The sequence below is a fragment of the Microbispora bryophytorum genome (assembly GCF_006874465.1).
GTDB classification, from domain to species: domain Bacteria; phylum Actinomycetota; class Actinomycetes; order Streptosporangiales; family Streptosporangiaceae; genus Microbispora; species Microbispora bryophytorum.
In genome coordinates this window covers 55,699-113,369 of sequence record NZ_VIRL01000019.1, presented here as the reverse complement: position 1 = coordinate 113,369, position 57,671 = coordinate 55,699, and the positions used below count along the sequence as shown (strand labels likewise).

General features: G+C 72.8%; 44 protein-coding genes, 1 tRNA gene and 2 pseudogenes (2 of these 47 only partly in view). 21 read left to right on the top strand and 26 right to left on the bottom strand.

The genetic code is table 11. The annotated features are described in order from the left end of the window. The 5 genes in view from FLX07_RS28390 to FLX07_RS28370 are tightly spaced (at most 39 nt apart) and all read right to left on the bottom strand, a layout consistent with a single transcriptional unit that may run on beyond the window. On the bottom strand, positions 1 to 180 hold the 5' portion of the coding sequence (locus FLX07_RS28390; RefSeq protein ID WP_308424433.1) for a CDGSH iron-sulfur domain-containing protein. The gene continues 102 nt to the left of window position 1, outside the view; the window shows 180 of its 282 coding nt (coding positions 1-180); the start codon lies at positions 178 to 180; its stop codon lies beyond the left edge, outside the window. Between the two features lie 10 nt (positions 181 to 190). Further along, positions 191 to 2,476 (bottom strand): hypothetical protein, encoded by a 2,286-nt coding sequence (locus FLX07_RS28385; RefSeq protein WP_142574740.1) that lies wholly within the window; start codon positions 2,474 to 2,476, stop codon positions 191 to 193. A 16-nt stretch (positions 2,477 to 2,492) separates the two neighbouring features. Then, the gene (locus FLX07_RS28380; protein ID WP_142574739.1) at positions 2,493 to 3,245 is read right to left on the bottom strand and encodes a hypothetical protein; all 753 of its coding nucleotides are present in this window, start codon (positions 3,243 to 3,245) and stop codon (positions 2,493 to 2,495) included. Then, positions 3,245 to 4,225, bottom strand: a complete 981-nt coding sequence (locus FLX07_RS28375) for a MinD/ParA family ATP-binding protein (RefSeq protein ID WP_142574738.1) — start codon at positions 4,223 to 4,225, stop codon at positions 3,245 to 3,247. Before FLX07_RS28375 ends, FLX07_RS28380 begins: the two co-directional genes overlap by 1 nt. Positions 4,226 to 4,264: 39 nt before the next feature. Beyond that, positions 4,265 to 6,775: a hypothetical protein gene (locus FLX07_RS28370; protein ID WP_142574737.1), complete on the bottom strand. Its 2,511-nt coding sequence runs from the start codon at positions 6,773 to 6,775 to the stop codon at positions 4,265 to 4,267. A 548-nt stretch (positions 6,776 to 7,323) separates the two neighbouring features. Here FLX07_RS28370 and FLX07_RS28365 point away from each other — a divergent pair. Further along, complete coding sequence (locus FLX07_RS28365) at positions 7,324 to 8,637, top strand: cryptochrome/photolyase family protein (protein WP_229689921.1); 1,314 nt, start codon at positions 7,324 to 7,326, stop codon at positions 8,635 to 8,637. 82 nt (positions 8,638 to 8,719) lie between these two features. On the opposite strand, the gene selB is transcribed toward FLX07_RS28365, so the two are convergent. Then, positions 8,720 to 10,546 carry a selenocysteine-specific translation elongation factor gene (gene selB / locus FLX07_RS28360; protein WP_223854183.1) on the bottom strand — a complete coding sequence of 609 codons (1,827 nt, stop codon included), beginning with the start codon at positions 10,544 to 10,546 and terminating at the stop codon, positions 8,720 to 8,722. Next, the gene (gene selA, locus FLX07_RS28355) at positions 10,546 to 11,835 is read right to left on the bottom strand and encodes an L-seryl-tRNA(Sec) selenium transferase (protein WP_142574736.1); all 1,290 of its coding nucleotides are present in this window, start codon (positions 11,833 to 11,835) and stop codon (positions 10,546 to 10,548) included. Before selA ends, selB begins: the two co-directional genes overlap by 1 nt. Before the next feature lie 145 nt (positions 11,836 to 11,980). Here selA and FLX07_RS28350 point away from each other — a divergent pair. Further along, positions 11,981 to 13,276 (top strand): annotated as a pseudogene (locus FLX07_RS28350) (ATP-binding protein); the annotation flags it as partial. Between the two features lie 206 nt (positions 13,277 to 13,482). On the opposite strand, the gene FLX07_RS28345 reads toward FLX07_RS28350, so the two are convergent. Then, positions 13,483 to 13,576, bottom strand: a tRNA-Sec gene (locus tag FLX07_RS28345). Between the two features lie 88 nt (positions 13,577 to 13,664). Between FLX07_RS28345 and selD the strand changes: the two genes are divergently transcribed. Continuing rightward, the gene (gene selD, locus FLX07_RS28340; RefSeq protein WP_142574735.1) at positions 13,665 to 14,678 is read left to right on the top strand and encodes a selenide, water dikinase SelD; all 1,014 of its coding nucleotides are present in this window, start codon (positions 13,665 to 13,667) and stop codon (positions 14,676 to 14,678) included. Between the two features lie 80 nt (positions 14,679 to 14,758). Then, the gene (locus FLX07_RS28335; RefSeq protein WP_142574734.1) at positions 14,759 to 15,298 is read left to right on the top strand and encodes a DUF6886 family protein; all 540 of its coding nucleotides are present in this window, start codon (positions 14,759 to 14,761) and stop codon (positions 15,296 to 15,298) included. Positions 15,299 to 15,307: 9 nt separating this feature from the next. Here FLX07_RS28335 and FLX07_RS28330 read toward each other — a convergent pair whose 3' ends face one another. Together FLX07_RS28330 and FLX07_RS28325 are read right to left on the bottom strand one after the other, a co-directional pair. Beyond that, positions 15,308 to 15,955, bottom strand: coding sequence for a response regulator transcription factor (locus tag FLX07_RS28330; protein ID WP_142574733.1), 648 nt, complete (start codon positions 15,953 to 15,955; stop codon positions 15,308 to 15,310). Next, positions 15,940 to 17,211 (bottom strand): sensor histidine kinase, encoded by a 1,272-nt coding sequence (locus FLX07_RS28325; RefSeq protein ID WP_142574732.1) that lies wholly within the window; start codon positions 17,209 to 17,211, stop codon positions 15,940 to 15,942. Before FLX07_RS28325 ends, FLX07_RS28330 begins: the two co-directional genes overlap by 16 nt. A gap of 221 nt (positions 17,212 to 17,432) precedes the next feature. Between FLX07_RS28325 and FLX07_RS28320 the strand changes: the two genes are divergently transcribed. Then, a complete protein-coding gene (locus FLX07_RS28320) occupies positions 17,433 to 17,864 on the top strand; it encodes a hypothetical protein (protein WP_189105066.1) in 432 nt (143 codons plus the stop codon). A 53-nt stretch (positions 17,865 to 17,917) separates the two neighbouring features. Here the strand turns inward: FLX07_RS28320 and FLX07_RS28315 are convergent, their stop codons facing one another. The 5 genes from FLX07_RS28315 to FLX07_RS28290 all read right to left on the bottom strand — a co-directional run bounded on the left by FLX07_RS28315 (position 17,918) and on the right by FLX07_RS28290 (position 26,702). After that, positions 17,918 to 18,682, bottom strand: coding sequence for an alpha/beta hydrolase family protein (locus FLX07_RS28315; RefSeq protein WP_142574731.1), 765 nt, complete (start codon positions 18,680 to 18,682; stop codon positions 17,918 to 17,920). 183 nt (positions 18,683 to 18,865) lie between these two features. Next, positions 18,866 to 19,801, bottom strand: coding sequence for an NrfD/PsrC family molybdoenzyme membrane anchor subunit (nrfD, locus tag FLX07_RS28310; protein ID WP_223854182.1), 936 nt, complete (start codon positions 19,799 to 19,801; stop codon positions 18,866 to 18,868). Between the two features lie 22 nt (positions 19,802 to 19,823). Further along, a complete protein-coding gene (locus tag FLX07_RS28305) occupies positions 19,824 to 20,576 on the bottom strand; it encodes a 4Fe-4S dicluster domain-containing protein (protein WP_142574730.1) in 753 nt (250 codons plus the stop codon). Continuing rightward, on the bottom strand, positions 20,569 to 23,736 hold the full coding sequence (gene fdh, locus FLX07_RS28300) for a formate dehydrogenase (protein WP_189105068.1): 3,168 nt from the start codon (positions 23,734 to 23,736) through the stop codon (positions 20,569 to 20,571). The genes FLX07_RS28305 and fdh overlap by 8 nt, the downstream gene beginning before the upstream one ends. A gap of 29 nt (positions 23,737 to 23,765) precedes the next feature. Beyond that, positions 23,766 to 26,702: an AfsR/SARP family transcriptional regulator gene (locus FLX07_RS28290; protein WP_142574727.1), complete on the bottom strand. Its 2,937-nt coding sequence runs from the start codon at positions 26,700 to 26,702 to the stop codon at positions 23,766 to 23,768. Between the two features lie 101 nt (positions 26,703 to 26,803). Between FLX07_RS28290 and FLX07_RS28285 the strand changes: the two genes are divergently transcribed. The 8 genes from FLX07_RS28285 (at position 26,804) to FLX07_RS28250 (ending at position 34,929) form a co-directional block, all read left to right on the top strand. Continuing rightward, the gene (locus FLX07_RS28285) at positions 26,804 to 27,703 is read left to right on the top strand and encodes a M23 family metallopeptidase (protein ID WP_142574726.1); all 900 of its coding nucleotides are present in this window, start codon (positions 26,804 to 26,806) and stop codon (positions 27,701 to 27,703) included. 19 nt (positions 27,704 to 27,722) lie between these two features. After that, positions 27,723 to 29,201, top strand: coding sequence for an N-acetylmuramoyl-L-alanine amidase (locus tag FLX07_RS28280; protein ID WP_142574725.1), 1,479 nt, complete (start codon positions 27,723 to 27,725; stop codon positions 29,199 to 29,201). Between the two features lie 302 nt (positions 29,202 to 29,503). Then, positions 29,504 to 29,794, top strand: a complete 291-nt coding sequence (locus FLX07_RS28275; protein ID WP_142574724.1) for a hypothetical protein — start codon at positions 29,504 to 29,506, stop codon at positions 29,792 to 29,794. 269 nt (positions 29,795 to 30,063) lie between these two features. After that, positions 30,064 to 30,702, top strand: a complete 639-nt coding sequence (locus FLX07_RS28270) for a DedA family protein (RefSeq protein ID WP_142574723.1) — start codon at positions 30,064 to 30,066, stop codon at positions 30,700 to 30,702. Positions 30,703 to 30,766: 64 nt separating this feature from the next. Further along, positions 30,767 to 31,909, top strand: a complete 1,143-nt coding sequence (locus tag FLX07_RS28265; RefSeq protein WP_142574722.1) for a sensor histidine kinase — start codon at positions 30,767 to 30,769, stop codon at positions 31,907 to 31,909. Between the two features lie 336 nt (positions 31,910 to 32,245). Next, entirely contained in the window at positions 32,246 to 32,860 is a 615-nt protein-coding gene (locus FLX07_RS28260; RefSeq protein ID WP_142574721.1) for a hypothetical protein, read from the top strand. Between the two features lie 51 nt (positions 32,861 to 32,911). Next, on the top strand, positions 32,912 to 33,583 hold the full coding sequence (locus tag FLX07_RS28255) for a response regulator transcription factor (protein ID WP_076442951.1): 672 nt from the start codon (positions 32,912 to 32,914) through the stop codon (positions 33,581 to 33,583). Next, positions 33,580 to 34,929, top strand: a complete 1,350-nt coding sequence (locus FLX07_RS28250; protein WP_142574720.1) for a sensor histidine kinase — start codon at positions 33,580 to 33,582, stop codon at positions 34,927 to 34,929. Before FLX07_RS28255 ends, FLX07_RS28250 begins: the two co-directional genes overlap by 4 nt. A gap of 74 nt (positions 34,930 to 35,003) precedes the next feature. On the opposite strand, the gene FLX07_RS28245 is transcribed toward FLX07_RS28250, so the two are convergent. Then, positions 35,004 to 35,735, bottom strand: coding sequence for a dienelactone hydrolase family protein (locus FLX07_RS28245; protein WP_142574719.1), 732 nt, complete (start codon positions 35,733 to 35,735; stop codon positions 35,004 to 35,006). A 247-nt stretch (positions 35,736 to 35,982) separates the two neighbouring features. Then, positions 35,983 to 36,759 carry a DUF998 domain-containing protein gene (locus FLX07_RS28240; RefSeq protein WP_142574718.1) on the bottom strand — a complete coding sequence of 259 codons (777 nt, stop codon included), beginning with the start codon at positions 36,757 to 36,759 and terminating at the stop codon, positions 35,983 to 35,985. Positions 36,760 to 37,283: 524 nt separating this feature from the next. On the opposite strand from FLX07_RS28240, the gene FLX07_RS28235 reads away from it, so the two are divergent. The 5 genes and pseudogenes from FLX07_RS28235 to FLX07_RS28215 all read left to right on the top strand — a co-directional run bounded on the left by FLX07_RS28235 (position 37,284) and on the right by FLX07_RS28215 (position 42,570). Then, positions 37,284 to 37,634 (top strand): YciI family protein, encoded by a 351-nt coding sequence (locus FLX07_RS28235; RefSeq protein ID WP_142574717.1) that lies wholly within the window; start codon positions 37,284 to 37,286, stop codon positions 37,632 to 37,634. Positions 37,635 to 37,747: 113 nt separating this feature from the next. Continuing rightward, positions 37,748 to 39,016: pseudogene (locus FLX07_RS38915) on the top strand (RNA polymerase sigma factor); the annotation flags it as partial. Next, a complete protein-coding gene (locus FLX07_RS38910; RefSeq protein WP_396802849.1) occupies positions 38,990 to 40,051 on the top strand; it encodes a tyrosine-type recombinase/integrase in 1,062 nt (353 codons plus the stop codon). The pseudogene FLX07_RS38915 and the gene FLX07_RS38910, both read left to right, overlap by 27 nt. Further along, positions 40,052 to 41,866: a sensor histidine kinase gene (locus tag FLX07_RS28220; RefSeq protein WP_142574716.1), complete on the top strand. Its 1,815-nt coding sequence runs from the start codon at positions 40,052 to 40,054 to the stop codon at positions 41,864 to 41,866. Positions 41,867 to 41,907: 41 nt separating this feature from the next. Then, a complete protein-coding gene (locus FLX07_RS28215; RefSeq protein ID WP_142574715.1) occupies positions 41,908 to 42,570 on the top strand; it encodes a response regulator in 663 nt (220 codons plus the stop codon). Here the strand turns inward: FLX07_RS28215 and FLX07_RS28210 are convergent. The 4 genes from FLX07_RS28210 to leuA form a co-directional block, all read right to left on the bottom strand. Further along, positions 42,533 to 43,174 (bottom strand): phosphatase PAP2 family protein, encoded by a 642-nt coding sequence (locus FLX07_RS28210; protein WP_142574714.1) that lies wholly within the window; start codon positions 43,172 to 43,174, stop codon positions 42,533 to 42,535. The two genes, FLX07_RS28215 and FLX07_RS28210, sit on opposite strands and share 38 nt — an antisense overlap. Before the next feature lie 133 nt (positions 43,175 to 43,307). Continuing rightward, positions 43,308 to 44,639 carry an APC family permease gene (locus FLX07_RS28205; protein WP_142574713.1) on the bottom strand — a complete coding sequence of 444 codons (1,332 nt, stop codon included), beginning with the start codon at positions 44,637 to 44,639 and terminating at the stop codon, positions 43,308 to 43,310. 71 nt (positions 44,640 to 44,710) lie between these two features. Further along, a complete protein-coding gene (locus FLX07_RS28200) occupies positions 44,711 to 47,506 on the bottom strand; it encodes a helix-turn-helix transcriptional regulator (RefSeq protein ID WP_142574712.1) in 2,796 nt (931 codons plus the stop codon). A 93-nt stretch (positions 47,507 to 47,599) separates the two neighbouring features. Next, positions 47,600 to 49,333: a 2-isopropylmalate synthase gene (gene leuA, locus FLX07_RS28195; RefSeq protein ID WP_223854181.1), complete on the bottom strand. Its 1,734-nt coding sequence runs from the start codon at positions 49,331 to 49,333 to the stop codon at positions 47,600 to 47,602. A gap of 364 nt (positions 49,334 to 49,697) precedes the next feature. Between leuA and FLX07_RS28190 the strand changes: the two genes are divergently transcribed. The 3 genes from FLX07_RS28190 (at position 49,698) to FLX07_RS28180 (ending at position 52,491) form a co-directional block, all read left to right on the top strand. Then, complete coding sequence (locus tag FLX07_RS28190; protein ID WP_167748422.1) at positions 49,698 to 50,579, top strand: UbiA family prenyltransferase; 882 nt, start codon at positions 49,698 to 49,700, stop codon at positions 50,577 to 50,579. Positions 50,580 to 50,621: 42 nt separating this feature from the next. Beyond that, on the top strand, positions 50,622 to 51,710 hold the full coding sequence (locus FLX07_RS28185) for a sensor histidine kinase (protein WP_167748421.1): 1,089 nt from the start codon (positions 50,622 to 50,624) through the stop codon (positions 51,708 to 51,710). An 85-nt stretch (positions 51,711 to 51,795) separates the two neighbouring features. Then, complete coding sequence (locus FLX07_RS28180) at positions 51,796 to 52,491, top strand: response regulator transcription factor (RefSeq protein WP_223854179.1); 696 nt, start codon at positions 51,796 to 51,798, stop codon at positions 52,489 to 52,491. 28 nt (positions 52,492 to 52,519) lie between these two features. Here FLX07_RS28180 and FLX07_RS28175 read toward each other — a convergent pair whose 3' ends face one another. The 5 genes from FLX07_RS28175 to FLX07_RS28155 form a co-directional block, all read right to left on the bottom strand. Further along, positions 52,520 to 53,446, bottom strand: coding sequence for an aldo/keto reductase (locus FLX07_RS28175; protein WP_167748420.1), 927 nt, complete (start codon positions 53,444 to 53,446; stop codon positions 52,520 to 52,522). A gap of 183 nt (positions 53,447 to 53,629) precedes the next feature. Then, positions 53,630 to 54,427 carry a cupin domain-containing protein gene (locus tag FLX07_RS37195; protein ID WP_208762425.1) on the bottom strand — a complete coding sequence of 266 codons (798 nt, stop codon included), beginning with the start codon at positions 54,425 to 54,427 and terminating at the stop codon, positions 53,630 to 53,632. 14 nt (positions 54,428 to 54,441) lie between these two features. Then, a complete protein-coding gene (locus FLX07_RS28165; RefSeq protein WP_142574706.1) occupies positions 54,442 to 55,725 on the bottom strand; it encodes an MFS transporter in 1,284 nt (427 codons plus the stop codon). Further along, the gene (locus FLX07_RS28160) at positions 55,722 to 56,948 is read right to left on the bottom strand and encodes an ATP-grasp domain-containing protein (protein WP_142574705.1); all 1,227 of its coding nucleotides are present in this window, start codon (positions 56,946 to 56,948) and stop codon (positions 55,722 to 55,724) included. Before FLX07_RS28160 ends, FLX07_RS28165 begins: the two co-directional genes overlap by 4 nt. 362 nt (positions 56,949 to 57,310) lie before the next feature. Further along, positions 57,311 to 57,671: the 3' portion of an MFS transporter gene (locus FLX07_RS28155; RefSeq protein WP_142574704.1), read on the bottom strand. Its footprint extends 1,133 nt past the window's final position; only the last 361 of its 1,494 coding nucleotides appear in the window; the start codon falls outside the window, past its right edge; it ends in the stop codon at positions 57,311 to 57,313.

Genomic DNA, 57,671 nt, shown 5'->3' with positions numbered 1-57,671 from the left:
CACCGTGGCCCGGCCGGGATCGATGCGCCGGCCGTCCTGCGTCATGAGCGTGAACGGCCCGCGCACCAGCAGCGGGCCGTCCTCGCAGGGCGTCACCGTGACCGCCGTGGCCGGGTCCTCCGCCATGTGCTCCATGTGGTGCAGCCTGCCCGGGACGACGACGGCATAACACGTGGTCAACGGCGCACGGTCATTCCCATCTCGCGCAGTGGGCGGAGGGGCTGAAGGCCCAGCATCCGGCCCTGCCCGCGCCGGGTTCCTCCGCCGCGAGTGCGAACCCGGCGAACGGCGCGCTGAACGCGCCGGGCACGCCCGACGGGCTGGGCACACCCGACTTCGCGCTCGGCGGGGCGAAGGCCCACCGTGGCGTCGCCGTGTCGCTCGTCTGCCCGCCGCCGAACTCGTGGGAGTGCCCGGACGTACGGCTCCGCCAGGGCGCCAGGCTCCAGCAGCCGGCCGTGCCGTCGTCCCCACATCGGTCGTGCGCCTCGGCGACCAGCGGCGGCAGCGGCAGATACCCCGGGATCACGATCGGCGCGGTAGGCGGCTGCCCGCCCGCGGAAAGCGGCGCCGTCCCGGACGGGCCGGTGAGCGACGGCGCGGGAATCCCCCACACCGGGCTGCCCGAGGACGTCGGCTCGGACGCGGCACCGGTGGGAGCCGTGGGAACCGTCGGAGACGTGGGCGTCACGGGCGGAGGGTCCGTCCGTGTCGGCGGCGTACCGCCCGCCTGCGGGACGGCGGGCGGATCGGCGGCGGGAAGCGCGGTCGAGGTGACGGTCGCGCTGGGCTTGGGCTCCGGAGGCTGCTGCGTCGGCTTGTCGCTCGGCGTCGGCTTGTCCGTGGGCTGCGGCTTCGAGGTCGGCTTGTCCGTCGGCTTGTCCGTCGGTTTGTTGGTCGGCTTGTCTGTGGGCTTGTCCGTCGGCTTATCGGTCGGCTTGTCTGTGGCTGTGGAGCTTGGCTGCGTGCTCGCCGTGGATCCCGGGGTGGGCGAGACACCCACCGAGACGGTCACCTGGGGGCTGGCCTGCGGTATCGGGCTCGCGCTGGCCGCCTTGGGCGCGCTCGCGCCGCTCGCGGTGGGTGCGGGAGTCGCAGGAGCGGCGTCCCGCGCCGCCGCCTTCTGCGTCGCCGTCGCGGTGGGCGCGCTGCTCGCGGTCGGCGCCGACGCTCCCTGGCCGGCCTGTCCTGCCTGACCGACCTGTCCGGCCTGACCGGCCTGGTTGCTCTGGCCGGCCTGGCCGGCCTGGCTGGTCTGGCTGCTCTGGCCGGTCGGGCCGGGAGTCGCGGTGGCACCGCCCGCCGTCGGCGTCGGAGCCGCCGCCGCGCTCGGCCCGCCGTTCGGCTCCGGCCTGCTCAGCGCCCCCGGTGCGGACATGGCCCTCATCATGGGACCACTGCTCGCGGTGGGGACGGGCCCCTGGGGAGCCGGCGGCGAGGACACCGGCGGCGTCGCCGTACCACCGGGAGTGGCCGGAGGCGGAGTGGCCGGACGCGGCGGGGCGGAGCTCTCGGCGCGGCTGTTGCCGGTGTGCCGTGAGGTGCCGGCCGGCCGGTCGGCACTGGTCCGCCCTGACCGGTGGCCCTGTTCACGGGTCTCACGAGTCACCCGGCCGCCCGTAGCGGAGCTTCGGCCCTGGCGGTCCTGATCACGCGACGCGTGGGCCGTCCTGTCGCGGGTGGAGGTGCCGCCCGAACCGGTGCCCGGGGTGCGGCGGGACGAGCCGGAGGAGGATCCGGCGGACTCGTGCGACCTCTCCGACGAGCCGTCAGAGCTACGGGAGGAGTCACGGGCCGCATCGGACGAGCCGCCGGAGGCACCCGCGTGGGCCTTTACCGTCGTCCGTCTGTCAGGGGCGGCGTCATCCGCCGCGCCCCCGGCGCCGCGCGATGCGTTCCTGGCACCGTCGGGCTCGTTGGCGGCACGGCGCGGCGCGATCGTGGTGTCGTCGGATCTGTCCCCGGTGTGCTCGGAGGAGTTGTCGTGCGCCGCGCCGGACGAATCGCCCGGACCGTTGGACGAGCTCCGCTCCGCATCCGACGTTCCATCGGAACCACGCGAGGAGCGGTGCGGGGCGTCGGAGGAGTCGTGGGCCACGTCGGACGAGCCGCCGGAGGAACCCGAGCCGGCCTCGACCGAGGTCTGTCTGTCAGGGGCGGCGTCGTCCGAGGCCATCGCGGCGTCGGCGCGCGCGCCGTCACTCACGTCGTCGCGCGCGCGGTCACGCACGCCGCCGGAGCCGCCCGACGAGGAAGCCGGCGCCGAATCAGACGAGGACGACGAGAGGTGGCCGGGCTCGTCGGAGGTGGGCGCGGCCAGGGGGGCGGCGCCGTCTATCGGTGGGGGGGCGTCCCGGCCGGGCTCGGCCACGGCGGCCCAGGGCTGTGCGACGACGGCACCACCGGTCGCGGATACCGCGGCCAGGAGCAGGCCGGAGACCAGGGTGGCGCGCCGGGAGGACATTCGGGGGGTCATGAGGCTCTTCCTCGATCTAGGGAGTGGGCCGGGGACCGATGAGGGACTTCCAGCCCGCCGCGGCGAACTCGGGCGTCCCTGGGAGAGCGGCTGCGGGCACGGACGGGGGCGTCGGGTCGGGGATGTTCACCCAGTCGCCCTTGTCCGCACCGCGCATATCGGGCTTCCACGCCATCAGCAGGCTCATGGCATAGGGGCTGGAGTAGACGGGGCCGGTGGCACCGGCGCCCGTGGTCGCCGTCACCTGCACCAGGACGGCGACCTGCACCTGGTTCTCGGAGCGGACCTTCCACTGGACGCCGATCGTCTGCGTCCGCAGGGCCGCCCCGGCGGGAAGCCGGCCTTCGGGGGGAAGGCCGAGGGTCTCCCGCCAGCCGCGTACGGCGTCGCGAGCACCCTCGCGTGCCGCCTCACGCTGGTCCGGCGGGGCGTACAGCGCGGCCGCCTGTTCCGCCTGGCCGACGTCGAGTGTCCAGGCGGCCTCCAGGGCGGCGGCCGCGGCGGACGCCGCCCCGATCTCGGTCTGGGGGAAGCCGACCGGATAGCCTCCGTCGCCCTCGTGACCGGTCGGCGCCGCCAGCGCGACAGACGGCGCGACGACGCGCGCCGGCATGGACGGCGCCTCCGCGTGCCGGGTCTGCAGCACGATCACCGCGACGGCGATGACGGTGACGACTCCCGCGACGGCGACGACCAGGTGCCGGGGATCCCACCGTCGGGGCGGTCCCAGGTCCCAGTCGAGCGCCGGATCGGGGATGACCGGTCCCACTACTTGCTCCGGTCCGTCCGCTGCGTGAACGCCTGCCCGGCAGCCGCGGCGAGGCGCAGGTACGCGCCGCGGGTGGTGGGCCGCAGCCGGGCCAGGTCGACCTCCGCGCCTTCCTTGAGATGCGGGTCGAACGGCACCCTCACCACCATGCGGCAGCGTCCGGCGAAGTGGCGTTCGAGCAGGTCGACGTCCACGTGCGACTTCGGCTCGACCGCGTTCAGCACGACGATGGCGTTCTTGACGAGGTGGCCGTGGCCGTGGGCGGTGAGCCAGTCGAGGGTAGCGGCGGCCGAGCTCGCGCCGTCCACGGCGACCATGGTGACCAGCACGATCTGGTCGGCGAGCTCCAGCGTGGCGCCCATGGCGCCATGCAGGAGCCCGGTGCCGCAGTCGGTGATGCAGATCGAGTAGTAACGCTCGATCAGATTGGCGACCGTACGGTAGTCCTCGGCGTCGAAGGCCTCGCTGACGGCCGGGTCGGTGTCGGACGCGAGCACCTCCAGCCGAGCGGACGACTGCGAGGTGAACGCGCGGGCGTCGGCGTACCGGACGATGTGCGGCGCCTCGGCCAGCAGAGTCCGGATCGTCGCCGCGGTCTCCGACTTGACCTTGATGCCGAGCGTTCCCCTGTCGGGGTTGGCGTCGATGGCGATCACCCGGTCACCGCGCAGCGAGGCCAGGGTGTTGCCCAGCGCCGCCGTCGTCGTGGTCTTCCCCACCCCGCCTTTCAGGCTCATGACGGCGATCCTGTGGTGACCGCTGGCGACGGGCGTCTGGGCCTGGGCGATCAGCGTGCGCCGTTCCAGCTCCGCCGCCGACTCCGAGGGGATGATCCGGCCGCCGGAGAGCTGGTAGACGAGCCGCCGCCATCCGCCGGTGGGCTCTATGCGGCGGTTCGTCAACAGATGTTCTGCCGTGAGAGGCACGCTCTCCGGGAACTGCTCGGCGGGAGTCGGCACCGAAGTGTGAATCTCGGTCATGGGGGTCCTTTCACCGAGGACGGGAGGAAACGGAGGCGGTCAGCAGGTGCTCCATCGCACGGTGGCGGTGCCTTTGCCCTTCGGGGCGTGCAGTTCGAGCGACGCCGTTACGGGCGAGGGGACCCCGCACCAGTAGCGGACGCGCAACGCGCGCACGGTGAGCACGTCGGTGTGCCCGGGCTTGAGCGTTCCACTGGACGGCTCGACCATCAGGCCGGGAGCCGATATCCGCCATTTCACGGGTTTTCCGGAGGTCGTCGAGAGAGTGAGGGTCCCCCTCCCGAACGCGTCGAGTGTGACGACGGACGGCGCCTGCACACCCCAGGCCCCCATCAGGAAGGCGCCGGGAGATGTGGGGGTGTCCGGAGCGGCGCCCTGCCCGCCAGGCTTCGCGGCGCCCCCGGCCGCAGTGCCCCCGTCCGCCGTGTCGCCAGCCGCAGTGCCCCCGTCCGCGGTGCCCTGTTGCCCGCCGGACTGCGCGGTGTCCTGTCCGCCAGGCTGCGCTGCGCCCCCGGCGGTGGCGGCCCCTGCGGCGGTCGCGGTCACCGTGGCCTGCGGCGCGCCCGAGGCCGTGCTCGTGGTGCCCTCGCCCGCCGCAGCGCCGTCCGTCTGGCCGGCCGCCGAGGAGTTCGCGCCCGTCCCCGTTCCCGCCGGATCGGCGGAGGCCTGGGCGACGCTCGCCTCCAGCGACCCCTTGTGGGACTGGGGGGCAGGAGCGAGAAGGTTGATTCCCGTCACGGTCCCCGCCGCCCCCGCGATGACGACGATGACGATCCGGAGGGCGGTCGCCCGCAGCAGCGAGCCGACCCGGGCCAGGACCTCGACGATCCTGATCTGCGCACCGGCGGGCGGCCTGTGGGTGAGGTCCATCTCCCCCGCCGTGTCGGCGACAGCGTCGGCATCGGCGACGTAAGCGAGTGCGGGGGCGGGGACCGCTTCGGCGGCGTGCGCCAGGGCCTCCCTGGCCCTGATCTGCGAGAGCAGCGCGTTGTAGAGAGGCGTGTCCTGCCCCGGCGGCAGCGCGGCGCCCTCTCCGGCAGCCGGGTGCGCCCCTCGCTCCGCCCCTGCCGCTCCCGAGTAGCGGGCCGAGCCGCCCGGACCGCCTGGACCGCCTGGACCAGTCGAGTCCGCACCCCGCGACCCCGGTGACGCGGTCGCGCCCCGCGACCCCGGTGAGCCCGTCGTGCCCGACGCCCTGGGGAACGGATTGGGCCGTTGCGCGCCGCGTGACTTCAACGCCCCCGGCGTCCACGGCAGGCTCGGCTGGGTGTCCTCCTGGGAGATGGCCCGCACCGGGCGCTCCGGCAGTTCGGGCCCGGCACCCGCCACAGCACCGGCCTGAGCGGCCGCTTGAGCACCGGCCGCAGCACCCGCAATGGTGCCGGCCGCAGTGTCGGCCGCAGTACCCGCCACCGTGCCCGCCACAGTGCCCGCCGAAGCACCCGCAACGGTGCCCGCCGCAGTGTCCGCCGCAGTGTCCGCCTTACCCGCCGCAGCACCGGCCGCAGTGCCTCCCACGGTGCCGGCCATAGTGCCCCCCACAGTGCCGGCGGGACGCGGCGCCTCCGGCTGCGCGGGCGGGACCAGGTGGCCGGGTCTCGTGTCCTGCCTGTCCTTCCCGTCCTCCCGGAACGGCGGGCGGGACTCCTCATGGGACACGGCCGGTGATCGGCCGGGCGGCACCGGCGGCGGGGCGGCCGGAGACGGGGGGAACGCCGGCGCGGGGACAGCAGGAGCGGGCGCCACGTCCACGGGAGGAGCCGTGTCCACGGGAGCGGACAGCGGCATGCCGAACGACAGGGGAGGCCGGTGCCCCGCCCGCTCCGCCGGGGCGGACCGTTCCCTGCTCAGGGCGTCCAGGAGTCGCTGCCTGGTCTCGGCCGTGAGGTCGGCGACCGGAGGTCGGGAAAGGATCTGCGGAACGGTGTATCGGATGTTGATGGGCCGCTTGCACACCACGCAGGTCACGATGTGCCGCAGCAGCGCCGTACGGGCGGCGCCGAAGTCGGCCGCCTCGCCGCGCTCGTCCGGGAAGACGGCGGCGGCCAGCGGGCCGATCTCCGGGCAGATCGGCCGGCCCCGGGCGAGACCGTCCAGCCCGCTCACAAGGATCTCCACCACATCCTGGGTACGCGCGATGAGCCGGCCGGCCTCCTTCAACGGCAGGGCGAGCACGTACACGAGATCCCGGAGTGGGAGTTCGTGGCGGTAGAGCAGGAGCAGCGTCTCCGCGCCCAAGGGGTCCGCCAGGCGCCACGCGCGCCGCACCGCGAGGTGGTCGGGCCCGCCGGTACCGGGTCCGGGCAGGAACCCCCGCCCCGGGCCGGTGGCGACCTCACGGCGCAGCGCGGACAGCAGCCAGGCCCGGTCTGAAACGTTCCCGGGCCGTTCGCGGGCGGCACACGACTCCAGCGCGGCGATCACCGCCGCGAGCATGGGGCCGGAGTCGAGGTGACCGGAGGCGTAGTCGACGAGGTGGGCGCCGTGCTCGTCCACCCATGCCATCCCCCGGCCGGGGTCGAGCGTCACATCCCCGATGGGCGGGTTCATGCGCACCGGATCGGAGTGGGGATGACGACGGCGTCATGTTCGGCCAGAGCATCCCTGCGACTTAGGCAGTGCACTTGCCTAACAGGAAATCTTGATGCATACCGATACATAGAACGAGATCTTAGACTGACTGCGATGTGTTGGGAAGGAAAAGAACCAGAGAAATCATGAGTTGAGGATAAGCCGCAAATAACACCGATATGGTCATCCGAAAGGGGCCCAGTCGCAGCACCGTTACCGTCTCCGGACTTGTCTGGAGAACTTGCGGATCATGCTCGATCTAACCGCCCCACAGGCCGGATGACCTGGCATTTCATTCTCTTTTCACGCACCGGACACAACCGGCGACGGGCGCGCTTCCCTGCCCGCCTTTCGCCCGCCATCCGTTCGCCACATCCGATGCGAATAGCCTTCATATTTCCGGGGAATAATCAGCGTTTCATGCCTTTTCGGCATTACAGCATGCGCACGACCCGTCTCGGCGTGAAGCAGCCTCCGCCGTATGACGAGACGATCTCCTGATTTACTCGGGAGCCGCAACCACCGGCGTGATCGACGGCGAAGAGGTACGCGTGGAGACCGTCGTCGTGCTGTTCAACCGGGACCTGCGAATTCGTGATCACCCAGCGCTGTCCGAGGCGTGCGCCGTGGCCCGGCACGTCGTTCCGCTGTTCGTGTTCGACCCCGCGATCGGGGCCAGGCACCGCCGTGACTTCCTCCGCGCGTCCCTTCACGACCTGCGGTCGTCCCTGCGCGCACTCGGCGGGGACCTCGTCGTACGGCACGGCGACCCGGTGGCCCATGCCGTACGGGTCGCCGCGGAGGCGGGCGCGTCGGCGATCTGGGCAAGTGAGGACGTCAGCCCGCTGGCGCGGCGGCGGGAGCGGCGCCTGGCGGCGGAGTGCCGGGCCCACCGGCTGGAGTTCCGCCTCTTCCCCGGCGTGACCGTGGTGCCCCCCGGCGCGCTGCGGCCCGGCGGCGGGAGCCACTATCGGGTCTTCTCGCCCTACTGGCGGGCCTGGTCGGCCACCGCGAGACGGCCGGTCCTCGGCGCGCCCCGCCGCCTGTGCCTGCCGCCCGGCATCGATCCGGGCGTCCTGCCCGAGGCGTCCCCCGAGCCGTACGGGATCGTGCGGGGCGGGGAGAGCGAGGCGCGGCGGCGGCTGGAGCGGTGGGTGGGCGACGGCCTGGCCTCCTACGCCGAGACCCGCGACCGGATGGCGGGGCGCACCTCGATGCTCAGCGCCTACCTCCACTTCGGCTGCCTGTCGCCCCTGGAGGTGGTGCAGCGCGCCTGCGAACGGCCGGGCGGCGAGGAGTACGTCAGGCAGCTGTGCTGGCGCGACTTCCACTACCAGGTCGTGAACGCCTTCCCCGAGATGGGCCGGCGCGACTACCGGCCCAGAAACGTGGAGTGGCGGCGCGACGAGGAGGCCGAGGCCGCCTGGCGGGAGGGCCTCACCGGGGTTCCCGTCGTGGACGCGGGCATGCGCCAGCTTCTCGCCGAGGGCTGGATGCACAACCGGTTGCGCCTGGTCACCGGCTCCTATCTGACCAAGCGGCTCGGGATCGACTGGCGGGCCGGACTGGAGCACTTCGCCGAGTGGCTGCTCGACGGCGACATGCCGAACAACTGCGGCAACTGGCAGTGGGTCGCCGGGACGGGTAACGACACCCGGCCCTACCGCATGCTCAACCCCCTGAGGCAGGCCAAGAAGTTCGACCCCGAGGGCGAGTACGTGCGGCGTTACGTCCCCGAGCTCGCGTCGCTGCCCGGCGGCCTCGTCCACGAGCCGTGGAAGGTCCCCGGCGGGGTCCCCGGCTACCCCTCCTCTCCCCTCGGGGGTGAGCTGCGGGCGTGACGGCCGCCGCGTGCGCCCGCAGCGGATCATCAGCTTCGGCGTCGGCCCCGGCAACCCCGCCGCCGGAAAGCGCGACATCGCCTCACAGTGACCGGCGGTGGACCTCGTCCACCCGCTCGGTGAGGCCCTTGCGGTCGAGGTGCTCCAGCAGCGGCACCGCGACCCGGCGGCTCGTGCCGAGCGCGCTCCTCGCCTGGCTGACCGTGAACGGCTGCGGCAGCCGGGCCAGCAGCGCCGCCGCCCGCGCGTCGGCGCCCGGCGCGAGGACCACACCCTCGGTCACGCGCAGCAGCGCCCCGGCGCGTACGGCGGCGGCGAGCTCGCGCGGCCCGAGCCCCAGCGCGGCCAGCCGCCCGGCCTCCGGCGCCTGGAACGGGGCCTCGGCGAGATCGTCCACCAGGGCCCGCACCGCCCCGGCGACCGAAGCGGGCAGCCCCGCGGTCCCGGCCGGGGCGCGGCCCATCGTGGTGATCCGCCCGTCGGCCACCGTCAGCGGCGGCCGTACGAGCGCCGCCACGAGCCTGCGGTCGGGCAGGCCCAGCTCGTGGCGGACGGCCTCCACCGGCATGCCGGGCTCCAGGGGGTGATCGGCCGCGTACCGCCGTACGACCTCGGGGAGCCGGGCGGACAGCGCCGACCAGTGATCGGGATCGGCGTGCCAGTCTCCGGCCACCGGCCGTCCCCCGGGCGGGCAGCCCATCGCGGCCAGGTCGGCCTCGCGCAGCAGCAGGTGCGTGCGCAGGAGGGAGGCCGCGTCCGTGGACGCCTCCGCCAGCGCCTTCGCCCGCTCCCTGGCCGCCCCCCGGCGGCGCAGCTCGGGAGGCCGCACGTCGAGCACAGTCGCCCGCGCGAGCACCCGCGGCTCGCCCCGGCCCCGGCCGGGGTCTCGGCCGGGGTCTCGGCCGGGGTCTCGGCCGGGGTCTCGGCCGGGGTCCAGCAGCAGCAGCGCGTCTCCCAGGTGCAGGGGAAGCGGCCGGGCCAGGCGCAGCCGGGCCGCGTCCGGGCCGAGCGGGCGCACCTCGCACAGCACCGACGCCGACCCGATGTGCGCGGTGAGCCGCGCGGGCAGCGGCCCGCGGGCGCCCACCGCCATCGTCACGCGCACGTCGGCCAGGCTCGTCGCCGTCCAGGCGCCGGGCGTGACGAGGGCGTGCCCGCGGCGCGGCACGATCCGCCCGCGCAGGTTGAGCGCCACCCGCGCGACCCCGGTGACCGACTCGACGTGCTCCTTGAGCGACTCCAGGGCGCGCACCCGCACCGGCTCGCCGTCCAGCTCCAGCTCGTCTCCCACCTCGACGCGACCGGCGGGCAGAGTGCCGGTTACGACGGTGCCGCTGCCGCGCACGCTGAACGCCCGGTCGATCCACAGCCGCACCGGTGCCCGCGGATCGGGCGCGGGCAGCGCCGCCACCAGCCGGTCGAGCGCGGCGCGCAGCCCGTCGAGGCCCTCACCGGTGCGCCCGCTCACCGCCAGGGCCTCCACGTCGCCCAGCCCGGCCTCCGCCAGCCGGTCGCGCGCGTCCTCCAGGGCAGGGGCGGGGTCGGCGAGGTCCGCGCGGGTGACGGCGAGCAGGCCGTGCCGTACGCCGAGGGTGCGCAGCGCGACCAGATGCTCCTCCGACTGGGGCATCCACCCCTCGTCGGCGGCGACGACGAACATCACGGCGGGCACCGGGCCGACCCCGGCGAGCATCGTGCCGAGGAACCGCTCGTGCCCGGGCACGTCGACGAACGCCACCCGCTCCCCGGAGGGCAGCGTCGTCCAGGCGTAGCCCAGCTCGATCGTGAGGCCGCGCCGCCGCTCCTCCTCCAGCCGGTCGGGCTCCATCCCGGTCAGCGCCCGCACCAGGGTCGACTTGCCGTGGTCGACGTGTCCGGCCGTGGCCACGACGTACATGCGCGGGGCCATCAGGAGGTCGCCGTCAGGACGGCCGCGAGGACCTCACCGTCCCGGTCCTGCGGCACGGCGCGCAGGTCCAGCAGCAGGCGGCCCCCCTCGACCCGGCCGACGACCGGCGGCTCACCCCGCCGCAGCGGTGCGGCCAGCCGTTCCGGCAGGCTCACGGCCACGCTCGGCAGGCGCACTCCGGGAGCTCCGCCCCCGCCGACGGTCGCCTCCGTGGACACGGCCGCCGCGTCCACGCCCGCCTGGCACAGCGCCTTGGCCAGCGCCTCGGCCCGCTCACCGAGAAGGATCGGATCGGCGTGGAGAGCCTGCCGTACGGGGGGCTCCGGGCCGCGCAGCGTCGCCTCGATCGCGGCGAGCGTCAGCTTGTCCACGCGCAGCGCCCGCGCGAGCGGGTGCCGCCTGAGCCGTTCGACCAGGTCGCGGCGGCCGAGCAGCAGGCCCGCCTGCGGGCCGCCGAGCAGCTTGTCGCCGCTCGCGGTGACCAGATCGGCGCCGGCCCGCAGCACGCTCCCGGCGTCGGGCTCCTGGGGCAGGAGGGGATCGCGGTCGAGCAGCCCCGAGCCGATGTCGACGACCACGGGCACGCCCAGCCCGGTCAGCTCGGCCACCTCGACGGAGCCGGTGAAGCCCTCGACCCGGAAGTTCGACGGGTGGACCTTGAGCACGAACCCCGTCTGCGGCCCGATCACGTCGCGGTAGTCGGCCAGGGCGGTGCGGTTGGTCGTGCCCACCTCGCGCAGGCGCGCGCCGGTGGACACGAGCAGGTCGGGGATGCGGAATCCGTCGCCGATCTCGACCAGCTCACCCCTGCTGATCACGATCTCCCGCCCGGCGGCGAGCGCGGTGGCGGCCAGCACGAGAGCGGCGGCGTTGTTGTTGACCAGGTGGACGCCCTCGGCGTCGGGCACGGCCAGGGCCAGCGCCTCGACCGCACCGTGTCCCCGGCGCGCCCGCGCCCCCGTGGCCAGGTCGAACTCCACATCGGTCGCCCCCGCCGCCACCGTCACCGCCTCGACGGCGGCCGGAGACAGCGGCGCGCGGCCCAGGTTCGTATGGAGCAGCACGCCGGTCATGTTGATCACCGGACGGAGGCTCGTGGCGTGGCGCGGCAACGCCGCCAGCGCGGCGTCCGCGACGTCCTCCGGCTCGATCTCGCCCTGCCGCACCCGCTGCTGCGCCCGCGCGACCGCGTCCTTGACCGCCGGACGGCCGAGCCGCTCGGCGGCGGCGACCAGCCGCGGATCGGCCAGCACGGCGTCGGTGCGCGGCACCCGCCTCCGTGGATCCACACTTCAAATTACAGCGGCGGCGCCCCGCCCACCCCGGCCTGCTCCCCCCGCCGCTCCGGCGGGTGACACCCCTCTCCTGAATTCGGCGGTAACGGCGGAGTCCTCGTCCGCGAGTCCCCGGTGACCGCCTCGGGAGGAGAGCCCCATGGAGGCGCAGGACCACGCCGCCGCCGGTCCTCGCCGGGAACCGGCGGTCCGGGCCGGGACAGCGAACGGACGCTCGGCAGATCCACCGCGCATCTTCCGGCAGATCCACCACAAACCCCTCGGCAGATCTACCACAACTACTGCGGCAGATCTACCACCGAGGTACCGGCAGATCTACCACCGATCTAGCCACTCAGCCTATTCTGAGCTGGTGGACGTCGATGAGCTCACGCTCTATCCCAGGCGTGTGGAAGTCATGGCACTAGAGGCACTGACGGACACCCGCGTAGTCGTGATCAACGGTGCCCGCCAGGTCGGCAAGAGCACTCTGGCGAAAGCGATCGTGCGACGCTCGCCCAGGGCTCGCGAGATCTATCTCGACGAAGCCGCCGTACGTTCGGCCGCGCGGAACGATCCGGACGGCGTCGTGCGCCACGACGGGCTTCTGCTCATCGACGAGATCCAACGCGTTCCCGAACTGCTTCTGTCGATCAAACGCGTGGTCGACGCGGATCCGCGGCCTGGACGCTTCCTACTAACGGGATCCGCCCGGCTTCTGGGCCTGCGAGACCTTCCGGACGCACTACCCGGCCGGTCGGAGACGATTGAGCTGTGGCCGCTCTCACAGGGCGAGATCGAGCGAAGCCCGGATGGTTTCGTCGACGCCGCCTTCCAGGAAGGGGCTGACCTCAAGGTCCCGAGGACGAGCCTTCGACGGGCCGACTACGTGGACCGTGCACTGAGAGGAGGCTATCCGGAAGCAGTCCACCGGCCGACTCACCGGAGGAGGGCCCGCTTCTTCGAGTCGTACATCTCGGATCTGATCAATCGTGATGTCAGACAGGTCTCCGACATCGAACGTCCCGCCGACATGCGTCGCCTGCTCAACGTCCTGTGCGGCCGAATGGGCGGCCTGGCCGTGATCAACAACATCGGCCGTGATCTGGGGCTGCCGCACACCACCACCAAGCGATATGTCGATCTGCTCGAACTCGTATACGTGATCCGACGAATACCGGCGTGGTCCTCCAACGCCACCACTCGTGCGATCGCGACGCCGAAGCTGCTGGTAGTGGACTCCGGTCTCGGGGCTCATCTCGCAGGGCTCACTCCCGCCCGCGCCATGGACTTCACCGCCCCGGTCGGGCCTCTCCTGGAGAACTTCGCTCTCGGCGAGCTGGCCCGCCAACTCACCTGGACCGAGGAACCTGTCAGGCTCTACCACTACCGAGATCGCGATGGAGTGGAAGTCGACGGGGTGCTGGAGAGGGCATCCGGGGAGATCATCGGCATCGAGGTCAAAGCGGCGGAGACCGTTCGCGGCGAGGACTTTCGAGGGCTTCGGAAACTCGCTCACAAGCTCGGCGACCGGCTGATCGCGGGATACGTCCTCTATGCGGGTCCGGAGGCGCTCCCCTTCGGGGATCGGATGCGGGCGCTTCCGATGTCCGCGTTGTGGGAGGTGGGGCCGGAGGCCTGACGGGGGAAGGCGAAGGGTGAGCGGAGGTGGACGGGAATCGAACCCGCCAGGCCGAGGACCTCGGCCTCGTCGGTTTTGAAGACCGCGGGGGCCACCAGGCGCCCACACACCTCCAGGGAGAAACCTAACCGGAACGGGGTAGGGACCGGGCGGCGCCCCGTCGTGGCGGCGCGGCGACGAGCGACGCGAGAACGGGTGCGGCATGACCGATACGGCGGAGCGGGCCGGGATCCGGCTGACCCAGCAGGCGCACGGAGGCGGCTGCGCCTGCAAGATTCCCCCGGGCGAGCTGGAGAGCATCGTGGCCGGGCTCGTGGCCCCCGACCCGTCGGCGTACGCGCACGAGCTGATCATCGGGCTGGACGCCGGCGACGACGCGGCCGTGGTCAGGATCGAGGGCGGCCGGGCGGTCGTCGCGACCGCGGACTTCTTCACCCCCGTCGTGGACGACCCGTACGACTGGGGGCGGATCGCGGCCACCAACGCGCTGTCCGACGTGTACGCGGTGGGCGGCGAACCGGTCGTGGCGGTGAACCTGCTGGGCTGGCCCAGGGAGACGCTGTCCATGGACCTCGCCAGAGAGGTGCTGCGCGGCGGCCTGGACGTGGCGCGGGCGGCGGGCTGCCACGTCGCGGGTGGGCACAGCGTGGACGATCCCGAGCCGAAGTACGGCATGGCGGTCACCGGCCTGGCCGACCCCGACCGGTTGCTGCGCATCGACGCGGGCCGGGCGGGAATGCCGATCTCCCTCACCAAACCGCTCGGCGTGGGCGTGCTCAACACGAGGCACAAGGCGACCGGCGAGGTGTTCTCACAGGCGATCGAGGTCATGACGACGCTCAACCGGGACGCCTCACGCGCGGCGCTGGCCGCCGGGGCCGGGTGCGCGACCGACGTGACCGGGTTCGGCCTGCTCGGCCACCTTTACAAGCTGGCCAGGGCGAGCGGCGTCACGGCCGTGGTCGACGTGGCGGCCGTGCCCTACCTGGAGGGCGCGCGGCAGGCGGTGCGCGACGGCTACGTGAGCGGGGGCACCCGCCGCAACCTGGATTGGGTGCACCCCCACCTCGACCCAGGCCGATACGCGGAGGAGGACCTGCTCCTGCTGGCCGACGCCCAGACCTCGGGCGGCCTGCTGGTCGCCGGCGAGGTCCCCGGCGCGCCGATCGTCGGCGAGCTCGTTCCGGCCGAGGCCGCCGCGATCCGGCTCGCCTGAGACCGCGGTGCCGGCCGCGATCCGGCTCGTCTGAGACCGCGGCGTGGGCCGTGGTCGCGGCGAGGTGGTAGACCCGGGACATGCGACCTGAGCCCGGCGAGGTGCTGCACTTCTCCGAAGACCCGGAGATCACCCGATTCGTTCCGCACGTGGCGGCCACCGCGCGGCAGCCGGAGGCGTACGTCTGGGCGGTGACGGCCGAGCGCAGCCCCGACTACTGGTTTCCCCGCCAGTGTCCTCGGGCCATGGCCTGGACGACCCCGGCGACCACGGACGACGACCACGACCGGATCATCGGGCCGGGCTGCGGGCGGCGCGTCCACGCCATCGAGTACGGCTGGCTGGAGGCGTTCCTGACCGTCCGCCTGTACGCCTACCGCTTCCCGGCGGAGAAGTTCGTCCCGTTCGGAGAGCCGGTGCCGAGCGCGGTGGTCGCGACCGAGCCCGTCGAACCTCTCGGGCCGCCCGAACCCGTCGGCGACCTGCTGCGGCTGCACGAGGATGCCGGCATCCAGCTCAGGCTGCTGGACAACCTCTGGCCGTTCTGGGACGCGGTGACCGCCAGTTCCCTGGGCTGGAGCGGCATCCGCCTCCGCAACGCCCGCCCCCGGCCGGCGTAACGGAGCACGTCAGGCGTTGTTCAGGTAGGTGAGGACGGCGAGGACGCGGCGGTTGTTGTTGCCGTCGTCGGTGATGCCGAGCTTGCCGAAGATGGAGGTCGTGTGCTTGCTGATGGCGCTCTCACTGAGGAAGAGCCGCTGGCCGACGGCCTGATTGGACAACCCTTCGGCCATCAGGCCGAGCACGTCGTGTTCGCGTTCCGTGAGCCGTTCGAGCCGCCGGTTCGACGACCCGCTGGACAGCAGCTTGGCGATGACGGCCGGGTCCATGGCGGTCCCGCCGCCGGCCACCCGCTCCAGGGCGTCGACGAACTGATCGGCGTCGAACACGCTCTCCTTGAGGAAGTAGCCGATGCCGCCGGTGCCGTCGGCCAGGAGTTCGCGGGCGTACAGCTGTTCGACGTGCTGCGACAGGATCAGGATCGGCAGTCCGGGCAGGCGGCGGCGGGCGTCGAGAGCCGCCCGCAGGCCCTCGTCCGACTGGGTCGGCGGCATGCGGACGTCGACGACCGCGACGTCCGGCCGCTGGGTCAGCAGCACGTCGAGCGTCTCCGGCCCGGTGGTCGCCGTCGCCACCACCTGGTGCCCGTACGCCTCCAGGAGGCGGACCATCCCGTCGCGCAGGAGGTAGAGGTCTTCGGCTACAACGATTCGCATGGCACAACCATTCTCACGCGGGTCGGACCTCCTGTCGGACTGGTGATCTCCAGGGTGCCGTCGAAGACCGCGAGGCGGCGGCGCAGCCCGTCGAGTCCGCCACCGGCGCGCACGCCGGCACCGCCCGTGCCGTCGTCCGCGACGTCGACGACGATGCCTGCGCCGGTGCCGGTACTGGTGCGGGCGATGGAGATCCCGGCGCGGGTCGCCCGGGCGTGCTTGGCCGCGTTGGTGAGCAGTTCGGCCACGCCGAAATAGAGGGCGGACTCGATCGGCGGGTCCAGGCGCAGCCGGAGGTCGGCGCTGACGGCGGCTTCGAGGGGGCTGTCCAGGGCGAGAGCGCGAACGGCGTCGACGAGCCCCCGCTCGGTCAGCACCGGCGGGCTGATGCCCCTGACCAGGTCGCGGAGCTCGGCCAGGGACGCGGTGGCCCCTGCTCGCGCGTCCCGTAGCAGCGCCTTGGCCCGGTCGGGGTCGGTCTCCATCAGCTTTTCCACGGTCGCCAAGGACATCCCGAGCGCGACCATGCGCGCCTGCGCTCCGTCGTGCAGGTCCCGTTCGATGCGCCGGATCTCGGCGGCCTGCGCGACCGTCGTGTCGGCGCGCTGGGCCGTCAGCTCATCCACCCGGTCCGCCAGCGCCATCGCCGGCGACGGCCGCAGGAACCGGACGGCCACCGGCCGGACCGGCCGCCAGGCGTACGGAGCGGCGCCGACGGCCACGGCCACGCCGAGCGCCCCGATGAGACGCATGGAGGGCGCCGGGTGGCCGAACCCGACGACCGCCGCCACGACTCCGGCCGGCGGGACGGCCGCGATCACCCCCATGGCGAACGGAGCGATCACCGCGAACCGCAGGTCACGCCAGGTGGCGGGATCGCTCCACCAGAGCCGCATCCTCTGGTCCCGGCGGGCGTCGCGGCTGGTCCGCTCGTAGGAGAATCCGTTCCACCAGTACCCCGTCGACATGCGCACCACCGGCGCGGCCTGCCGATATCCAGGAGGAATGACGGTGCCCGTCCATCGGGCGACGACGGCGCGGACCATCCGGCAGATCGGGCGGGCCAGGGCGAGCGTGCCGACGCACGCCCACAGGAGCGGCGCCAGCCCGGGCCACGGGTCGCCGCCCCACCACCACATCCACAGCCCCGCGGCGGCGGCCCACACGGCCGGGACCAGCATGCTGACGACGAGCACGACGCACGCTCGCACGAACCCAACGGCGGCACTCGCCAGCCACGACACCAGCTGTCGCATGAGCCTTCCTTCGTACTCCACGACACCGGTTCCGAGGTGTTCGGCGATGCGCCGGTCCGGGCCGGTACGGCGTGATGTTTCCACTGTGTACCGCACAGAGCCCGGCGCCCAGCCGATCGCCCCCGGAGTGGGTCTGGCCCCACCCCCGCGTACGTCCAGACGCATACCGCGCCGCCCGTCCGCTCCCTAGCGTCGAGACCACGACGAGAAGGAGAAACGACATGACCACCATCACCGGCGCCACGGCACACCTCGACGACAGCCGCACCCGAGAGGCCTTCGACCTGGCGAAGAAGTGCGTCACGCTCTCCGGCATGATCTGCGGCATCACCCTCGCGACGGTCGCCGTGCTGTCGATCGCCGATCACACGGAGACCCCGTTCATGTGGGTCCGGGCCGTCATACTGCTCGCCATCGCCCCGATGCTCCACCGGATGATCGTGCGTGCGTCGCAGGGATCGCGGCGCAGCTTCGACCGTATGCGCACCATCAGCGTCACCATGCCGATCGCGATCATCGGCGTCGACCTGATCCCCGGTATCTGCCCGGCGTGGTACGCCGTGATGCAGGCCATGAGCGTCCTGCCCCTGGTCGCGGTCGCCTTCATCCTCAGCGGCCCCGGGCCCCGCGCCGCTTTCCCCAAGACGCGCTGAGCATCCGCTGCCGCGGCGCCCGGCCGGCGAGCCGGACGCCGCGACCGCGTACTTCAGGCCGGCGGGGTGACCGCTCGGCCGAGGTGCCGGGCGAAGAACCGGACCGCGCTGTCGGCCTCGAACCTGGGCAGTTCCTTATGCCTGCCCGCGTTGGCGTGCAACGTCTTCTCCTTTGAGGCGAAGGCGTCGAACAGCGCGAGAGCGGCCTCGCGCGGGATGTGCTCGTCGTCCCATTGCATGTCGAACTCGATCGGGACGGTGATCCGCCTCGCCTTCTCGGCCAGGACATCGGGCCAGTGCTGGCCGAAGACCGCGGCCGTGATCCTGGGTTCGATCGCCACAAGTGGTATTCCGATCGCGGTGCCCATGTTGATGCCGAAGTAGCCGACCCGCCCGTCGGCGCCGATCTCCGGAAGTTCCTGGAGCGCGTCCAGGGTCGCCTGCCACTCGGGCACGGCGAGCTCCGCCAGGTGGGCGTTGTAGCGGACGACGATCGGTCCTTCCGGCTCGCCCGCCGCCCTCGCCCGATAGAGCTCGGCGATCTCCTGCTCGTCGTGCGCGGTGCGCGGCCGGTCACCGTGAGCGGGCGCGTCGATGACGGCGACATGGAAGCCGCAGCCGGTCACGAGAAGGCGTGCGCGGCCCGCCATCGCCGGATGCTTCTTGTGGTTACCGCCGCCGTGGCCCATCAGGACCAGGGGCGCGCGATCGGCGCCGGGAGCCGGCGACCAGAGAACCCCGGGGACGCCGCCCACGGTGAAGTCGCGTTCGACCATGCCGTCCGACGACGACTCGGCGGTGAACTGCAGAGAGTGCACAGGTGTTGCCTTTCGGGAGAGCCTTGTTGTCGAGGCGCTCCCGACGACACCTATGTCAATCGCCCGGCCGTGATGGGAAGGGGGAGCACCCACATCGATCCTGCGTTCATGGGTCTCACCTCCTCGGGCGGGTCACGGTCACCGGCACGTTACCAAGCTCGTCGATCGTTTCTCGAACCCTTTTCAGCGGCCGGGGGCGGAGGCGGGGTGGCCGGCGTCGAGGCGGTCGCGTTGTGGCACGACGGTGTACCTGGGGTCCATGGCCGAGGCCCGGCCCGCCTCCAGCACGCCGAACCGGGTGCACAGGGCGCCGGCGGTGATCGCGAGCCCGGACAGCGCGGTGAGGGCCCGGCTGCGCCCGGCGACCGTGGCGAGCAGGCCGCCGCCGAGGGTGAGCACGCGGGAGGCCCGCATGAGTCTGCCCGCCCTGCCCGTGCGGTACGGCTCGCCGACGAGACCGAGGCGGCGCTCCATCAGCCCGCCGGCGACGACCTCGGCCACGGCGCCCGCCGCCGCCGCGGCGCGGGCGGGCCCGGCCTGGGCCCGGGGCGTGGTCAGCATCAGGGCCGCACCCGCGGAGGCGAGCGCGCTCCCCGAGAACAGGAACGGCAGCTCCCGCATCCCCTCGTGCCACGACGGCACGGCGGTGTCGGCGAGAAGGACGGCCGTGTACGTCGCCATCGCCAGGCCGCTCAGGCCGCTCGCCACCGACGCGGCGTCGCCCGCCGGGGTCAGCAGGCCGGTCACCGCCGAACCCGCCGCGACGCCGGTCAGCCCGCTGTGAGCGGCCAGCGTCCATGAGCCGACGCTCATCGGCGAGGTGAGCTTGAACACGCGCAGCATGTTCAGGAAGCGCTCGGGACGGCCCAGCTCGGCCACGAGGAAGACCGCACCGGCGCTCGCCCCGGCGAAGGCGGTCATCCGGGCGGCCAGTTCCAGCCGATCCCGCCCGGTGAGGCGGGCGGCCGCCGCCATCGCGCCCGCCGCGCCGGACAGCCCGCCCAGATAGAGGTACGCCGGCATGTGGGGTTCGTGCCAGATGGGCTGTTTGATGACCGGCTGGCCGTAGTAGGACCGGAACTCGGCGTCCGGCACCATCTCGTCCCGGCGCCTCGGCATCAGGTCCTCCCCACAGAAACGATCACGGCTTCCTCCCGGCGAAGCACGCGGCCACACCGGCGGCCAGGGCGAGCGCCGCGCCGCCCGCCCAGCGCCACATCGCGGGCAGGTCGCGGGTGGTCACCACGGGATCCGGCGGCAGGCCGTACGTCTCCGGCTCGTCCAGCAGCAGGAAGAACGCGCCCGTGCCGCCCACCCCGTCGTCCGGGTTCGCGCCGTACAGCCGGGCCTGCGTCGTGCCCTCGGCGTGCAGCCGTTCGACCCGTTTCGCGGCCCGCTCCCGCAGCTCGTCGAGCGGCCCGAACTGGATGGACTTCGTCGGGCACGCCTTGGCGCAGGCGGGCTCCATGCCGCCGCGCAGCCGGTCGTAGCAGAGCGTGCACTTCCACGCCCGGCCGTCGTCCTCCCTGCGGTCGATCACCCCGTACGGGCAGGCGGGGACGCAGTAGCCGCAGCCGTTGCAGACGTCGGCCTGCACGACGACGGTGTCGAACTCGGTGCGGAACAGCGCCCCGGTGGGGCAGACGTCGAGGCAGGCGGCGTTGGTGCAGTGCTTGCACACGTCCGACGACATCAGCCACCGGCCGTCCTGCTCGACGAACGCCACGTGCCGCCAGGTGCTCGCGCCGAGCGCGCCGGTGTTGTCGTAGGAGGTGGCCCGGAACACGAACCCGTCGTCGGGCACGTCGTTCCACTCCTTGCAGGCCACCTCGCAGGCCTTGCAGCCGATGCAGACGGTCGTGTCGGTGAAGAAGCCCATCCGCTGCTCAGCCATCGCGATACCTCTCGATCAGGTCGAGCAGGGCCCGGCCGCGCGGGCGCCGCCCCGGCAGGACGTCACAGGTGCCGGCCTTGCTCTCCTGGATGTAGACGTTCGGGTCGAGCACGATCGACGGCAGGTCGTTGACGACGTCCCCGGTGACGACCCCACCGCTGCTGTATCCCCAGTGGTACGGCATGACGATCTGGTGGACGACCTTCCCGTTCAGGCGCAGGGGCCGTACGCGGCCGGTCACGAGCACGCGCAGCTCGATCGCGGCCCGCGCGGTGACGATCGTCGCCCAGTCGCCGTTCTCCAGCCCGATCTCCTCCGCCATCTCCCGGGACACCTCGCAGAACGCCTCCGGCTGCAGCTCCGCGAGGTAGGGCAGGGGCCTGCTCATGGCGCCCGTCGTGTGGTGCTCGGTGAGCCTGCTCGTCGTGTAGACGTACGGGAACCGGGGCGACAGCGCCGGGTTGTACGGGTTCTCCGGGCGGTCGATGGTCCGGCGGGCCGGGTTGGCCTGCTGTCCGTACAGCGCGTTGCGCACCGGCGACTCGTGCGGCTCGTAGTGCGTGGGCAGCGGCCCGTCGGCCAGGCCCGACGGGACGAACAGCCAGCCCCTGCCGTCCGACTGCATGATGAACGGGTCGGTGCCGGCCAGCGCGTCCTGCGCCCTGGCCCCTTCCTGTGGCCGGTAGTCCGGCGCCTTGTCCTCCTCGAAGTCCGGCACGTCGGGTCCGGTCCATTTGGTCCCGTCCCAGTAGACGTACTTCTTCCGCTCGCTCCACGGGCGGCCCTGCGGGTCGGCCGAGGCGCGGTTGTAGAGGATGCGCCGGTTGGCCGGCCAGGCCCAGCCCCATTCGAGCGCGACGGGTCCCTGCTCGGTGTGCGGCGTGCGCCGGGCCGCCATGTTGACCCCGTCGGCGTACACCCCGCAGTAGATCCAGCAGCCGCAGCTCGTCGAGCCGTCGGGCTTCAGCTCGCGCAGCGACGCCAGCGGGCGGCCGTCGGCGGCGGTGCCGTTGATCTCGCGCAGGACGGCCGCGGCGTCGGGGTCACGCTGCGCGCCGATCTCCGGGTAGTCCCAGGTCAGCTCCGTCACCGGCCGGTCGATCTCGTCGTCGCCGAGCCGCTGCCTGATCCGCTTGCCGAGGTGGTAGTAGAACCACAGGTCGCTGCGGCAGTCGTCCGGCGGGTCGAGGGCCTTCTCCCGCCACTGCAGCAGCCGCTGGGTGTTGGTGAACGTGCCCTCCTTCTCCACGTGGCTCGCGGCCGGCAGGAAGAAGACCTCGGTGCCGATCTCCCCGGTCCGCAGCTCGCCCGTCTCGATCTCCGGCGCGTCCTTCCAGAACGTCGCGGTCTCCACCAGCATGAGGTCGCGGACCACCAGCCAGTCGAGGTTGGCCAGGCCGAGGCGCTGCGCCTTGCCGTTGGCCGAGCCGACGGCCGGGTTCTCGCCCACGACGAAGTAACCCTTGACCGTGCCGTCGATCTGGCCCATCACGGTCGCGTAGTGGCCGTGGTCGCCGGTGAGCCGCGGCAGGTAGTCGAAGCGGTAGTCGTTGTCCTCCGTCGCCGCGTCGCCCCACCACGCCTTGAGCAGGCTGACGACGTACGCCCGCCGGTTGCCCCACCAGCCGGTGTCGGCGCCCTCCTGTTCCAGATAGTGGTCGAGGCCGTCGTGCCGGTGGGCGTGCGGCATCGCGATGTATCCCGGCAGCAGGTTGAAAAGCGTCGGGATGTCGGTGGAGCCCTGGATGCTCGCGTGCCCGCGCAGCGCCATGATGCCGCCGCCCGGCCTGCCCATGTTGCCCAGCAGCAGCTGCAGGATCGCGGCGGCCCTGATGTACTGCACGCCGACCGAGTGCTGCGTCCAGCCGACGGAGTAGACCCACGCCGTGGTCCGCTCCCGGCCCGAGTTGGCGGTGACGGCCTCGGCCAGCTCGTGGAACCGCTCCGGCGGGATTCCGCACAGCTCCTCGACCATCTCCGGCGTGTAGCGGGAGTAGTGCCTCTTGAGGATCTGGTAGACGCAGCGCGGGTCGGTCAGCGTCGGGTCGCTCGGCGGCGACGCGCTCGCGCCCGCGCCGCGCGCGCCGTAGGAGTCGGACCCCGCCGCCTCCGCGTGGTGCCCGCCGCCCTCGACCGGCTCCTCCTCCTCGGGCACGTCGCCCTCGTACGCCCAGGTCGACGGGTCGTACCTGCCGGTCTCCTCGTCGAAGCCGGAGAACAGGCCGTCGAGGTCCTCGGTGTCGCGGAAGTCGCCGTTCACCAGCGTCGCGGCGTTCGTGTACGCGAGGACGTACTCACGGAAGTCGAGCCCGTTCGACAGCACATAGTTGATCAGTGCGCCGAGCAGCACGATGTCGGTGCCGGCGCGGATCGCGAGATACCTGTCGACGGTCGCGCTGGTGCGGCTGAAGCGCGGGTCGACGTGGAAGACCTTCGCGCCGCGCGCACGGGCCTCCATCACCCACTGGTACCCCACCGGATGGCACTCGGCCATGTTGGAGCCCTGGATGACGATGCAGTCAGCGTTGGCCAGATCCTGCTGATACTGGGTCGCGCCGCCACGCCCGAAGCTGGTCCCCAGACCGGGGACGGTGGAGGAGTGTCATATGCGCGCCTGGTTCTCGACCTGGATCGCGCCGAGGGCGGTGTAGAGCTTCTTCATCAGGTAGTTCTCTTCGTTGTCGAGCGTCGCCCCGCCCAGGCCGGCGATGCCCAGAGTCCTCCTGACCTCGTGCCCCTCGTGCGTCTGCTGCCAGGTCTCGCGCCGGGTCCGCACGACCCGGTCGGCGATCATGTCCATCGCGGTCTCGAGGTCGAGCGGCTCCCACTCGGTGCCGTACGGCCTGCGGTAGAGGACCTTGGTCTGGCGGCCGGGGTGGGTGACGAGCTGCTTGCTGGCCGCTCCCTTCGGGCACAGCCGCCCGCGGGAGATCGGCGAGCCGGGGTCGCCCTCGATCTGGGTGACCTTGCCGTCCTTGACGTAGACGAGCTGGCCGCAGCCCACGGCGCAGTAGGGACAGACGGAACGCGCGACGGTGTCGGCGTCCTCGACCCGGGGCCGCAGGGCGTCCGTACGCGCCGAGCGCGCCGCCCGCCCTCTGCCGTCCTCTCCCTTGAGCTGCCGGATCACCGGCCAGCGGGAGAGCCATCCACCACCCACGACGCCTCTGATGCCCCGGTCACGACGGTCTAATCATGAGAAATCACCGTGTGAGGCACCGTGTCCTCCACCACCTGCCGGGACGTGACCGCGTGGAGGTAGCCCCGGGCGAGCGCGCGACGCCCGGACGAGCGGTGCAGCTCGCCGAGCAGCCGCCGGGTGGCCGCCTCGCCGCTCCGGTCGCCGAGCTGCCGGAAGATCGCCAGTGAGCTCTCCAGCCGGGCCGAGCCGTGCCGCCAGTCGCCCCTTGCCGCCTGGAGCCCGCCCAGGCCCTGCATCGCGTACGCCGCGCAGTGGCGGTCGCCGAAGCCCTCGAATATCGTCAGCGCCCGGCCCTGGGCCCGCATCGCCCGCCCGGTCTCCCCGGCGAGGTCGTGCAGGCGGCCGATCTGAAGCGACACGCAGCCCTCCCTGTGGGCGTCGCCGAGCTCCCGCGCCAGGCGCAGCGCGCCGCCGAGCCAGTCGGCGGCGCCGTTCAGGTCGCCCGCGCTCAGGCAGGTGCGCCCGAGCGCCTGCCGGGCGTACGCCTCGCCCGACCGGTCGTCCAGCGACACGAACATCCCCAAGGCCCTGCGGAAGTGCCGGGAGGCGGCGGCCTGGTCGCCCCGGAACTGGCCGGCCGCGCCCAGCCCGCAGACCGAGACCGCCTCGCCCCTGACGTCCCCGAGCGAGCGGAAGATCGCCCGGGACCGGCGGAACATGCCGGCCGCCTGGACGTACCTGTCCCGGTAGAGGGCCACCTGGCCGAGCCCCCGCAGCATCGCGGCCTCGCCCGCCCGGTCTCCGGCGGTGCGGGCGGCCTCCAGTGCGACCCGGTGGGTCTCCTCCCAGGGGCCGAGGTGACAGCGCAGGTCGAAGTAGGGCACGAGCGCCGCCGCCAGGCCCCAGGCGGCGCCGGCCAGCCCCGCCTCCGCGGCCAGCCGTACGGCCTCGACCAGGGTCTCGTGCTCGGCGCCGAACCAGGTGACCGGGTCGGCGGCGACCCGGCGCAGGGCGTCTTCGGGCAGCCGCCAGCGCCGGGCGGCGGGCGAGGTCAGCCGGAAGACCGTGGTGGGCAGGCGGGCCGTGGCGTGTTCGGCGGCGGCCGTCCAGCCCGCGACCACGCGCGCCAGCGCCGGCATGTCCACCCCGCCCGCCTTGTCCCTGGCGTCGACGCGCAGCAGGTCGGGCAGCCGGTAGCGGGGCTGGCCGAGGAGGTCGGTCCCCACCGGGCGCAGCAGGTTGGCGTCGACCAGCACGTCGGTCACGTCGTCGCTGCGATGCCGGTCGAGCACGGCGTCGACCACCCAGCCGGGCAGCGGCCGGGTGCCGAGCAGGCCGAGCGCGCGGAACGTGCGCGCGGCGTCGTCCGGCAGCAGGCGGTAGCTGCGGTCGAAGGACGCCCGCACCTCCAGGTCGCCGGCCCGCAACTCGGCGAGCCGGGCCGTCTCGTCGTCGAGCCGCCGCCGCAGCACGGCAGGCGACCAGCCGGGACGGGCGGCGAGCCGGGCCCCGGCCACCCGGATCGCGAGCGGCAGCCGGCCGCAGGCCCGCACGATGGCGGCGGCCTCCTCCGGCTCCCGCTCCAGCCGCTCCCCGCCCACGATCGCCGTCAGCAGCCTCAGCGCCTCCGCCTGTGGCAGGACGTCCAGGTCGATCCGCGCGGCGCCGGGCAGTTCGGTGATGCGGCGCCTGCCGGTCACGACGACGGCGCTGCCGCCGCCCGGCAGCATCGGCCCCACCTGCGCGGCGCCCGCCGCGTCGTCGAGCACGACCAGCATCGGACGTTCGGCCAGCAGGGTGCGGTAGAGCGCGGCGCGCTCGTGCACCGTGGGCGGCAGCGGCTCGGCCGCACCCAGCGCGCGCAACGCCTCGGCCAGCAGCTCCCCCGGCTCGGCCGGCGACCAGGCGGTGCCGCCCAGCGACAGGAAGAGCTGGCCGTGGGGGTAGGCCTCGCGGACGGCGTGCGCGCACCGCACCGCGAGCGCGGTCTTGCCGACGCCCGGCGGCCCGGTGACGACGGCGACCCCGCCGGGGGCGAGCGCCCGGCTCAGCGCCGCCACCTCGACGGCCCGCCCGGTGAAGTCCACCAGGTCGGGCGGCAGCTGACGCGGCACGACCAGGGCCGGGCCGAAGACCGGCGCGCCATGCGGCGCGGACGCGCCGCCGGGAGGACCGGACGCGGTGGCGCGTGCGGGCTCGGTGGGGAGACCGGGCGGGGCGGACGGTCGCGGGGGCGGCTCCCCGGCGAGCACGGCCTCGTGCGCCCGGCGCAGCTCGGGGCCGGGCTCGATGCCGAGTTCGGTCACGAGGTGTTCGCGGACCGTCGCGAAGGCCTGCAGCGCCTCGCCCTGCCGCCCCGACCAGTGCAGCGCCAGCATGAGCCTGCGCCACAGATCCTCGCGGAAGGGATGGTCGGCGAGCAGCGCCCGCAGCTCCCCGACCGCCTCGCCGTACTCCCCGGCCGCTATGAGCAGCTCGACCAGGTCTTCGGCGGCGCGCAGCCGCGCCTGGGCGAGCCGTTCGAGCCGGCGGTCCCACAGCGGGCTGCCGGGGAGGTCGGACAGCGGGACGCCCTGCCACAGCTCCAGCGCCCGAGCCAGCAGGTCGGCCGCCTCGCCCGGCCGGCCCCGCGCCCGGCACTCCCGCGCGGCGGCCACCCGCTCCTCGAACAGCAGCAGGTCGAGCTCGTGCGGCGGCACCTCGATCGCGTACCCCGCCCCGAGGGCCCGGATGCGGGCCGGGGCCTGCCCGAGCTCGGCGCGCAGCGCGCTCGCGTACGTGCGGAGGTTGGCCGCGGTCGAGCGCGGCCGGTGGTCCGGCCACAGCACCTCGGCGAGTTCGTCGCCGCCGACCGTGTGGCCGGCGTGGAGGAGGAGGGTGGCCAGGAGCATGCGGGGTTTGCGGCCGCCGAGCCGTGGCGCCGTGCCCGGCAGGCGGACCTCCAGGGGACCAAGGACGCTGAACATAGGCTGATCGACTGTCATGACCGCGTTGCTCCTCGAAGGACCGGTTCGCCATGACTCGCCCACCCTTTGTACCGAATTCTTGATGTTTTTTGTGCGGCAAATTCCGACTCTTTTTGGTCATGAGACTTAAATCGCTTGTCACGGTGGGCCTCGCGGTGGTCCTCGGCCTCGCGTTCGGCGCCACGACCGCCCCGGCGGCCTCCGCGGCTGGTGCGCGCCCGGACTTCCAGATGCCGTTCCCCTGCGGCCAGGTGTGGACCGGCAACTCCGGCGCCAGCAGCGCCCACCAGTCGTACGAGATCGACTTCAACCGCGGCAGCACGGCCGACGCCGACTACGGCGACACGGTCGTGGCCGCGGCGGCCGGCACCGTGGCCATCTCGGCCCACCAGGGCTCGACGAACGGCTTCGGCAACCTCATCAAGATCGACCATGGCGGCGGCTGGTTCACCTACTACGCCCACCTGAGCCTGCGCTCGGTCAGCGCGGGGGCCCACGTCACCCAGGGGCAGAAGATCGGCGAGGTCGGCAACACCAGCAAGCCGGGCAACAACATCGCCCCGCACCTGCACTACGAGGTGCGCACGAGCGACACGTCCTACCCCGCCAACATCCAGAAGGCGGTGTTCAACGGGGTCACCTTCGGCTACCCCGCGCAGACCGTGACCTCGCACAACTGCGGCGGCACATCGGCCAACCCCTACACTCCGCAGGAGGTGTGCGGCAGCGGCTACTCGGTGATCGACTCGGCCGCCCTCGGCACGGCGGGCACCGTCTACCTGCTCTACAACTCCGGCAACGGCAACAACTGCGTCGTCACCATGAAGAAGACGTCACTGGGAACGGCCACCGCGACCACCGCCTACCTGGAGGTCCAGGGCAGAAGCCGGGTGACCGACTCCGGCAGCTACGGCTACTACGCCGGACCGGTGCGCGCCTCGGCCTCGGGCACCTGCGTCAAGTGGGGCGGCAAGGCGGGCTCGTCCACCTACGACAGCCCCTTCGAGCACTGTGGCTGACCCGCACCGGCTGACCCCCATGACCGGATCCCTGATCGTCCGCGCGCCCCGGCGTACGGCCCTGACCGCCGCCGGCGTCGTGACGCTCCTGCTGTGCCTGGCCGGGCTCGTCCCGGCCAGGCCGGCCTCGGCCGCCGAGGGCCCGCTCGCCGGCGCCTTCACCCGGGCGGCGGCGGCCCACGGCGTCCCCCGCGACCTGCTCGTCGCGCTCGCCTACGCCGAGACCCACCTCGACGGCCACGACGGCAGGCCGAGCGCGAGCGGCGGGTATGGCGTGGCGCACCTGGTCACCAATCCCACGCTGCACACCCTGGAGGAGGCGGCGCGGCTCACCGGAGCGCCGGTCGCCTCGCTCAAGGCCGACGACGCGGCCAACGTGGCGGGCGCGGCGGCCGTCCTGCGGGCCGGGGCCGACGCCCTGGGCCTGGACGCCGCCGCCCGCGCCGACGCCGGCCGCTGGTACACCGCCGTCGCGCGCTACGGCGGGGCGGGCACGCCCGAGGTCGCCCGCCTGTACGCCGACGCCGTCTACGACCTGCTGTCGGCCGGGTTCACCGCGCGAACGCCGGCGGGCGAGACGATCACGGTGGCCGCCCGCCCGGTGAATCCGGACCGGGGAGCCATGGCGAACGTCCGCGACCTCGACCAGCCGGAGAACCGCACGCTCGCCGCGGCGGCCGTCGACTACCCCGGCGCGACGTGGGTGGCGGCAAGCACCGCCAACTACGCGGTGTCCGACCGGCCGGCGAGCGACACGATCGACCGCATCGTCATCCACGTCACCCAGGGCTCGTACGCCGGGACGATCTCCTGGTTCCAGAACCCCGCCGCCCAGGTCTCGGCGCACTACGTCGTACGGTCCTCCGACGGCGCGATAACCCAGATGGTGCGGGAGAAGGACCGGGCCTGGCACGCCGGCAACTCCGACTACAACCACCACTCCATCGGCATCGAGCACGAGGGATACGTGGACGACGCGTCCTGGTTCACCGACGCGATGTACCGCTCCTCGGCCGCCCTCGTCCGCTCCGTCGCCGCGCGGTACGGAATCCCCAAGGACCGGTCCCACATCGTGGGGCACTCCCAGGTCCCCGGGTCCGACCACACCGATCCCGGGCCGCACTGGGACTGGAACACGTACATGCAGTACGTCACGGGCGGCGGCGGGACCGGGAACCCGTACACGCCGGAGCAGGTGTGCGGCAGCGGCTACTCGGTGATCGACTCGGCCGCCCTCGGCACGGCGGGCACCGTTTACCTGCTCTACAACTCCGGCAACGGCAACAACTGCGTCGTCACCATGAAGAGGACCTCGCTGGGCACGGCCACCGCGACCACCGCCTACCTGGAGGTCCAGGGCAGCAGCCGGGTGACCGACTCCGGCGGCTACGGCTACTACGCCGGACCGGTCAGAGCGTCCGCGGCGGACAAGTGTGTGAAGTGGGGAGGCAAGGCGGGCTCGTCCACCTACGACAGCCCCTTCGAGCACTGTGGTTGACCTCACCGGCTGACCTCACCGGTTGACCTCACCGGTTGACCTCTTCCGGGATCGGTCCTGGTCCCGGGCAATGGCCGGCACATGATCCGGGGCCTCCGCGCGCGCCGCGCGGGGGCCCTCGCACTGCTCTGTGACATTGGCGAGGACATTGGCGAGGACCTTGGCGAGGAGATCGATGAGGAGATTGAGGAGAGCGTGGGCACCGCGACGTGTAGAGCGCGCTGGGAGGGCAATAAGGGCCTGATTCGGCACTCTTCGTGGGCGACTCATGCCTGCGGAACCACCCTCACCAGAGGACAGCAATGAGCGACCAGCCGCCCGAGTGGGCGAGAAACCTAGAGAAAGCGGCGATCGAGGCGGCCAGGGCGGTCGAACGCGCCGGCCGGGCCCTCGGCAAGGCGGTGGAGCAGGCAGGGCGCACAGCCAAGGCCCAGGCGGCGATGGCGGCCGCCTACCAGGCGGATCTGGAAGCGCTGGAAAGGGTGCTGCGGGATCTTCCCGCGGAGCAGGTCAGGGACATCTCGGCGGCCGCGGCGGTGGTGACGGCGACCGCCGACCAGGTGCTCACCCAGACGCCGAAGGACGACCTTTGAGCCGGGGGCGGCGGACGCACTCGCCCCCTTGCCCGAAGCGACGCCCAGGAGCGACCCGCCGTTGTCCACAGGCTGTGGACAACCGCACGGCTTCTCTCGGCTCCTGTGCTTCTCCCCCCTCCTCTGCTTCTCCCGCCTCCCGCGCTTCCCACGTGCTGCGCCTCTCCCACTCCTTGTGGTTTTCCGCACCCCCGGGATGCGGCGCACCGGAAGGAGGCCGGCGGCGCCCCTCATGGTGACCGCGTCGCCCGGCTTCTAGCGTCGTCCGCATGGACATCACGGAAATCGGAGGGATCGCCGGGTGGGCGATGGAGCTCACCGAACGGCTGGGCGCGCCGGGCGCCGGCGTCGCGATCGCTCTGGAGAACCTGTTCCCCCCGCTGCCCAGCGAGGTCATCCTGCCGCTCGCCGGGTTCACCGCCGCGCGCGGGGACATGAGCCTGGTCGCCGCCCTCCTGTGGACGACCGCGGGCTCCGTCGTGGGGGCGCTCGCGCTGTACTGTGTGGGCGCACTGCTCGGCCGGGAGCGTACGGTGGCCATCGCGGCACGGCTGCCGCTGGTCAAGATCTCCGACATCGAGAAGGCGGAGGCGTGGTTCGCCCGGCATGGTGTGAAGACGGTGTTCTTCGGGCGCATGATCCCGATCTTTCGCAGCCTGATATCGGTCCCCGCCGGTGTGGAACGCATGCCGCTCGGCACCTTCCTGCTGTTCACCACGCTCGGCAGCCTGATCTGGAACACCGTGTTCGTGCTGGCGGGTTACCTGCTCGGCGAGAACTGGCACCTCGTCGAGGAATACATGGGGATCGTGTCCAAGGTGGTCGTGGCGGCCGTCGTGCTCGTCGTCGTCCGGTTCGCGGCCGTACGGGTGCGGGAACGGCGCGGCCAGGGACGCCATGCGCGTTGACCAGCCGCTTCCCGGGCGAGTGCGCCTGCCGTCCCGCGCGGCGCGAACCGCCGCGAAGGAGCCGATGAACGTCGCACGCGCCCTCAGGACCCTGGCGGCGCTGGTCATCGGCACGCTGACGGCGGTCGTCGAGCTGGCCTGCCTGCTGGTGGCCGCGCCGGTCGCCCTGCTCTGCCTGCCGCACGCCGCCGCGCGACGGGCCGGGGAACGGGCGCTGCGAGCCGCGGCCGTACGGCTGGCCCAGGTCGAGATCCGCAGGCTCGGTCTGCTCGGCGGGTTCGACCTCGACACCGGGACCGGGCGGCTGACCGGGTATCTCGCGGCCCGGTGGCCGATCGGCCTGCTCGGCGGCCTCGTGCTCTTCCTGCTGTGGCTGGGGGTGAGCGAGGGGGTGCGGCTGGTGTGGGGCTGGGCCCACGGGGAGAACCTCGACGGCATCCCGCCCACTCCCGGCGTGCTCGCCTACATCGGCGTGTCCGCGGTGGTGCTGCTCTTCCTCGACATCATGGGCATCCAGGGTGTCGCCGCCCTGGAGCTGCGGATCGCCCGCCGCTTCCTCGGGCCCAGCCCCACCGAGCTGCTGGAGCGCCGCATCGACGAGCTGGCCAGGACCCGCGCCGGCGTCGTGAGCGCGGTGGACCAGGAGCGGCGCAGGATCGAGCGCGACCTGCACGACGGCGTGCAGCAGCGGCTGGTGGCGCTCGCCGTGCTGATCGGGCGGGCCCGGCGGGGGCGCACCCCGCAACTGCGCGACGACCTGCTCCAGCAGGCCCACGAGGAGGCCCAGGAGGCCCTGCGCGAGCTGCGCGAGGTCGCCTGGCGGGTCTACCCGGCCGAGCTCGACACGCTGGGGCTGCGCGAGTCCCTGTCCGCCGTCGCCGAGCGGGCCGGGATACCCGTCACGGTCGCGTACGGCCTGAGCGCGCGCCCGCCCACCGAGGCGGAGACGGCGGTCTACTTCGTCGTACGGGAGGCCGTGACGAACGCCGCCAAGCACGCAGCGGCGGGGCAGGTCCGGGTGGAGATCCTGGAGGACGGGGACACGATCGTCGTGCGGGTGCGCGACGACGGGCGGGGCGGCGCCGACCCCGGCGGAGGCGGCCTGTCCGGGCTGGCCCGCAGGGTCGCCGCGCTGGACGGCCGGTTCCGGGTGGACAGCCCGCCCGGCGGCCCGACCACCGTGAGCGCGGAGCTGCCCCGCGCGTGACCCCGGGCAGAAGACCGGACCCTCCTGCGGGAGGGGCTCGTCCTGCAAGAGGGGCTCGTCCGGCCACCCGCCGAGCAGGGGCAACGATCGGCTGTCGTCGGCGTACGCGCGTCGCATGGCCGCCTTCATACCGGTGACTGCTCGCCGTACGGCGTTATCGTCAGCGGCATGACCGCTCGCTCGCTCGGGAGAACGTGGCCGTTCTAAGGAACCTTTAAAGGTGGCTGAAACCACGCCAGAGGCCGCGATGTTTGCGTTGTCCCCACGACGCCGGCACTCGTCCGGCGCGCTCAGCGGACGAAAGGCATCACGATGATGAAACGCACGCGGCTGGTCGTGGCCACGGTCACGCTCGCCACACTGGCCGCGACCGGTACGGCAGCGGCGGCCGGTCCGGCCCCGACACCCGGCGCTGCGAAATCCGACTCCGCGACGGTCAAGGTAGACGGGAAGTCCAGGGCGGGCGCGGATGCCGATTTCGCCGCGATCGCGGCGAAACTCGGAGTGACGACCGAGCGGCTCGACGCCGCGCTGGTCGCGGCCAAGACGTCTCTGGCCGACTCGGCCGACGTAACGCCGGAGGCCTTCGTCTCGGCGGTCGCGGCCAACCTGGGGCTGCCGGTCTCGCAGGTTCAGGAAGCTCTGGGGCCGATGGTCGCCGCGCCCGCGCCGCGTCGTGACGACCAGGGCAAGCGGGGCTGCATGGACGAAAAGGCCCTGGACGGCCCACAGGACTCGCCGTTCACCACCGACGCCGCAGCGGCGTCTGTGGCCGCGGCGCTCGGTGTCGATCAAGCCAAGGCCAAGGCCGCTCTGGCCGCGTTGGTGGCGTTGGGCAGAGTCCGTCCGACCTCCAAGGCCTTCGGTGACATCGCCGCCTCGCTCGGGGTCGGCTCCGACCAACTCGATGCCGCGCTGAGGGAGCTGAAGCGGTCGCTGAGCCAGAGCTGACAGCCACCGCGTCTCACACAACTTCAGCATCGAGGGTGAGGATGGGCGACCATGCGGATACTCGTGGTGGACGACGACCCGGCTGTGCGGCGGTCCTTGGAGCATGCGTTGCGCCGGGACGGCTACGACGTGTCATCCGCCGCCGATGGGGCGTCCGCCCTCGCCGAGCACGGCGTGTTCCGCCCGGACGCGGTGGTTCTCGACGTCCTCATGCCCGAACCGAACGGGCTGGAGGTGTGCCGGACGCTACGTGAGGGCGGGCACGACACGCCGATCCTGATGCTCACGGCCCGGGACCTGGTCATCGACCGGGTCGCCGGGCTCGACGCGGGGGCCGACGACTACCTGGCCAAGCCCTTCGCCTTGGAGGAGCTGCGGGCCCGGCTCAGAGCCCTGCTCCGGCGCAGCGGCGCCAGGGCCGAGGTGCTGCGCTTCGCCGACGTCGACCTGGACGTGAGCGGCTGCAGGGCCGAGCGCGCCGGCCGGCGCCTGGATCTGACCAAGACGGAGTTGTCCCTGCTGGAGCTGTTCCTGCGCAACCCCGGCCGGGTGCTGAGCCGGACCCAGATCTTCGAGTCCGTCTGGGGCTACGACTTCGGCCCCGAGTCGAACGCGCTGTGGGTGTACATCAGCTACCTGCGAAGCAAACTCGAAGCGGACGGCGGCGGCAGATTGATCCAGACGGTGCGCGGCCTGGGGTATGTCCTGCGCGAGGAGCCATGAACCTGCGCACCCGGCTGGCCATCGCCGGCGGTTCCGTGGTCGCGGGCGCCCTGGTGCTCGTGTCGGTGGTCCTGTATCCGGCCGTGAACGCCAACCTTCGCGGCCAGATGGACAGCGCCCTGGTCGCGGCCGCCGGCCGGGCGCCGGACGTGGCCGCGGCCATCAAGGCCAAGTTCAGGGACGCCAACGGGGAACCGGGCTTCCCGACTGCTCCGCTGGGGATCGGAAGCACCCAGCTGCAGATCGTGCCGGGCCCGGTCCAGGTCGGGCCGTCGACGGAGTTCGTCGACCTCACCGCCCGCGACGTCGCCGTCGCCGACGGCACCGCAGGCGCCTACTTCCGTGACGCGGTCTACGACGGAGTCGCCTACCGGGTCTACACCGCCCAACTGCCCGAATCATCGGGGACGCTCGTACGCACAGCCATCCCGGAATCCGATCCCGCACCCACGCTACGCGAACTCGCCTGGCTGCTCGCCGGCTCGACGGTGGCCGCCGGACTTCTGGCGGCGCTGGCCTCACGCCTGGCGGCACGCCGCGTCCTCCGCCCGGTGCACCAGCTCACCGAGACCGTCGAACTGATCCGCACGACCGGCGACCTGTCCATCCCGATCCCCGCCGACGGCCGGGACGAGATCGGCCGGCTCGGCTCGGCGTTCGCGGCGATGACCGCCGCCCTGGACGAATCGGTCGGCGCCCAGCGCCGTCTGGTGGCCGACGCCTCGCACGAACTGCGCACACCGCTGACGAGCCTGACGGTGAACCTCGAACTGCTGTCGGAGAACCCGGCCGACGCGCAGGCCCCACTGCTCGCCGCCGAAGCGGTCGGCCAGGCCGCCGAACTCACGACACTGGTCAACGACCTGGTCGACCTGGCCCGCTACGGCCAGGCCCCGTTCCACACCGAAGACGTCCGCCTCGACCTCGTCGCCGAGCGCGTCGCGGCCCGCGCGGCGCGCCGGGTGCCGCAGATCGAATTCGAGCTGGCCTGCGCGCCCACTCTTGTCCACGGAGACCCCGACGCCCTGGAACGCGCCGTCGCGAACCTCGTCGACAACGCCGTGAAATGGAGCCCGTCCGGCGGCCGGGTCAGGGTCAGCGTCAAGGCGGGCACCCTCGAGGTCGCAGACGCCGGCCCGGGGATCCCCGACAGCGACCTCGAATTCGTCTTCGACCGCTTCTACCGATCACCCGCGGCCCGCGCGCACCCTGGCTCCGGACTAGGCCTGGCCATCGTCCGGCAGGTCGCCGAGGCTCATGGCGGGACGGCCGAAGCCGTGCCGTGTCAGAGCGGCGCGTTACTGCGGCTGATACTGCCGACGTGCATCGAACACACGGAGCCCTAGGCACCCCCCGGTGATGTGCCTCGGGTTCCGTGAGTCGGCTTGGTGCTCGATGCGATCCGGCCGCCGTACAGGCTCTAACCGAGGTGCCGGGCGAAGAACCGCAGCGAGCTGCCGGTCTCGAACTCGGGGATCTCCCCGTGATCGCCGGGGTTTGCGTGCAGCGTCTTGTCGGCCGACCCCAAAGCGTCGAACAGCGCCAGGCCCTGGGCCCGCGGCACCTTGTCGTCGTCCCACTGGAGCAGGAACCGCACCGGGACGGTGACCCGGGCGGCGGCCTCGGCCAGCCCGTCCACGCCGAGCAGGCCCAGCACCGCCGCACGGACCCGGGGCTCGGCGGCGACGAAGGGCACACCGAGCCCGCAGCCCATCGACATGCCGAAGTAGCCCACAGGGCCGGCGCCGACGACGTCGAGTTCCTGTACAGCGGTCAGGACCGCCTGCCACTCCGGGACCGCGTGGCCGGCCAGGAACGTGTGCATGGTGGCGAGATGCGGGGCGACGTCCTCCCCCGCGGCCATGCCGGCCCGCAACCGGGCCACGACCTCGGCGAACTCCTCGGTCTTCGGCCGATCGCCGTGGTTGGGCGCATCGACCGCGACCACCGCGAAACCGCCCTCGGTGACGAAACGGCGCGCGCGGGCCACGATGCCGGGGGCCTTCTTGTGCTGCCCGCCGCCGTGGCCCATCAAAATCAGGGGACGAGCCCCGGCGGCGTCTTCCGGCGTCCACAACACACCGGGAATCTCGCCGAGGATGAACAGCTGTTCGGTGACGCCGTCCGACGACGTCCGAGAGATGAAGCGCAAAGCGTTACACGCCTTTCGGGATGCCTTCTGCGGGCGCTCCCTAGACCATGAAACGGAGGGAGCCCCGACCTGCCACAGCGTTGATCGGTCTCACCTCCTCGGGTCGCAGCGATGCACGGCGACGCCGAACGTATCACCGGACGGCGCAGAGCTCCCAGTGATTAATCACCAGGAGCTCTGCGCGGCCTCCCCGTCGGGCGGGTCAGCGTCGCCTGGGTCAACGTCGGCCAGGTCAGCGTCGCCCGGGTCAGCGTCGCCCGAGGTCCGCGCGCTTGGCGGCGGCGACCACCGAGACCCAGGCCATCGCGACGAGCACGCCGACGCACAGGGTGAGGGAGCCGGCCCGCCCGCCGGACATGGCCCATCCGTTGCCCAGCAGGAGAGCCAGGCCGCCGAGCCGGGAGGCGACCGCGTGCCGGGCCCGCCCCGCGCGGGCGAAGTGCCGGCCGAGGACGAAGCAGGCCGCGATGAGCGCGGTGAAGGCCACCGAGCCGGCCGCCATGTGCAGCATCGCGTGCCAGCTCATCCCGGCCGGGGCCCCCAGCGGGGTGCCGGCGGGGAAACCGTCCCCCGGGTCCATGCTGAAGACCCCGGCCGCCGCGAGTCCCTCGCCCTCGACGAGCAGCAGCCTGGGCGCCCACGTCCCTCCGGGCGTGCCGCGCATGACCCTGCGCAGTCCGATCGCCCCGGCGACCGTCAGGACGGCGGTGATCCAGAAGTTGCCGATCTGCAGCCACCCGAGGTCGCCGGTGCTGAGCATGCTGAGCGGGTGACGGAGCAGGTCGAACCCCTCGCGGGTGAACGCCTGCGTAAGCGAGACGATCCCGAAGACGGGCGTGGTGAGCACGGCGCAGGTGAGCAGCGCACGCGTCGATCCGGTGGAGACCGCCGTGCTCGTGGCGCCCGCCGAACCCGGCGCGGGACGCCGTGCGGCCGGCCGCACGGTGAGCCGAGGGGTGAGCTGGGAGGTGAGCCGGGTGGTGCGCTGGGAGGTGAGCTGGGTGGTGTCCTGCGTGGCGGTCATGGCCGTTCCCTTCTTCGGTGTCCCGGGCTTCCGTGTCCCGGTCTTTGGTGTCCCGGGCTCCGGTGGTCCGGGGCTTCGCGTCCCGGGCTCCGGTGTCCCGGGCTCCGGTGGTCCGGGGCTTCGCGTCCCGGGCTCCGGTGTCCCGGGCTCCGGTGGTCCGGGGCTTCGCGTCCCGGGCTCCGGTGTCCCGGTCTTCGGTGGTCCGGTCTTCGGTGGTCTGGGCCGATGTGGTGTCCGGCCTCGCTCACGCGTCGAACGGCGGCCGCGCGATTCGACCGTCCGTGCCCGTCCGTGCCCGCCCGTGCCGCCCGCCCGCCGCCTCCTCCGCCCACCAGCGGCGACAGTCGCGAGTGCGCATTCCCTGTCAGATGCGCATTCCCTGTCACATCGAGCCGAAGGCCCAGGTCATGACGTGTCAGGATCGGAGCCGGTCGATTCCGGCTCGTCCCGTACGACGTGGAGGTGACGGCGGGACCGGCGAACGGCCCGGCCAGACCAGAGGATCGGAAAGAAGGAGAACGACGATGCGGTTTCTGATGACCACCAAGGGCGGCTCCCGCACACCGGATGCGGCGATGATGGCCGAGATGGGCGCCTTCATCGAGGAGATGACCAGGACGGGCGTGCTGCTGGCCACCGGCGGGCTGGAGCCGGGCGGCCTGCGGATGATCTCCTCCGGCGGTGAGATCACCGTGACCGACGGCCCCTTCACCGAGGCGAAGGAGGCGATCGTCAGCTTCGCCCTGATCGAGGCGCGGTCCCGCGAGGAGGCCGTGGAACTGGCCCGCGGCTTCTGGAAGATCGTCGGCGACGGCGAGGGCTCGGTCCAGCGGGTGTTCGGCCCCGAAGACGCCCCCGGGCCCGGCCCCCGCTGACACCGGAGCACGCCGGGCAAGGCCGTGATCAGGCAGATGTCCGGCCCGCAGGCGCCCCCGGTGAGGTACGCACCGGGTTGCGCCGCGGGCGGGCCGGTGCTGTCATCGGTCGGGTGACGTCGCTGGACGCCCACCGCGTCGCGGACGCGGTCTGGAAGATGGAGTCCGCGAGGATCGTCGCCGGCCTCGTGCGAATGGTCGGAGACGTCGGCCTGGCGGAGGAGCTGGCGCAGGACGCCGTCCTCGCCGCGCTGGAGCAGTGGCCCGAGGCGGGCGTCCCGGACAACCCGGGCGCCTGGCTCATGGCCGTCGCCAAGCGCCGCGCCGTCGATCACCTACGCCGGGAGGAGCGGCGCGACCGCGGGCAGGAGCAGCTCGCCCACGATCTCGCCAGCCGCCCCGACGACGGCGAGCGTGACGTGGACGACGTGGTGAACGCGCTCGACGGCGAGGTCGGCGACGACGTCCTGCGGCTGATGTTCGTCTCCTGTCACCCGGTGCTGTCCACCGAGGCCCGGGTCGCGCTCACGCTGCGGCTGATCGGCGGCCTGCGCACCGACGAGATCGCGAGGGCCTTCCTCGTCTCCGAGAGCGCCGTCGCCCAGCGGATCGTACGGGCCAAGCGGGCGCTCGCCGACGCGCATGTCCCCTTCGAGGTCCCGTCGGGGCCGGATCGGGCGGCCCGGCTGTCGTCGGTGCTCGAAGTGATCTATCTCGTGTTCAACGAGGGATACGCGGCGACGGCGGGCGACGAGCTGATGCGCCCGTCCCTCTGCCTGGAGGCGCTGCGCCTGGGCCGCGTCCTGGCCGAGCTGACCCCGGACGAGGCCGAGGTGCACGGCCTGGTCGCGCTGATGGAGCTGCAGCAGTCGCGCTCGGCCGCGCGTACCGGCCCGTCGGGGGAGCCCGTCGTGCTGCACGAGCAGAACCGGGGCCGCTGGGACCCGCTGCTCATCCGGCGCGGCTTCGCGGCGCTGCTGCGGGCGCGGCAGGCCGGCGGTCCCCTCGGCCCGTACGTGCTGCAGGCGGCCATCGCGGCCTGCCACGCGGGGGCCGCCACACCGGAGGAGACCGACTGGCCGCAGATCGCGGCGCTCTACGAGGCCCTCGTCAGGGTGCTGCCCACGCCGGTCGCCCAGCTCAACCGCGCGGTGGCGCTCGCCATGGCCTACGGGCCGCGCGCCGGTCTCACGCTCGTGGACACGCTGACCGGCGAACCGGCGCTCAAGGGCTACCACCTGCTGCCCGCCGTACGCGGGGATCTGCTGGCCCGGCTGCACCGGCACGACGAGGCCCGGACGGAGTTCGAACGCGCCGCGTCCCTCACTCGCAACAGCTCGGAACGAGCAGTGCTGCTGCGGCGCGCCGCGACCTGCGCGGAGGAGGCCGGAAAAGCCGGGGAGACCGGGAAGGCCGCGGAGACCGGGAAGGCCAGGGGAGCCGGAGAGACCGGGGAAGCCGGAGAGACCCGGGGGAAGGCCAAGGAGACCGGGGAAGCCGCAGAGGCCGGGGGGAAGGCCGCGGAGGCCGGGGAGGCCGGCCTGGCGGATGCGCACGTCACGCTCGGCGGGGCGGCGGGGCTCTTCCTCGCCCGGCCCGATCTGAGCGCCGACACCATGCGGTCCTACAGACAGACTCTGACGCGGCTGTGCCGGCACCTCGGCGAGAATGCCCCGCTGCGGGACGTGACGTCCCACCGGGTCGCCGAGGTCTTCGCCGCGGCCTGGGGCACGGCGGCGGGCGCGACCTGGAACAGGCACCGTGCGGCGCTGCGGTCGTTCGCCACGTGGGCGGCCGAGCGCGGCTGGGCCGCCGCCGATCTCGCCGCCTCGCTCGACCGGCGGCCCGAGCCCCGCGCCCGCACCCGCTCCATCGACCGGTCGCGGCTGGAGAGCCTGTGGAAGCGGCCGGACATCCCGCTGCGCGAGCGCACGCTGTGGCTGCTGCTGTACGAGAGCGCGGCCCCGGCAGAGTGGGCGCTCTCGCTCAACGTGGAGGACCTCGACCTGCCCGGCATGCGCGGCGAGGTGAAGGCCAGAGGGCACTGGCTGCGGTGGCAGTCCGACACGGCCGCGCTCCTGCCCCTCCTCGTCGAGGGCCGCCGCCGGGGTCCGCTGTTCCTCGCCGACCGCAGGCCGGGGCCGGGCCGTATGCCGGTGGCGGCCGACCTGTGCCCGGACACGGGCCGGGGGCGCCTGTCGTACGAGCGGGCGGAGTACCTGTTCAAACGGGCCACCGCGGACGTCGACCCGGAGGGCAGCGGCTGCACCCTGCACCGGCTGCGCCACTCGCGCCTGGCCCACCTCGGCGAGGACGGCTGGTCCGCGCCGATGCTGATGTCCCTGTCCGGCCACGGCAGCGTACGGACCCTGCACGGATTCGTCAGGATTCCGCGCCCTGCGGATACCGTTGCCTGAGTGGGGAGGAAAGCGGCATACCTCAAGGACGTCCTGCTTTGGGCCGTCCTCGGTCTGCCGGCGCTGTGGGCGGGACTCACGCGCATCCTGGCCGACAGGTACACCTGGCCCGAGGTGATCGCCGGGCTGGCGGCGATCGGTGTGGCCGTCGCGTTCGCCCGGCCCCGGCCGCTGAGGGCGATGCTCGTGACGGCCGCGCTGTGGGCGGGTTCGGTGGCCGTACGGGGCGACCCCACCGTCTTCTTCCCGGCCCTGGCGGTGATGAGCTACCTGGCCGGGGTGCGCATGCCTCGGGCCCGGCCCGCCCTGCTCGGTCTGTCGGGAGCCTCGGTGGTCGCCGCCGTCGTCGTCCCGCTCGTACGGTGGCTTCTCGCGGCGCAGTGGGACCTCGGCGCGTGGTTCTTCGCCGTCACGGGCATCGCGCTGTTCGGACTCGTCCCGTGGCTGGCGGGCCACGCCCGGCACCAGAGCCTGGCCCTGACCAGGGCGGGCTGGGAACGCGCCGGACGTCTGGAGCGTGAGCACCGCATGCTCGCCGAGCAGGCGCGGCTGCGGGAGCGGGCGGCCATCGCGAGGGAGATGCACGACCTGCTCGGTCACGACCTCAGCCTGGTCGCGCTGCGGATCGGGGCCCTGGAGGTCGACGCCGGCCTTCCCGAGAGCCGGCGCCGGGCGGCGGGCGAGGCCCGCGAGGCGGTCACCGCCGCGGCCGAGCGCCTGCGCGACATCGTCGCCGTGCTCAGGGACGGCGACGGCCCCGGCCTCGGCCCCGAACGCGAAAACACAGCGCGCGAAAACACAGCGCGCGAAAACACAGCGCGCGAAGACGCGGAACACGAAAACACGGTGCGTGAAAACACGGCGCACGAGGACACGGCGGATCCGTCCGAGGAGAGCGTGGGCGAACTGGTCCGGCGCGCCGCGGCCGCCGGAATGCCGGTGACGCTGCACGGCACCCAGGAGGATGCGCGGATCCCCGCGCCCGCGCTGGCGACCGTGCGGCGGGTCGTCCGCGAGGGGCTGACCAACGCCGCCAAGCACGCGCCCGGCGCCCCGGTCACCGTACGGCTCGCGCACGCACCGGGCGAGACCGTGGTTGGCGTCGCCAACGCCGCGTCCCGCCTGCAAGGGCGCGGCGTGACGGGCGGACACGGACTGCGGGCACTTGCGGAGCGGGTCCGCCGGCAGGGCGGGTCCCTGGAGAGCGGCCCCGCCGACGGCGGATTCGCCCTGACCGTACGGCTCCCGCACACCGTCCCTCCGAATGGCCCCCCGAATGGCCCTCCGAATGGCCCACCGGGTATCCCCTCGCCCGTCCCCCTGCGTGTTCCCCCGAGTGTTCCCCCGCGGACGGCGTCGCGGCCCGTGGAGCCGGAGCGGAAGCCGGAGCGGAAGCCGGAGCGGAAGCCGGAGCGGAAGCCGGATCTGGAGTTGGAACTGGAGCTTGAGCCGGCGCTCGCGCTGGCCCGGCGGCGGGTGCGCCGTACGCGACTGGCCGCGGCGCTGGTCTGCCTGGCCGCGGCGGCCGGAGTGGCGGCGTTCGTGCTCGGGTTCACGGTCTACGAGGCGGCCACCTCGGTCCTGCCGCCGGCCGAGTTCGCGAAGCTGCGGGCCGGGCAGGCCGAGGCCGAGGTCGCGGCGGTGCTGCCGGCCAGGACCAGGATCGACGATCCGTCCTGGCCCGAGCCGCCGATCCCGCCGGGCGCCCGGTGCCGCTACTACAGCACCAGCCCCGAGCCGTTCGGCGACCTGACCCTCTACCGGCTGTGCTTCGCCGGGGGGCGGCTGGTCGCCAAGACCTTCCTGCCCTCCTGACCGGCGCCCGGAGACTTTCCACGCTTGCCTACCATCAAGGCATGCGCGCGATCCGGGTGGTCCTGGCCGACGACGAACCGGTGATCCGGGCCGGGGTGCGGGCGATCCTGGCGGCGGACCCGGACATCGACGTGGTCGCCGAGGCCGCCGACGGGCGCGAGCTGGTGGACGCCGTCCTGGCACACCGGCCCGACGTCGCGCTCGTCGACATCCGGATGCCCGGCCTGGACGGGCTGGCCGCCGCGGCCGAGGTGCGCAGGACCGCCCCCGGCGCCGCCGTACTGATCATGACGTCCTTCGGTGAGGACGCCTACGTCGCCCGCGCGCTGGGCGACGGCGCGGCGGGGTTCCTGCTGAAGACCGGGGATCCGCGCGAGTTCCCCCTCGGGGTGCGGGCGGCGGCCGAGGGCGGGGCGTACCTGTCGCCGCCGGTGGCCGCACGGGTCATCCGGGGGCTCGCCGGCGACCGGCTGTCGCGCTCGGCCGCGGCCCGGGACCAGGTCGCGGCGCTGACCGGCCGGGAGCGCGAGGTGCTCGCCCTGGTCGGCGAGGGCCTGTCGAACGCGGGCATCGCCGCCCGCCTGCACCTCGCCGAGGGCAGCGTCAAGACCTACGTGAGCACGATCCTGGGAAAGCTCGGCGTGCCCAACCGGGTGCGGGCCGCGGTCATCGCCCATGAGGCGGGACTGGCGGGCGGGCGGTAGTCAGCACCGCCGCCAGCGCGGGGCGCCGCCGCATCGCGGCGACCAGGGCGGTCGCGGAGCTCCGCGGGGCCAGTAAGACCAGCGGCGCGATCAGCGCGCCGAACAGCAGCCCCGCCGCCACGTCGTGGGGGTAGTGAACGCCGACGAAGACCCTGGAGAACGCCTCCAGCAGCGCGAGCACCGGCGCCACCACCGCCATGCCGCGCCACAGGACGGCCAGCGCGACGGCCGCCGCCGCGGCGAAGGTCGCGTGGTTGCTCGGCAGCGACCAGTCGCCGTACGGCGGGCAGTGCGTCACGGTGACCACGTCGGCCAGGTCCCAGCAGGGGCGGCGCAGCCGCAGGACGCTCTTGACACCCTCACTCGCGAGATAGGCCGTCACCACCGCGACCGGGGCGAGCAGGGCGAGCGCCATCCTGCGGTCGTCCTCCCGCCGCGCCCGCCACCACCCGAGGACGAGGAACGCGAACAGGATCGCGGGGACGGCGTCCGTCGCGATCCCCGCCGCGTCGCGCACCCACGCGGGGGTGTGCAGGGCGAAGGCGGTGACCTCCCGATACCACTCGGCGCTGATGTCCGGGACGTCCTCGATCTCGTTGCCCACCGGTTCCCCTCCGTGCCACGTCTCCGTGCCGCGTCTCTGTGCGCGTCTCGCCGGTCCGTCCGGCCCCTCGACCCTAGGGACCGGACGGACCGGCGGGCACTCGCGGAAAGTCGCCGGTGACCCTTCACTTTCGTCAACGTTCCGCCGGGACGGCCACCCCCCGGCGGGCGAATCGCGTGTACGCCAGGGCGGCGCCGCCGACCAGCAGCGGCCAGACGAGGTAGACCCCCGACGCCGCGACCAGCAGAGCGACCGCCACGAGCGCGAGCAGGGCGGCGGCCCTGGCCCGGCCGCGCGGCAGCAGCCGGATGGCGGCCGCCACGCCGATCGCGTAGACCACCACGAACGACCCGTTGGTCATCAGCACCAGCGGACGGATGCCCGTCCCCGCCGCGTACACGACGGCGAGCGACAGGAAGGACAGCACGGCGACGACGCCGAGGCTGCGCCGGGGCACCTCCCCGGCGACGCTGCCGCGCGACAGCCAGCCGGGCAGGGCGCCGTCGCGGCCGAGGGCCGCGCCGAGCTTGGCCGCCCCGGCCCAGTACGCGTTCATCGCGCCGAGCGTCAGCAGCAGCGCGGCGACGGCGGCGAGCAGCCGGGCGTTGCCGCCGAGACCCAGCGCCAGCAGGTCGCCGAGTGGCGCCCGCGCGCCTCCGGCGGCCGGGCCGAGGACGGCGACGGTGGCGAAGGCGACCGACAGGTACAGCACGCCGACGACCACGACGGCGGCCGCGGCGGCCCTGGGCAGGTCCCTGGCGGGCCTGCGGAAGTCGGCGGCGAGGTGCGTGATCGCCTCCCAGCCGGCGAAGCTCCACACCAGCAGGGCGGCCGCCGGGGCGACGGCCGTCCAGCCGTGCGGGGCGAACGGCCGCAGGTTGGCCATGTCGGCGTGCGGGAGCGACAGCGCGACGGCGACGACGAGCAGCGCGACGAGCAGCCCGGCCAGCCCGAGCTGGACCCGGCCGGTCACCCGCAGGCCGGAGGCGTTCGACAGGGTCACGATCACCATCAGCCCCGCCGCCGTCAGCGTCGCGGTGCCGGTCCCGCCGCCGACCGCCGCGGCGACGTACTCGCCGCCGAACAGCGCCGCGGCGGCGGCGCTGGGCGGGATCGCGAAGTAGAAGCACCAGCCGACGACGACCGCGGCCCGGTCCCCGAAGGCGAGGCGGGCGTAGGTCGACACGCCGCCGGAGTCGGGGTGGCGCGCGCCGAGCGCGGCGAACGCCGCGGCCAGCGGGGCCGACAGCACGACCAGGCCGAGCCAGGCCAGCAGCGACGCCGGCCCCGCCGCCTGGGCCGCGAGCGCGGGCAGGGCGATGACGCCCGTGCCGAGCACCGCGCCGACGTACATCGCTGCGCCCTGGGCCGCTGTGAGACGGCCCAGCGGTGTGGCGGCCGATGGAGCAGCGGCCGATGGAGCAGCAGCGGGGGCGGCGGCAGGGGTGACGCTCGTCTGAGTCATGCGCGTTCACCTTCCAGTCAGGGAAACGGCCGGCCGGGAAAGTCCGGCCGGCCCAGGGCGTGGGAGCTGTCTCAGGCGGAGGTGCTGAACTCGAGGCTGGCGGGCAGGTCGGAACGGCGGGTGACGTTGAGTTTCCGGTAGATGCGGGTCAGGTGCTGCTCGACCGTGCTGACCGTGATGTACAGCTTGTCGGCGATCTCGCGGTTGGTGTATCCGACCGCGGCGAGCGAGGCCACCCGGCGCTCGGCCTCGCTCAGCGTCCCGGGGCCGTTGTCCGTGCGGGGCGGCTCGGCCGGCTGCCCGGGACCGCCCTGGGTGAGCGCGTTGACCAGCGGAACGGCCTCGCACTCCTCCGCGATCCGCTGCGCCTGCCTGGCGACCGTACGGGCGCGGCGCAGCTCTCCCACCGCCTGGTAGGCGTCGGCCAGGTCGACCAGGGCCCGGGCCAGCTCGTACTGGTCGCCGCTCGCCTGGAGCATGTCGGCGGCGCGGCGCAGCAGCGGGGGACGCTGCCGGGGCTCGCTCGCGGCGGCCGTCAGCCGCAGGCCGGTCCCGCGGGCGCGGACCGGGCCGGGGGCGCAGCGCGCCACGTGCTCGTCCAGCAGCGGCCGGGCCTGCTCCGCGCGGCCCATGCCGATCAGCGCCTCGGCCGCGCCCGTCCGCCAGGAGACCAGCCCCGGCGAGTCGAGGCTCCAGGAGCCCATCAGCTCGCCACACGTCTGGAAGTCGCGCAACGCCATGCCGAGGTCGCCCGTCGCCAGTTGGTAGCGGCCCCGCGCGTTCAGGTAGTGCAGGCCGTACCGGGTCTGGAGCATGGCCTCGGGCACCGGCTGGTTCACCAGCTGCACGGCCTCGTCCAGCCGGCCCATCGCGGTCACCGCCGTCAGCAGCACCGACAGCGGGCCGCCGATCGCGACCCCCCAGCTCGTCGGCGGGATGAGCCGTACGGCCATCTGGGCGAGGCCCTCGGCGCCCTCCAGGTCGCCCTGCCGCAGGCTGATCTCGGCGCGCAGCGCCGCGAGGCGGGCCTGCCTGCTGGGGGCGCGCCGGCTGGCGGCCTCCTCGAAGAACAGGTCGCACCAGGGGGCCGCCAGGTCGGGCCGCTCACCGTAGATCAGCGCGAGCAGGGCGCACTCGACGGCGTCCATCGACATGTCGTCGAGGCGGGAGCCGCGCAGGATGCGCTCCACGTCGGCCAGCGTCTGCGGGTGCGGGCCCTTGGTGAGCACCGCCGCGAGCGCGGTGGCGGCCTCCAGCCGGCCGATGACCGGTGCGGACGGCGGCGCCTGCGTGCTCACGTCGGTGACCCTCGGGATGTGCGCCAGGAACGGCGTGTAGGAGCAGCGCAGCCACGGCCGGACGGCGCGGATCTCGGCCACGGTCTCCGCGTCCATGATCGTGCCGATCCTGCCCAGGTGGTCGAGCACGTCGCGGGCGTCGTCGAAGCGGCCGTGCCACAGCAGCGCCTTGGCCAGCACGACCGCGTCGGAGCCGCGCAGGTGGCCGCGGTGCATGGCGTCGGTGAGCTCGTCGAGGTGGGCCGCGGGGGCGCTCGGGTTGAGCCGCCACTCCGCCCGCACCAGCGTCGTCTTGATGGTGGCCCGGCGCTGGTCGTCGGTGCACGCGCCGTCGGCCAGCCGCAGGTAGTCGACGGCGGGCTCGACCCGTCCCTCGCTGAGCGCCTGCCGGGCCGCCTCCTCCAGGATCGGCACGGCCCAGGAGCCGCCGTTGTGCGAGGCGGCCAGCAGGTGCTCGGCGATCACGGCGGCCGGGGCGCCCTGGCCGTACGCCAGCTCGGCGGCCCTGCGGTGCAGGTCCGTCCGCTCGTGCCGGTCGAGGTCGGCGAGCACGGCGGCGCGCGCCTGGGGGTGGCGCAGGTGCAGGTCGGCGCCGACCAGCCCGGCGTTGTGCAGCGCGTTGAGCGTCTGGACGACGACGCCGGCGTCGAGGTCGAGCAGCCGGTCGAGGTGGCCGGGGTCGCCGGCGACCGCCAGGCCCCGGGCGACGCGGGCCGCGAGCGGGTGCCCGCGGCGCAGGCACGACTGCACCGCCTGGCGGTAGGCGTCGCCCGTGACGATCTCGTCCGGATCCGCCGCCTCGCTCTCGGCCGGGGCGCCTCCGGCGTCGGTCGCGGCGAGGTGGTCCTCGACGAGCGCGCCCACGAGCAGCGGGTTGCCGCCGCTGACCGCGTGCCAGTCCGCGGCGAACCGCCGGGCGACGTCGTCACCCACGATGTCGGCGGCCATGATCTCGACGCCCTCGCGGGACAGGGCCGACAGCGGGAGGCGGCGGCAGTGCGGCTGTCGCAGCAGCTCGGTCTGGAACAGCGACGGGGCGTTCCACGTCTCCTCCGACTGGCTGAAGATCGCCAGGATGTGGGCGAAGCGCAGCCTGCGGGCGAGGTAGGCCAGGCAGAGCTGGGAGGCGCGGTCGGCGTGCTGGATGTCGTCCACCACGATCATGAGGGGGTGCCGCTCGGCGAGTTCGAGCAGCACCATGCACAGGGCGTGCACGATGTGGGCGTCCACCTGGTCGACGTAGTCGGCCAGCGGGTCGGCCGACATGGCGCAGCGGGCGCCCTCGTGCAGCAGGTTGCGGGTGCGCTCCTCCTCCTCGGGGGTGAGCGGCGCGTTGTGCAGGATCTGCGACAGCACGGCCAGCGCCAGTCCCGTCTCGGACTGGGAGCAGGTCGCGGTCAGCGGCAGGGCGCCGTGCTCCAGAGCGTCCTCGACCAGAGTGTTGAGCAGTGCGGTCTTTCCTGTCGCGACGGGTCCGCCGACGATCGCGATCTTTCCTCTGCCGGTGACGGCGTCGGCCAGCATGTCCTCAAGGGAGGCCAACACCTCTTCCCGCTCCACCAGGGCCATAATGAGCCTCCCGAATTTCGTTCGATTTCTCGGCCGGGCCGGCCGGTTTCACAATTGCCGTGACTTACGTAAAGATCATCTGTTGAGAAGTGTTCAGCCGACCAGCGTCATTCGCGCCGAAACGCTCTCGCCGGCCCGCTCTCCCGCGCCTTCCGCGTCCGTTTCGCCGGCGCGGGCCAGGGCCGAGCGGACGGCCGCGAAGGACGCGGCGACCACGTCGCGGTCGAGGCCCACCCCCCAGACCTGCCGCCCGTCGATCACGCACTCGGCGTAGACCGCGACCTCCCGGTCCTCCGCGCTCCCCGCCGCGGCCTCCACGCCGGTGCGGTGGACCATCTGCACGTCCACGTTCCAGACCGCCAGCCGGGCGCCCAGGGTGCGGATGGCGTCGGCCCGCGGCCCGGTGACGTCGAAGCGCGCGCCGTCGACGTACAAGGTGGTCTGCAGCGGCCGGCCGCCGAGCCCGAGCGGGACGGTGATCTCGGTCCGCGACAGGTACTCCTCGTCGAACAGGTCGCGGACGACGGTCGGAGTGATCTCCCCGCCCGAGCCGTCCGCGTGGGCCTGCACGACGCGGGCGAACTCCACCTGCAGGTTCTTGGGCAGGTTGAGCCCGTGCCAGGCGCTCAGGATGTAGGCCACGCCGCCCTTGCCCGACTGGCTGTTGATGCGCACCACCGCCTCGTAGGTGCGGCCGACGTCCTTGGGGTCGATCGGCAGGTACGGCATGCTCCACGGCAGGTCGTCCACGCTGACGCCGGCCTCGCCGGCCTCCACGGTCAGCGCGTCGAAGCCCTTCTTGATGGCGTCCTGGTGGGAGCCGGAGAAGGCCGTGTAGACGAGGTCGCCGCCGTACGGGTGGCGGGGGCTGACCTGCATCTCGTTGCAGTACTCGACAGTGCGCCGGATCTCGGTGATGTCGGAGAAGTCGATGCCGGGGTCGACACCGTGGGTGTACATGTTCAGGCCGAGGGTGACCAGGCAGACGTTGCCGGCCCGCTCGCCGTTGCCGAACAGGCAGCCCTCGATCCGCTGGGCGCCGGCCAGCAGCGCCATCTCGGAGGCGGCCACGCCGGTGCCCCGGTCGTTGTGGGGGTGGATCGACAGGCAGACGTGCTCGCGGTGGGACAGATTGCGGTCGAGCCATTCGATCTGGTCGGCGAAGACGTGCGGGAGCGACCGCTCCACCGTGGTCGGGAAGTTGAGGATGATCTCCCGGCCCTCCTCCGGCTGCCACACGTCCATGACCGCCTCGCAGACCTCGAGCGCGAACTCGGGCTCGGTCTCGTTGAAGAGCTCGGGCGAATACTGGAATCCCAGGTCGCAGTCGCCCAGGGTCGCCTCGGCGTACTTCATCATCAGCCGGGTGCCCTCGACGGCGAGGTTCCTGCACTCGTCGCGGGTCATGCCGAAGACCACCCGGCGGAAGAGCGGGGCGGTCGCGTTGTAGAGGTGGATGTTGGCCCGGGGAGTACCGGCCAGGCTCTCCACGGTCCGCCGGATCAGCTCGTCCCGCGCCTGCACCAGAACCGAGATCCGCACGTCGTCGGGGATCCGGTCCTGCTCGATCAGCATGCGCACGAAGTCGTGGTCGTCCTGGCTCGCCACCGGGAAACCGACCTCGATCTCCTTGTAGCCCATCCGTACGAGAAGGTCGAACATCGCGAGCTTGCGCTCCGGGCTCATCGGGTTGACCAGCGACTGGTTGCCGTCGCGCAGGTCGGTGGACAGCCATCGCGGGGCGGCCTCGACCATCCGGTCCGGCCAGCGCCGGTCCGCCAGGCGGACGGGGGTGAAGGCCGAGTAACGGGAAGGAGAGCTGCTCATGAGGAATTCCTTTCTCATCGGCGACCTTGCCACCGAATTCGCGACCGACCGTTTCTCCGAAAAGCTGCCCGCGAATCGCGCCGACTTCCGTCCGGAAGGCCGTCCAAATTGCTGGTGATTCGCTGACCGGTACGTTGCCGAAGCTACAAGCGCCCTGGTCAAGGGGCAAGGGAGAAGCAACTAGAGTGCGCCCCGTATCACCCGTACGATCGGTAGGGGTATCGAAAGTTGTAGACCTGGTACAACCTCCCGGGCGGCCCTCTTAACGCCCCCCTGAATCGGACACATACTCCGAGTCATGTCGATCACCAGAGCAGCTTTCCCGGCCATTTCAATTTCGCCTTTCCGAATCCTCGGAATGTGCGTGACCGAGGCGCGCCCGTCCGTTCTGGCCATCTTCTTCCTGCGGTTCGCCTCCGGCGCGGCCCTGGACGCCGGACTCGCCCCCGCCGACCCGTTCCGCCTGGTGGCGGGGGCCGTGGTGTGGCAGTGCGCGATCTTCTTCGTCTACCTGTTCAACGGCGTGATGGACGTGCGGGAGGACCGCGTGAACGGCTCGCGCCGGCCGATCGCCCGCGGCGAGCTCGACCCCGCCCAGGCCCGGATCATCGCCTGGGCCTCCGCCGCGGCGGCCCTGCTCGGCGCGCTGCTGCTCGGCGGCCCGATGATCTGGCTGGTCACGGCGGTGCTCGTGCTGGGCTACCTCTACTCGGCGCCGCCCTTCCAGCTGAAGAAGTGGTCCAGCGCCACCGTGGTGGTCGGCGGCGTGTCCGGACTGCTCTCCTACTGCGCGGGCTACACCTCGTGCGGGACCGGCCCCGCCGGGCAGGCGGTGATCGCGCTGCCCGCGTTCGCCCTCGCGGCCTCGCTGTGGATGGGCCTGGTCGGCACTCCGGCGAAGGACCTGCCCGACATCGCGGGCGACCGCTCCGCCGGGCGCGTGACGTTCGCGGTGAGCCGCGGAGAATGGCCGGTCAGGCTGCTGCTGTCGGCGGTCGCCGCCTCCGTCGCGCTCGCTTTCTGCGCGGTCGCGGTCCTATTGCGGGCGCCCCTCGGCATGGCGCCGGCCGCGATGCTCACCGGCGCATCGCTGCTCGTCGTCGTCACCCTCACTCCGCTTTCCCGGGGGTCCCGGGTGCGCCGCCGCCTGCCCTACCGGGCGTTCATGACGACGCAATACGCTGTACATTTGGCCGTTCTTCTCCCGCTGGTGTCACAATTCTTATTGTCTGGGCGTGCGGCTTAGTCCAGGATGGAGACACTCGTCCGCTTCCCCTCGGAGGGTCCATTGGCGGGAGATCGAGAACTGGGACCGGCGGTCCCGGACTTCGAGGGTTTCCTCGAAGCCCATCGCTCCGAGATTCTGGAAGCGTACGCGCAGAACCTGGCGGCACTGAACAGCCCGATCAGCCGCGATCCGATCGCCCTGCGGCAGGCGCTGGCGAACGCGGAGCAGATCCTCGACGACGTCGCGGAGACGCTCCGGGCCGGCAGCATCAGGGTCGGCGACTCCCACAAGATCATCGCGTGGGAGGTGGGGGTGACCAGGGCGGCGAGCGGGGTCCATCCGGACGAATCGCTCCGTGCGGCGTCGGTGTGGTTCCAGGCGGTCGTGACCTGCCTGCTGGAGCGCATGCCCGGCGACGCCGAGTCCATGCAGCTGCTCACGCTGGTCGTGCTGGGGCTGGAGCGCAGCATCACGACACGGATCAGGGAGGCCTCGGCCAGCTACTCCAGCTTCCTGCTCGACAAGGTCCACGAGGCCCAGGTCGAGGAGCGCCGCCGGATCGCCCGCGAACTGCACGACCGGCTCGGGCACGGCCTCAGCGTCGCCCACCGGCAACTGGAGCTGTACGACCTGCACCGGGCGAACAAGCCGGCGACGGCGACCGCCAAGGTGGAGACGGCCCAGCAGGCCATCCTGGAGACGATGCAGAACCTCCGGGCGGTCACCAGCGAGCTGCACCCGCACGAGCCGCTCAACAGCCTGGAGAAGGCCCTTCTCTACTACCTCGAGACCGTGGACATGGACGAGGTGGACATCCGGCTGCGGGTCAGCGGGGACGAGACGTGGGCCTCTCCCACCGTGCGCGACGAGTCCTTCCTCATCCTGCGTGAGGCGACCAGGAACGCGCTCAACCACGGCAACCCCACCAAGGTGCTGATCCGGATCGACTTCGCCCCCCACGAGCTGCGGGCGTCGGTGGAGGACGACGGCCTGGGCTTCGCGCAAGGGGGAAGGCGGTCGGACGGGGTGGGCCTGCTGTCGATGCAGGAACGCGCTGCGATCATCGGAGGGACGACCACCATCACGAGCAGGCCGGGCAACGGCACGCACGTCGAACTTTACGTGCCGTTCTCGGGGCTTACCGCATGAGCGAGCGGATCAGGGAACACCGCGCGACTCGCTCACGCGGCCCCGAGCCGCCAGGCGAGGGGGCAAAATGAGCGCACCAGGCACCATGATCAGGATTGCCGTCGTGGACGACCACGCGCTGTTCCGGGAGGGCCTGCGCGAGATCCTGGAGGCCCAGGACGACTTCGAGGTCGTCGGCGAGGCGGGCGACTCCGACGGGGCGGTGGCCCTGGTCGAGCGGGAGCGGCCCGACGTGGTCCTCCTCGACGTCGAGATCCCCGGAGACGACGCCACACAGACCGTGGCCCGCATGCGCACGATCTCGCCCGAGTCGCAGATCATCATCCTCAGCATGTACGACGGCCCGCAGCTGCTGAGCCGCCTGCTGGCGGCGGGCATCCGCGGCTACCTGCTCAAGAGCGTGCACCGCCAGGAGCTGATCTCGGCCGTCAGGAGTGTCAGGGTCGAGCCCGACCGGCTCGTGCTCGCCGTCTCGCGCGACTCCTTCGCCCAGGTGCAGGGAGGCGGGTCGAAGGTGGTGCTGACCGACAGGGAGCGGGAGATCCTCGAACTCGCCGCCCAGGCCCTGAGCAACTACCAGATCGCCACCCGGCTCACGCTCACCGAGGCGACCATCAAGCGGCACCTGCACAACATCTTCACCAAGCTGGGTGCCGTCTCCCGGATCGACGCGGTCAACAAGGCGCTGGCCGCCTCGCTCATCTCGCCGCGCCGCGACCAGCCGGCGCCCCGCCCACGGCCGAACACCCCCGGCCTGCGGGGGCAGCGCTCGCTCCCCTGAGCATCAGCCCTCCTCCAGAGACGGGCAGCTAGTCCTCTTTCAGAGGGAAGGCCCTGGCGAGGCGGGCCTTGAGCGGCTCGGGCAGCAGGATGCCGGTCGCGGTGAGGTTCATCTCCAGGTGGACCAGGTCGCGCGTGCTCGGCACCGGCACGATGTCGCCGCCTCGCGCCAGCAGCCAGGCGATGGCCAGGCGCCCCATGCCGACGTCCATGTCCGCCGCCACCCCCTGTGCGTCGCGCAGCCGCAGCAGCTCGGCTTCCAGGCTCTCGGGGGAGAAACGCGGGTCCAGGCGGCGCACGTCCCCCGGGCCGAGCTGGACCTGCGAGGTGATCCGGCCGGCCAGAAAGCCCCGGCCGAGCGGCCTGCCGGCGACCACGCCCATGCCCAGCTCGCGCGCCAGCGGCAGCAGCTCCCGCTCCGCCCGGCGCTGCCACAGGGAGTACTCCACCGCGACGGCGGCGACGGGCCGCGCCGCGTGCGCGCGCCGCAGCCGGTTTCCGTCCAGCCCGCGAACCCCGATGTGCGCGATCTTCCCGGCGTCCTGGAGGAGGCCCGCCGCGCCCATCGTCTCCTCGATCGGCGCGCCGGCCGCGCCGGGGTCCACCACGAACAGGTCGATCCGCTCGATCCCCAGGCGGGCCAGCGACGCGTCGCAGGCGCGGCCGAGGTCCTCGGGGCGGAACACGCAGCCCCGCCCCTCCCAGCGGGCCGCACCGGGGGCGGCCGCGATCAGGGCCTCGTCGCGCCGGTGGGCGACGGCCTTGCCGACCAGACGCTCGGCCTCGCCGTCGGCGTCGATCAGGTCGATCAGCGACACGCCGCCGTCGAGTGCGCGCAGGACGACCCGCATCGCCTCATCGGGGTCGGCCGGGCCGTACGATCCGGTCAGCGCGGTGCAGCCGAGCCCGAGGCTCGTGGCGACCAGCCCCTGCCCGCCGAGGTTCACGCGCCGCATGACGCCACCCGCGACCCGCATGGCCGAGGCCGTTCGAACGATTTCGATATCGCTTCGTCATTCACGTGGACACCGCTGGAAGTAATGGAGGTACAAGAAACGCGAGGATGCATCCGAGACCACTCGGATTGAACGAGGCGGATTTTCCACCCTTATTTTTCCCCACCGCCACGGCCGTTCGCGCTACAAACCTGGCAAACCATCGGCCAGATATGACGGCGTTTCGGCCACGGAACCGCCGAACACGACGAAGCGGCTGGCGAGGTGGCCCGCGTGGGGGTTGCGGGCGCCGTGCCGGACGCCCGGCGGCGCGAAGACGCCGTCGCCCGGCCCCAGGTCCACCCACCGGTCGTGCAGGTAGACCTGGCCCTCGCCCTCGAAGACGAAGTACACCGCCTCGCTCTGCTCGCGCGGGCGGACGCCGAGCGTCTCCCCCGGCAGCATGATCCCGCAGCGCAGGCAGAGCCCAGCATGGCCGGCTTCCGGCCGGAACAGGACGTTCGCGACGGGCGGCGTCAGCCAGGTCTCGCCGTTCCACAGCGAGCGGAACCGGACCGGGCCGGCGCTGGGCCGGACGGCGCGGTCCGTGCCGCCCTCGGACGGCACGGCGCTCCAGATGTAGACGGTCATCTCCCGGTCGCCGGCCGACAGGGAGTACGTACTGCCCAGGGGTGAGTACAGCGCCGACGCGGCGCGCATCCGGCCGATCTCGTAGCCGACGGTGCCGACGCCCGCGCCGGCCAGCACGACCGCGATCTGCTCGGCCGCCGCCGCGCCCGGCGGCGCCCACTGGCGGCCCGCGGGGATGCGGACCGCGTCGACGGTGGAGTGCCGCGCGCCGATGTGCGGGCCGGCCACCGGGCTCACCCAGCAGTCGCCGTGCGGCCGATACTCCAGCCGCGCGCCCCGCAACACCGTGCCGGTCTCCTGCCGGATGCCGGTCTCCTGCCTGGCGCCGATCTCTTGCGTGGTCAGGTTCATCGGACTCTCCCTGGTCACGCCCGCGCGAGTTCGGCGCGGGCGGCGGAGGGGGTGAGGATCGCGTGGTACTGCCAGATGATCACAAGGCCGAAGACGCCGTACAGCGCGGCCATGCCCCACGGAGGCAGGACCGAGCCGATCGTGATGCACAGCGACGCGACGACCAGGGCCACCCGGATGTTGAGGTTGTAGACCGCCATGTAGCGGGTGCGGGACGCGGCCGGGACCATGTCGGCGAGCAGTGCCTGCCGCACCGGCACGTCCATCAGCTCGCCCACGGTGAGCACCAGCGCGGCCACGAGCAGGACCCAGCCGGTGTCGCTGACGGCCAGCACCATGTATCCGGCGGTGAACAGCCCCGCGCCGGCGTACATCCGGACCCGGTCGGGCACCCGGCGCAGCACCAGGTGGGCGACGAGCGCGAGCGCCACGACCAGCACGGTGTTCTCCGCGCGGAGGATGCCGAGCATCTCCACGCCGTCCACGCGGACCGACCACGAGCCGATCGACAGCAGGTTCTGCGCCGGAAGGTCCCTGGCCAGCCGTACGCCGATGTAGTTGATCAGTTGCAGCTCGATGGACATGAACAGCGTGGCGGCCACCAGCAGCCGGCCGAAGGCGCGGTCCTGGAGCACCAGCCGGTAGCCGTTGGCGAAGTCCCGCAGGATCGACCCGCGCGGCTCGGCCGCCCCGCCGGTCTCGCCCTGCCCCCGCTTGGTCTCCTCGGGCTTGGTCTCCGCGATGAGGAAGTACGTGGCCGCGGCGATCACGACCGTGCCCCCGGCGGCCAGGGTCAGCAGCAGCGTGAAGTGACCGTTGTAGAGGAAGCCGCCGAGCAGCGCGCCGAAGGCCAGTGCGAGATTGATCGACCAGTAGTTGATCGTGTAGACGAGCTTGCGGCTCTCGGGGGTCGTGACGTCGAGGATCATCGCGTCGTTCGCCGGCATCGCGAAGCTCGCGGCGAACTTGTTGACGAGGTAGCCGCAGTAGACGATGGCCGGGCTGTGCCAGGCGGGCGAGTCGGCGACCGCCATGAGCGCGAACGTCAGGCAGACGCCGGTCTCCCCGAGCAGCAGCGTGCGCCGCCGCCCGCGTGCGTCGGACATGTGCCCGCCCGCCAGCGTGCCCACGACGCCGAGCACCATGACGGTCACGACCAGCACGCCCGCGACCGCCACGCCGTACTCGAAGGCGAGGTAGATGGCCATGAACGACATGACCATCGAGTCGAGCAGGCGCTGCAGGAAGCCGACCGCGATGCGGACGCGCAAGTTCGGATGGAGGGCGGACAGGTTCATGACGCCACGCCCGCCCCGGCCGTGACCGGCTCGCCCACCTCGGCCCGTACGGACGAGTGGACGCGCCGCGCCCGCGCGACGGCCTGCTCGTCGGTCTCCCCGGTCACGACGACGAAGCCGTGCCGGGTACGCCAGTCCACCGTCTCGGGAATCCTGTCGCCCGGCCGGAACGGGAACTCCAGCATGTCCACGAAGTCGAGCGCCCTGGCCTCCTCCACACCGGAGACGGCGCGGACCTCGCCGGGCGTCAGGCTGAAGTACGAAATGTGCGCGACCGCCCGGCGCTCCACCGTGCCCGGCGACCGGCCGTCGAGGATCCGGAAGACGGCCCGCTCGATGTCGAGCCCGGTGGCGAGCTGCACCAGCCGCGGGATCTGGTCGCCGCCGAGCCGCGCCTGCGACTCGACGATCCGGGGACCGGCGGCGGTCCAGATGATCTCGGTGTGGGCCGGACCGGTCCGGTAACCGGTCAGCCGCAGCATCTCGATCGTCAGCTCGGCCATCGCCGCCGTGTCGGGCCCGGCCTGCGCGGGGTGCACGTGCCCGGCCTCGACGAACAGCGGCGGCGGGCCGAGCACCTTGCGGGTGACGCCGACCACCTGATGACGGCCGTGGTCGCTGATCGACTCCACGCTGTATTCGGGGCCGCGCAGGTACTCCTCCACGAGGACCGGGCCGCCGTAGCCGTACGAGTCGAGCAGCGCGCCCCATTCGGCGACCTGGCCCGGCTCGCTCAGCAGGTACACCCCCCGGCTGCCGGCCAGCTCGGTCGGCTTGACGACCACGGGGAGGTCGAAGCCGCCGAGCAGGGCCGGCACGTCCTGCCAGCGGGCCGCGTGGGCGAACCGCACCGGCGACAGATCGTGCTCGGCGAGCAGCCGCCGCAACTGGAGCTTGTCGTTGAGCAGTTCGATCGAGCGCGCGGGGTTGACCGCCTTGCCGAGGTCCTCCGCGATGCGGTAGGTCGCGAGCATGCTCTCCTCGGCCCCGATGTGGTAGACGAGGTCGGCGTCGAAGTCGCGCACGGCCTGCCGTACGGTCCGGTCGAACGCGACGGGGTCGGCGAAGTCGGTGAGCACGAAGGCGTCGGCCAGGTCGGCGATGCCGGCCAGGTAGTCCGGCGTCTGCAGGGTGGGATCCCAGACCGCGCAGATCCGGTGCCCCTCCTCTCGGGCCTTGATGACGAACGCCCGGTAGGGCATGACCATGACGAGATTGCTCACCGGGATCCTCCCCTCTTTCTGCTGGAAGTGGTTGTGCGCCTGATGCGGATCGGTCAGTAGGGCAGTGCGCGGCCCGACGGGGTGCGGAGGTCGGGCGAGTTCGGCTGGGGCTTTCCGGTCGGCTTGCTCACGCGGATGCGACGTGCCATCGAAATCCCTCCAAGTCCGTACGAGGTCCCGGTACGTGGTCCGGTACGAGGTTCCGTACGTGGTCCCGCACGAGCCGTTTCACGGGCCCTGTGACCAGCACGCTGGCACGCGTACACGGCCGCCACAACGGCCGCGCACCCTACCGACCGGACCGGATGACGGAAGGGGCAGACGGCCTACAACTTTGGTTACGCCTGAGTGCTACGAAAAACTCATACGCGGGCGTAGGCGAAGCTCGGCGCCCGGCTCGGCCCGCGCCGCAGGTAGGTCCACCAGGTGAGCCCGGCGAGCAGCACGTAGGCGCCGACGAAGATCCACAGGGCGGGCAGCGACCACCCCGCGTGCTCCTGGGCGACGCGGGCCGCGTCGACGCCGGTCACGCCCTTCATCGCACTCGCCGCGTCGAGGCTCGCCAGGCGGAACACCTGCTGGATCAGGAACCCGCCGAACGCGCCGAACGCCCCGGCGATGCCGATCACGGCCGCGGCCCTGCGCTTGTAGTCCGTCGCGGTCAGCGCTGGATCGAGGCCGGCCCTGGCCGCCTCCCTGCGCCCCAGCTCGCCGAAGATCACC

What these genes read in the sequence shown, in the direction of transcription:
- FLX07_RS28385 (WP_142574740.1), bottom strand. Translation starts at nt 2,476, where the DNA reads ATGACCCCCCGAATGTCCTCCCGGCGCGCCACCCTGGTCTCCGGCCTG.
- FLX07_RS28375 (WP_142574738.1), bottom strand. Translation starts at nt 4,225, where the DNA reads ATGACCGAGATTCACACTTCGGTGCCGACTCCCGCCGAGCAGTTCCCG.
- FLX07_RS28370 (WP_142574737.1), bottom strand. Translation starts at nt 6,775, where the DNA reads ATGAACCCGCCCATCGGGGATGTGACGCTCGACCCCGGCCGGGGGATG.
- selB (WP_223854183.1), bottom strand. Translation starts at nt 10,546, where the DNA reads ATGGCCCCGCGCATGTACGTCGTGGCCACGGCCGGACACGTCGACCAC.
- selD (WP_142574735.1), top strand. Translation starts at nt 13,665, where the DNA reads ATGACCGATACGGCGGAGCGGGCCGGGATCCGGCTGACCCAGCAGGCG.
- FLX07_RS28335 (WP_142574734.1), top strand. Translation starts at nt 14,759, where the DNA reads ATGCGACCTGAGCCCGGCGAGGTGCTGCACTTCTCCGAAGACCCGGAG.
- FLX07_RS28330 (WP_142574733.1), bottom strand. Translation starts at nt 15,955, where the DNA reads ATGCGAATCGTTGTAGCCGAAGACCTCTACCTCCTGCGCGACGGGATG.
- FLX07_RS28325 (WP_142574732.1), bottom strand. Translation starts at nt 17,211, where the DNA reads ATGCGACAGCTGGTGTCGTGGCTGGCGAGTGCCGCCGTTGGGTTCGTG.
- FLX07_RS28320 (WP_189105066.1), top strand. Translation starts at nt 17,433, where the DNA reads ATGACCACCATCACCGGCGCCACGGCACACCTCGACGACAGCCGCACC.
- nrfD (WP_223854182.1), bottom strand. Translation starts at nt 19,801, where the DNA reads ATGCCGAGGCGCCGGGACGAGATGGTGCCGGACGCCGAGTTCCGGTCC.
- FLX07_RS28305 (WP_142574730.1), bottom strand. Translation starts at nt 20,576, where the DNA reads ATGGCTGAGCAGCGGATGGGCTTCTTCACCGACACGACCGTCTGCATC.
- FLX07_RS28290 (WP_142574727.1), bottom strand. Translation starts at nt 26,702, where the DNA reads ATGACAGTCGATCAGCCTATGTTCAGCGTCCTTGGTCCCCTGGAGGTC.
- FLX07_RS28285 (WP_142574726.1), top strand. Translation starts at nt 26,804, where the DNA reads ATGAGACTTAAATCGCTTGTCACGGTGGGCCTCGCGGTGGTCCTCGGC.
- FLX07_RS28280 (WP_142574725.1), top strand. Translation starts at nt 27,723, where the DNA reads ATGACCGGATCCCTGATCGTCCGCGCGCCCCGGCGTACGGCCCTGACC.
- FLX07_RS28275 (WP_142574724.1), top strand. Translation starts at nt 29,504, where the DNA reads ATGAGCGACCAGCCGCCCGAGTGGGCGAGAAACCTAGAGAAAGCGGCG.
- FLX07_RS28270 (WP_142574723.1), top strand. Translation starts at nt 30,064, where the DNA reads ATGGACATCACGGAAATCGGAGGGATCGCCGGGTGGGCGATGGAGCTC.
- FLX07_RS28265 (WP_142574722.1), top strand. Translation starts at nt 30,767, where the DNA reads ATGAACGTCGCACGCGCCCTCAGGACCCTGGCGGCGCTGGTCATCGGC.
- FLX07_RS28255 (WP_076442951.1), top strand. Translation starts at nt 32,912, where the DNA reads ATGCGGATACTCGTGGTGGACGACGACCCGGCTGTGCGGCGGTCCTTG.
- FLX07_RS28250 (WP_142574720.1), top strand. Translation starts at nt 33,580, where the DNA reads ATGAACCTGCGCACCCGGCTGGCCATCGCCGGCGGTTCCGTGGTCGCG.
- FLX07_RS28240 (WP_142574718.1), bottom strand. Translation starts at nt 36,759, where the DNA reads ATGACCGCCACGCAGGACACCACCCAGCTCACCTCCCAGCGCACCACC.
- FLX07_RS28235 (WP_142574717.1), top strand. Translation starts at nt 37,284, where the DNA reads ATGCGGTTTCTGATGACCACCAAGGGCGGCTCCCGCACACCGGATGCG.
- FLX07_RS28215 (WP_142574715.1), top strand. Translation starts at nt 41,908, where the DNA reads ATGCGCGCGATCCGGGTGGTCCTGGCCGACGACGAACCGGTGATCCGG.
- FLX07_RS28205 (WP_142574713.1), bottom strand. Translation starts at nt 44,639, where the DNA reads ATGACTCAGACGAGCGTCACCCCTGCCGCCGCCCCCGCTGCTGCTCCA.
- FLX07_RS28200 (WP_142574712.1), bottom strand. Translation starts at nt 47,506, where the DNA reads ATGGCCCTGGTGGAGCGGGAAGAGGTGTTGGCCTCCCTTGAGGACATG.
- leuA (WP_223854181.1), bottom strand. Translation starts at nt 49,333, where the DNA reads ATGAGCAGCTCTCCTTCCCGTTACTCGGCCTTCACCCCCGTCCGCCTG.
- FLX07_RS28180 (WP_223854179.1), top strand. Translation starts at nt 51,796, where the DNA reads ATGATCAGGATTGCCGTCGTGGACGACCACGCGCTGTTCCGGGAGGGC.
- FLX07_RS28175 (WP_167748420.1), bottom strand. Translation starts at nt 53,446, where the DNA reads ATGCGGCGCGTGAACCTCGGCGGGCAGGGGCTGGTCGCCACGAGCCTC.
- FLX07_RS37195 (WP_208762425.1), bottom strand. Translation starts at nt 54,427, where the DNA reads ATGAACCTGACCACGCAAGAGATCGGCGCCAGGCAGGAGACCGGCATC.
- FLX07_RS28165 (WP_142574706.1), bottom strand. Translation starts at nt 55,725, where the DNA reads ATGAACCTGTCCGCCCTCCATCCGAACTTGCGCGTCCGCATCGCGGTC.